The 57,107-nt window shown below is 37.6% G+C and carries 63 protein-coding genes (1 of these 63 running past the window's edge); 30 read left to right on the plus strand and 33 right to left on the minus strand.

All coding sequences use genetic code 11. From position 1 onward, the window contains the following. The 12 genes from flgA to ATCC51562_RS01370 all read left to right on the plus strand — a co-directional run. Nucleotides 1–941: flagellar basal body P-ring formation chaperone FlgA (gene flgA, locus ATCC51562_RS01315; protein WP_235044174.1), on the plus strand; the 941-nt coding region annotated here is incomplete at its 5' end. Then, nucleotides 938–1,489: a UbiX family flavin prenyltransferase gene (locus ATCC51562_RS01320; RefSeq protein WP_021091024.1), complete on the plus strand. Its 552-nt coding sequence runs from the start codon at nt 938–940 to the stop codon at nt 1,487–1,489. The genes flgA and ATCC51562_RS01320, both read left to right, overlap by 4 nt. Further along, nucleotides 1,486–1,956, plus strand: a complete 471-nt coding sequence (gene coaD, locus ATCC51562_RS01325; RefSeq protein WP_021090681.1) for a pantetheine-phosphate adenylyltransferase — start codon at nt 1,486–1,488, stop codon at nt 1,954–1,956. Before ATCC51562_RS01320 ends, coaD begins: the two co-directional genes overlap by 4 nt. A 1-nt stretch (nt 1,957) precedes the next feature. Then, nucleotides 1,958–2,545 (plus strand): dTMP kinase, encoded by a 588-nt coding sequence (gene tmk / locus ATCC51562_RS01330; protein ID WP_021090870.1) that lies wholly within the window; start codon nt 1,958–1,960, stop codon nt 2,543–2,545. A gap of 31 nt (nt 2,546–2,576) precedes the next feature. Then, nucleotides 2,577–3,803: a histidine--tRNA ligase gene (hisS, locus tag ATCC51562_RS01335; RefSeq protein ID WP_021090865.1), complete on the plus strand. Its 1,227-nt coding sequence runs from the start codon at nt 2,577–2,579 to the stop codon at nt 3,801–3,803. Continuing rightward, complete coding sequence (gene speA, locus ATCC51562_RS01340; protein ID WP_021090660.1) at nt 3,800–5,635, plus strand: biosynthetic arginine decarboxylase; 1,836 nt, start codon at nt 3,800–3,802, stop codon at nt 5,633–5,635. The genes hisS and speA overlap by 4 nt, the downstream gene beginning before the upstream one ends. 11 nt (nt 5,636–5,646) lie before the next feature. Then, nucleotides 5,647–6,825, plus strand: a complete 1,179-nt coding sequence (locus ATCC51562_RS01345; protein ID WP_021090837.1) for a pyridoxal phosphate-dependent aminotransferase — start codon at nt 5,647–5,649, stop codon at nt 6,823–6,825. After that, the gene (gene thiS / locus ATCC51562_RS01350) at nt 6,825–7,028 is read left to right on the plus strand and encodes a sulfur carrier protein ThiS (RefSeq protein WP_021090586.1); all 204 of its coding nucleotides are present in this window, start codon (nt 6,825–6,827) and stop codon (nt 7,026–7,028) included. The genes ATCC51562_RS01345 and thiS overlap by 1 nt, the downstream gene beginning before the upstream one ends. A 7-nt stretch (nt 7,029–7,035) precedes the next feature. Continuing rightward, nucleotides 7,036–7,887: a sulfur carrier protein ThiS adenylyltransferase ThiF gene (gene thiF, locus ATCC51562_RS01355; RefSeq protein ID WP_021090694.1), complete on the plus strand. Its 852-nt coding sequence runs from the start codon at nt 7,036–7,038 to the stop codon at nt 7,885–7,887. Continuing rightward, a complete protein-coding gene (locus ATCC51562_RS01360) occupies nt 7,888–8,652 on the plus strand; it encodes a thiazole synthase (protein ID WP_002940904.1) in 765 nt (254 codons plus the stop codon). Further along, complete coding sequence (thiH, locus tag ATCC51562_RS01365; protein WP_021090455.1) at nt 8,652–9,806, plus strand: 2-iminoacetate synthase ThiH; 1,155 nt, start codon at nt 8,652–8,654, stop codon at nt 9,804–9,806. The genes ATCC51562_RS01360 and thiH overlap by 1 nt, the downstream gene beginning before the upstream one ends. Further along, on the plus strand, nt 9,793–10,407 hold the full coding sequence (locus ATCC51562_RS01370; RefSeq protein WP_235044175.1) for a thiamine phosphate synthase: 615 nt from the start codon (nt 9,793–9,795) through the stop codon (nt 10,405–10,407). Before thiH ends, ATCC51562_RS01370 begins: the two co-directional genes overlap by 14 nt. Nucleotides 10,408–10,443: 36 nt before the next feature. Here ATCC51562_RS01370 and ATCC51562_RS09500 read toward each other — a convergent pair whose 3' ends face one another. The 11 genes from ATCC51562_RS09500 to ATCC51562_RS01430 form a co-directional block, all read right to left on the minus strand. After that, nucleotides 10,444–10,941 carry a hypothetical protein gene (locus ATCC51562_RS09500; protein ID WP_200862420.1) on the minus strand — a complete coding sequence of 166 codons (498 nt, stop codon included), beginning with the start codon at nt 10,939–10,941 and terminating at the stop codon, nt 10,444–10,446. A gap of 71 nt (nt 10,942–11,012) precedes the next feature. Then, entirely contained in the window at nt 11,013–11,552 is a 540-nt protein-coding gene (gene mog, locus ATCC51562_RS01385; RefSeq protein ID WP_021090737.1) for a molybdopterin adenylyltransferase, read from the minus strand. Between the two features lie 10 nt (nt 11,553–11,562). Further along, entirely contained in the window at nt 11,563–13,215 is a 1,653-nt protein-coding gene (locus ATCC51562_RS01390; protein ID WP_021090818.1) for an ATP-dependent metallopeptidase FtsH/Yme1/Tma family protein, read from the minus strand. Beyond that, complete coding sequence (gene mtaB, locus ATCC51562_RS01395; RefSeq protein ID WP_021090497.1) at nt 13,202–14,440, minus strand: tRNA (N(6)-L-threonylcarbamoyladenosine(37)-C(2))-methylthiotransferase MtaB; 1,239 nt, start codon at nt 14,438–14,440, stop codon at nt 13,202–13,204. The genes ATCC51562_RS01390 and mtaB overlap by 14 nt, the downstream gene beginning before the upstream one ends. Beyond that, nucleotides 14,440–16,029 carry a mechanosensitive ion channel domain-containing protein gene (locus ATCC51562_RS01400; RefSeq protein WP_021091049.1) on the minus strand — a complete coding sequence of 530 codons (1,590 nt, stop codon included), beginning with the start codon at nt 16,027–16,029 and terminating at the stop codon, nt 14,440–14,442. The genes mtaB and ATCC51562_RS01400 overlap by 1 nt, the downstream gene beginning before the upstream one ends. Further along, entirely contained in the window at nt 16,026–17,063 is a 1,038-nt protein-coding gene (aroB, locus tag ATCC51562_RS01405; protein ID WP_021090974.1) for a 3-dehydroquinate synthase, read from the minus strand. The genes ATCC51562_RS01400 and aroB overlap by 4 nt, the downstream gene beginning before the upstream one ends. Nucleotides 17,064–17,066: 3 nt before the next feature. Next, nucleotides 17,067–18,485: a COG3400 family protein gene (locus tag ATCC51562_RS01410; protein WP_021090603.1), complete on the minus strand. Its 1,419-nt coding sequence runs from the start codon at nt 18,483–18,485 to the stop codon at nt 17,067–17,069. A 93-nt stretch (nt 18,486–18,578) separates the two neighbouring features. Continuing rightward, entirely contained in the window at nt 18,579–19,139 is a 561-nt protein-coding gene (locus tag ATCC51562_RS01415; RefSeq protein WP_021090524.1) for an ABC-type transport auxiliary lipoprotein family protein, read from the minus strand. Next, nucleotides 19,136–20,068, minus strand: a complete 933-nt coding sequence (locus tag ATCC51562_RS01420) for an MlaD family protein (RefSeq protein WP_021090581.1) — start codon at nt 20,066–20,068, stop codon at nt 19,136–19,138. Before ATCC51562_RS01420 ends, ATCC51562_RS01415 begins: the two co-directional genes overlap by 4 nt. Then, nucleotides 20,069–20,809, minus strand: coding sequence for an ABC transporter ATP-binding protein (locus tag ATCC51562_RS01425; RefSeq protein WP_021090595.1), 741 nt, complete (start codon nt 20,807–20,809; stop codon nt 20,069–20,071). After that, nucleotides 20,806–21,912, minus strand: coding sequence for an MlaE family ABC transporter permease (locus tag ATCC51562_RS01430; protein WP_021090715.1), 1,107 nt, complete (start codon nt 21,910–21,912; stop codon nt 20,806–20,808). The genes ATCC51562_RS01425 and ATCC51562_RS01430 overlap by 4 nt, the downstream gene beginning before the upstream one ends. A 79-nt stretch (nt 21,913–21,991) precedes the next feature. Between ATCC51562_RS01430 and tgt the strand changes: the two genes are divergently transcribed. Then, nucleotides 21,992–23,122 carry a tRNA guanosine(34) transglycosylase Tgt gene (gene tgt / locus ATCC51562_RS01435; RefSeq protein WP_021091017.1) on the plus strand — a complete coding sequence of 377 codons (1,131 nt, stop codon included), beginning with the start codon at nt 21,992–21,994 and terminating at the stop codon, nt 23,120–23,122. Beyond that, nucleotides 23,112–23,810 carry a CorA family divalent cation transporter gene (locus ATCC51562_RS01440; protein WP_021090783.1) on the plus strand — a complete coding sequence of 233 codons (699 nt, stop codon included), beginning with the start codon at nt 23,112–23,114 and terminating at the stop codon, nt 23,808–23,810. Before tgt ends, ATCC51562_RS01440 begins: the two co-directional genes overlap by 11 nt. 200 nt (nt 23,811–24,010) lie before the next feature. Here ATCC51562_RS01440 and rplS read toward each other — a convergent pair whose 3' ends face one another. The 17 genes from rplS to ATCC51562_RS01525 form a co-directional block, all read right to left on the minus strand. Then, nucleotides 24,011–24,367 (minus strand): 50S ribosomal protein L19, encoded by a 357-nt coding sequence (gene rplS / locus ATCC51562_RS01445; protein ID WP_021090978.1) that lies wholly within the window; start codon nt 24,365–24,367, stop codon nt 24,011–24,013. A gap of 8 nt (nt 24,368–24,375) precedes the next feature. Beyond that, the gene (gene trmD / locus ATCC51562_RS01450; RefSeq protein WP_021090600.1) at nt 24,376–25,068 is read right to left on the minus strand and encodes a tRNA (guanosine(37)-N1)-methyltransferase TrmD; all 693 of its coding nucleotides are present in this window, start codon (nt 25,066–25,068) and stop codon (nt 24,376–24,378) included. Continuing rightward, on the minus strand, nt 25,065–25,595 hold the full coding sequence (gene rimM / locus ATCC51562_RS01455; RefSeq protein WP_021090608.1) for a ribosome maturation factor RimM: 531 nt from the start codon (nt 25,593–25,595) through the stop codon (nt 25,065–25,067). The genes trmD and rimM overlap by 4 nt, the downstream gene beginning before the upstream one ends. Then, the gene (locus ATCC51562_RS01460) at nt 25,588–25,830 is read right to left on the minus strand and encodes a KH domain-containing protein (RefSeq protein WP_021091005.1); all 243 of its coding nucleotides are present in this window, start codon (nt 25,828–25,830) and stop codon (nt 25,588–25,590) included. Before ATCC51562_RS01460 ends, rimM begins: the two co-directional genes overlap by 8 nt. Continuing rightward, nucleotides 25,830–26,057, minus strand: coding sequence for a 30S ribosomal protein S16 (rpsP, locus tag ATCC51562_RS01465; RefSeq protein WP_021090829.1), 228 nt, complete (start codon nt 26,055–26,057; stop codon nt 25,830–25,832). Before rpsP ends, ATCC51562_RS01460 begins: the two co-directional genes overlap by 1 nt. A gap of 72 nt (nt 26,058–26,129) precedes the next feature. Then, the gene (gene ffh / locus ATCC51562_RS01470; RefSeq protein WP_021090977.1) at nt 26,130–27,470 is read right to left on the minus strand and encodes a signal recognition particle protein; all 1,341 of its coding nucleotides are present in this window, start codon (nt 27,468–27,470) and stop codon (nt 26,130–26,132) included. Between the two features lie 62 nt (nt 27,471–27,532). After that, nucleotides 27,533–28,291, minus strand: a complete 759-nt coding sequence (locus ATCC51562_RS01475; protein ID WP_021090932.1) for an RluA family pseudouridine synthase — start codon at nt 28,289–28,291, stop codon at nt 27,533–27,535. After that, nucleotides 28,288–29,424, minus strand: a complete 1,137-nt coding sequence (gene waaA, locus ATCC51562_RS01480) for a lipid IV(A) 3-deoxy-D-manno-octulosonic acid transferase (RefSeq protein WP_035167300.1) — start codon at nt 29,422–29,424, stop codon at nt 28,288–28,290. The genes ATCC51562_RS01475 and waaA overlap by 4 nt, the downstream gene beginning before the upstream one ends. An 8-nt stretch (nt 29,425–29,432) precedes the next feature. Beyond that, entirely contained in the window at nt 29,433–30,140 is a 708-nt protein-coding gene (locus tag ATCC51562_RS01485; RefSeq protein WP_021091065.1) for a zinc ribbon domain-containing protein, read from the minus strand. A gap of 16 nt (nt 30,141–30,156) precedes the next feature. Continuing rightward, complete coding sequence (locus ATCC51562_RS01490; RefSeq protein ID WP_021090704.1) at nt 30,157–30,879, minus strand: Nif3-like dinuclear metal center hexameric protein; 723 nt, start codon at nt 30,877–30,879, stop codon at nt 30,157–30,159. A gap of 6 nt (nt 30,880–30,885) precedes the next feature. Then, entirely contained in the window at nt 30,886–31,746 is an 861-nt protein-coding gene (glyQ, locus tag ATCC51562_RS01495; protein ID WP_021090594.1) for a glycine--tRNA ligase subunit alpha, read from the minus strand. Between the two features lie 18 nt (nt 31,747–31,764). Next, nucleotides 31,765–33,303, minus strand: coding sequence for an AbgT family transporter (locus ATCC51562_RS01500; RefSeq protein ID WP_021091050.1), 1,539 nt, complete (start codon nt 33,301–33,303; stop codon nt 31,765–31,767). Between the two features lie 5 nt (nt 33,304–33,308). After that, nucleotides 33,309–33,728 (minus strand): GyrI-like domain-containing protein, encoded by a 420-nt coding sequence (locus ATCC51562_RS01505; protein WP_021090976.1) that lies wholly within the window; start codon nt 33,726–33,728, stop codon nt 33,309–33,311. Nucleotides 33,729–33,731: 3 nt separating this feature from the next. Beyond that, the gene (locus tag ATCC51562_RS01510) at nt 33,732–34,205 is read right to left on the minus strand and encodes a DUF3972 domain-containing protein (RefSeq protein ID WP_021090623.1); all 474 of its coding nucleotides are present in this window, start codon (nt 34,203–34,205) and stop codon (nt 33,732–33,734) included. A 12-nt stretch (nt 34,206–34,217) separates the two neighbouring features. Then, the gene (purE, locus tag ATCC51562_RS01515; protein WP_021090775.1) at nt 34,218–34,712 is read right to left on the minus strand and encodes a 5-(carboxyamino)imidazole ribonucleotide mutase; all 495 of its coding nucleotides are present in this window, start codon (nt 34,710–34,712) and stop codon (nt 34,218–34,220) included. Further along, a complete protein-coding gene (locus ATCC51562_RS01520; RefSeq protein ID WP_002941779.1) occupies nt 34,709–35,968 on the minus strand; it encodes a peptidase U32 family protein in 1,260 nt (419 codons plus the stop codon). Before ATCC51562_RS01520 ends, purE begins: the two co-directional genes overlap by 4 nt. Further along, complete coding sequence (locus ATCC51562_RS01525; RefSeq protein WP_021090537.1) at nt 35,968–36,726, minus strand: hypothetical protein; 759 nt, start codon at nt 36,724–36,726, stop codon at nt 35,968–35,970. The genes ATCC51562_RS01520 and ATCC51562_RS01525 overlap by 1 nt, the downstream gene beginning before the upstream one ends. 135 nt (nt 36,727–36,861) lie before the next feature. Between ATCC51562_RS01525 and ATCC51562_RS01530 the strand changes: the two genes are divergently transcribed. The 3 genes from ATCC51562_RS01530 (at nt 36,862) to ATCC51562_RS01540 (ending at nt 41,112) form a co-directional block, all read left to right on the plus strand. Beyond that, on the plus strand, nt 36,862–37,641 hold the full coding sequence (locus ATCC51562_RS01530) for a histidinol-phosphatase (protein ID WP_021090617.1): 780 nt from the start codon (nt 36,862–36,864) through the stop codon (nt 37,639–37,641). Between the two features lie 88 nt (nt 37,642–37,729). Beyond that, nucleotides 37,730–39,160, plus strand: a complete 1,431-nt coding sequence (gene glnA / locus ATCC51562_RS01535; protein ID WP_021091002.1) for a type I glutamate--ammonia ligase — start codon at nt 37,730–37,732, stop codon at nt 39,158–39,160. 314 nt (nt 39,161–39,474) lie between these two features. Further along, on the plus strand, nt 39,475–41,112 hold the full coding sequence (locus tag ATCC51562_RS01540; RefSeq protein WP_021090797.1) for a DNA polymerase III subunit gamma/tau: 1,638 nt from the start codon (nt 39,475–39,477) through the stop codon (nt 41,110–41,112). Here ATCC51562_RS01540 and ccoS read toward each other — a convergent pair. Together ccoS and ATCC51562_RS01550 are read right to left on the minus strand one after the other, a co-directional pair. Next, nucleotides 41,099–41,341 carry a cbb3-type cytochrome oxidase assembly protein CcoS gene (ccoS, locus tag ATCC51562_RS01545; RefSeq protein WP_021090484.1) on the minus strand — a complete coding sequence of 81 codons (243 nt, stop codon included), beginning with the start codon at nt 41,339–41,341 and terminating at the stop codon, nt 41,099–41,101. The genes ATCC51562_RS01540 and ccoS overlap by 14 nt on opposite strands. Further along, entirely contained in the window at nt 41,341–43,722 is a 2,382-nt protein-coding gene (locus ATCC51562_RS01550; protein WP_021090684.1) for a heavy metal translocating P-type ATPase, read from the minus strand. The genes ccoS and ATCC51562_RS01550 overlap by 1 nt, the downstream gene beginning before the upstream one ends. A 289-nt stretch (nt 43,723–44,011) precedes the next feature. Here ATCC51562_RS01550 and rho point away from each other — a divergent pair, with 289 nt between their 5' ends. Further along, nucleotides 44,012–45,352 (plus strand): transcription termination factor Rho, encoded by a 1,341-nt coding sequence (gene rho / locus ATCC51562_RS01555; protein ID WP_021090510.1) that lies wholly within the window; start codon nt 44,012–44,014, stop codon nt 45,350–45,352. Between the two features lie 129 nt (nt 45,353–45,481). Here the strand turns inward: rho and ATCC51562_RS01560 are convergent, their stop codons facing one another. Next, on the minus strand, nt 45,482–45,694 hold the full coding sequence (locus ATCC51562_RS01560; protein ID WP_009294027.1) for a transcriptional regulator: 213 nt from the start codon (nt 45,692–45,694) through the stop codon (nt 45,482–45,484). Nucleotides 45,695–45,854: 160 nt separating this feature from the next. On the opposite strand from ATCC51562_RS01560, the gene ATCC51562_RS01565 reads away from it, so the two are divergent. After that, a complete protein-coding gene (locus ATCC51562_RS01565; protein WP_021090520.1) occupies nt 45,855–46,454 on the plus strand; it encodes an outer membrane beta-barrel protein in 600 nt (199 codons plus the stop codon). A 53-nt stretch (nt 46,455–46,507) separates the two neighbouring features. Here the strand turns inward: ATCC51562_RS01565 and ATCC51562_RS01570 are convergent, their stop codons facing one another. Continuing rightward, entirely contained in the window at nt 46,508–46,987 is a 480-nt protein-coding gene (locus tag ATCC51562_RS01570) for a GNAT family N-acetyltransferase (RefSeq protein WP_021091061.1), read from the minus strand. Further along, nucleotides 46,987–48,090, minus strand: coding sequence for a transcription termination factor NusA (gene nusA, locus ATCC51562_RS01575; protein WP_021090810.1), 1,104 nt, complete (start codon nt 48,088–48,090; stop codon nt 46,987–46,989). Before nusA ends, ATCC51562_RS01570 begins: the two co-directional genes overlap by 1 nt. 172 nt (nt 48,091–48,262) lie before the next feature. Between nusA and ATCC51562_RS01580 the strand changes: the two genes are divergently transcribed. The 11 genes from ATCC51562_RS01580 to ATCC51562_RS01625 form a co-directional block, all read left to right on the plus strand. Next, on the plus strand, nt 48,263–48,505 hold the full coding sequence (locus tag ATCC51562_RS01580; protein WP_002941786.1) for an HP0268 family nuclease: 243 nt from the start codon (nt 48,263–48,265) through the stop codon (nt 48,503–48,505). Beyond that, nucleotides 48,505–49,806, plus strand: a complete 1,302-nt coding sequence (miaB, locus tag ATCC51562_RS01585; protein WP_035167160.1) for a tRNA (N6-isopentenyl adenosine(37)-C2)-methylthiotransferase MiaB — start codon at nt 48,505–48,507, stop codon at nt 49,804–49,806. Before ATCC51562_RS01580 ends, miaB begins: the two co-directional genes overlap by 1 nt. Further along, on the plus strand, nt 49,787–50,566 hold the full coding sequence (locus ATCC51562_RS01590; protein ID WP_021090923.1) for a lysophospholipid acyltransferase family protein: 780 nt from the start codon (nt 49,787–49,789) through the stop codon (nt 50,564–50,566). Before miaB ends, ATCC51562_RS01590 begins: the two co-directional genes overlap by 20 nt. Next, nucleotides 50,556–51,002: a hypothetical protein gene (locus ATCC51562_RS01595; RefSeq protein ID WP_021090708.1), complete on the plus strand. Its 447-nt coding sequence runs from the start codon at nt 50,556–50,558 to the stop codon at nt 51,000–51,002. The genes ATCC51562_RS01590 and ATCC51562_RS01595 overlap by 11 nt, the downstream gene beginning before the upstream one ends. A gap of 60 nt (nt 51,003–51,062) precedes the next feature. Continuing rightward, nucleotides 51,063–52,067 (plus strand): hypothetical protein, encoded by a 1,005-nt coding sequence (locus ATCC51562_RS01600; protein ID WP_021090634.1) that lies wholly within the window; start codon nt 51,063–51,065, stop codon nt 52,065–52,067. Beyond that, on the plus strand, nt 52,064–52,585 hold the full coding sequence (locus tag ATCC51562_RS01605; protein WP_021090885.1) for a hypothetical protein: 522 nt from the start codon (nt 52,064–52,066) through the stop codon (nt 52,583–52,585). Before ATCC51562_RS01600 ends, ATCC51562_RS01605 begins: the two co-directional genes overlap by 4 nt. Next, a complete protein-coding gene (locus ATCC51562_RS01610) occupies nt 52,578–53,114 on the plus strand; it encodes a hypothetical protein (RefSeq protein ID WP_021090534.1) in 537 nt (178 codons plus the stop codon). The genes ATCC51562_RS01605 and ATCC51562_RS01610 overlap by 8 nt, the downstream gene beginning before the upstream one ends. 143 nt (nt 53,115–53,257) lie before the next feature. Beyond that, on the plus strand, nt 53,258–53,476 hold the full coding sequence (locus tag ATCC51562_RS09790) for a hypothetical protein (protein WP_235044176.1): 219 nt from the start codon (nt 53,258–53,260) through the stop codon (nt 53,474–53,476). Continuing rightward, complete coding sequence (locus ATCC51562_RS01615; RefSeq protein ID WP_235044182.1) at nt 53,464–54,885, plus strand: HAL/PAL/TAL family ammonia-lyase; 1,422 nt, start codon at nt 53,464–53,466, stop codon at nt 54,883–54,885. The genes ATCC51562_RS09790 and ATCC51562_RS01615 overlap by 13 nt, the downstream gene beginning before the upstream one ends. 1 nt (nt 54,886) lies before the next feature. After that, nucleotides 54,887–56,047: an Opr family porin gene (locus ATCC51562_RS01620; RefSeq protein ID WP_021090813.1), complete on the plus strand. Its 1,161-nt coding sequence runs from the start codon at nt 54,887–54,889 to the stop codon at nt 56,045–56,047. A gap of 10 nt (nt 56,048–56,057) precedes the next feature. Continuing rightward, on the plus strand, nt 56,058–57,107 hold the 5' portion of the coding sequence (locus tag ATCC51562_RS01625; RefSeq protein WP_021091011.1) for a flavocytochrome c. It continues 498 nt past the right edge of the window; the window shows 1,050 of its 1,548 coding nt (coding positions 1–1,050); its start codon is at nt 56,058–56,060; the stop codon falls past the right edge of the window.

The raw sequence follows: 57,107 nt of genomic DNA on the forward strand, positions 1-57,107 counted from the left end.
ATAGCTCAGGGGTAGAGCACAACCTTGCCAAGGTTGGGGTCGCGAGTTCGAATCTCGTTTCCCGCTCCATCTTTTTTATGCTCATTTTTTTATTTTCCACAAAACTTTTTGCAAATGAAGTCAACATCTATCCGATGTATTGCGTTCTAAATGATCAAATTTCACTTAGTACTTTTGGCTTTGAAGGCGAAGACAATGAAATTTTAAACCTAGAGGGCAAAAGAGCAGCCAAGATAGATAGCAAAAAACTCTATGAAATTCTAACAGCAAATTTTAAAACATATAAAGACAAAAGTGGTGGAAGCGTTGCTTTTGTAAAAAACTGCTCTATTATGGATGAGATTCAAATGCAATTTTTAAGATCAATTAGCGATGAATATCCTGGTATCAGCATAAGCGATCTTAGCATCAGTCCACAAAATAAACTTCCAGCAAATTTCAAAGAGCTCGTCCTAAAAAATATCTTTTTAGGTGATCAAAATAGTCAAAAAGGTACATTTAGAGCATCATTTGAGGATGTTGATCTGAGTCTAAAAAGTATCTATTTTAAATTTAGCTTTAACGCTAAGATGCCAGCCTTTATAGCAATAAATTCAATGAATACAAACCATATTTTAAGCCTGCTTGACTATCAGCCAACGATGATTGAGTTTGGCAAATGGCCAAAAGATGCACTTTCTAGCTCAAATAGCTTGGCTCTTATAACAAAAGTGCAGATAAAAAGCGGTGAAATTTTAACCAAGCGTCAGTTTAATGCTATAAGTTTAGTCAAAAAAGGTCAAATGCTAAATGCAGTTTTGAGCGAGGATGGCGTTAAGATAATAGCTGAAGTAAAGGCACTTGAGGATGGAAATTTAGGTGATATGATAAAGATAAGAACAAAAGATAATAAAATTTTACAGGCCACAGTTTCAGGTAAAGACGAGGCAGTGATAAGATGAAAAAGATAGTATTTGCAGCCACTGGAGCAAGCGGGGCTGGACTCTTTTTAAAGCTTGTCAAGGCTGCCAAAGATAGTTGCGAGGCGCACGTCATAGTTAGTAAAAATGCCTTGAAAGTCTTGGAGGCTGAAGAAAATTTGAAGCTAAATTTAAATGATCTTGGCGTAAAAATTTATGATGATCAAGACCTTAGCGCAGGCCCAGCTTCTGGCTCATTTGGTACGGATGCGATGATCATAGCGCCCTGCTCTACTAATACTTTGGCTAAAATCGCAAATGGCATAAGCGACACGCTCATTACAAGAACTGCAAGTGTCGCGCTAAAGGAAAGGCAAAGGCTAGTTTTGGGAGTTAGAGAGATGCCGTTTTCCACGATCACACTCTCTCAGATGCAGCTTCTATCATCTCTTGGAGCTATCATCGCTCCGCCAGTCTTAGGCTACTACGCAGGTATAAAGAGCCTTCATGATATGGAGAATTTCATCATCGGCAAGTGGCTTGATGCCTTAAAAATCGAAAATAATCTTTACAAAAGGTGGCAAATTTGAAAAAATCTTGCATCTATCCAGGTACCTTTGACCCGATCACAAACGGCCATTTAGACGTCATCATAAGGGCTACAAAAATTTTTGACAAAGTGATAGTCGCAGTTGCAAAAAGTGACAGCAAACAGCCGATGTTTGCACAAGAAAAGCGCATAGAGATGGCAAAAGAGGCAGTTTGTGAGCTAAAAAATGTAAGCGTTCTTGGCTTTGATAACTTGCTTGTTGATTTTGCTAAATCGCACGGCATAAACACCGTCATCAGGGGCCTTCGCGCAGTTAGCGACTTTGAGTATGAGCTACAAATAGGCTATGCAAACGCTGCACTTTGGGATGAATTTGAGACAGTTTATCTTATGCCAAGCTTAAATAACGCCTTTATCTCAAGCTCCATCGTTCGCTCAGTCTTGCGCCACGACGGCGATGTGAGCAACCTAGTGCCAGCAAAAATTCTAAAAAATTTAAAGGCGTAAAATGTATGTTTTGTTTGAGGGCATTGACGGCGTTGGCAAGAGCACGCAGATAGAAATTTTAGCTTCTAAATTTAGCGATGCCATCGTCACAAAAGAGCCAGGCGGTACGCAGCTTGGTGAAAATTTACGAGAAATTTTACTAAACTCAAGCATAAAAATAGGCAAAAGAGCTGAAATTTTACTCTTTTTGGCTGACAGAGCTGAGCATTTTGAAAAGCTGGTCACTCCAAATTTAAGTAAGCTAATACTTAGCGATAGAGGCTTTATCTCAGGTATCGCCTACGCTTTAGCAAATGATGAAAACTTAGATGAAAACGTGCTTTTAGAGCTTAATAAATTTGCACTAAATGATAAATTTGCAGATAAGATTATTTTTTTTGAAGCAAGTGCTGAGCTAATAAGCTCGCGCCTAAAGAATAGAGGCACAAGCGATAAGATCGAGGCTCGTGGGCTAGAGTATCTTTTAAAAGTGCAAAGTTTGATGAAGCAAATTCTCATTAAAAATGGCTTTGAAACGCTTTTTATAGACGCATCTAAAAGCATAGAGCTAATTTCAAAAGAGATAGAAAATTTTATAAATTTTAAGTAAAATCACAAAAAAAAATAAAAAGGATAATGCGATGATAACGGCACTTCGTGGCATGAAAGATATGCTTCCAGCTCGCGCTAAACTTTACGCACGGATAATCAAAACCTGCGAGGAAGTCGCAAAAAACTACGGATATGAGCAAATTTTGACCCCACACCTCGAGGAGACAGCACTTTTTAAAAGAAGTGTCGGCGAGAGCAGTGACATTGTTGGCAAAGAGATGTATCAGTTTGAAGACAAAGGCGGCAACGACGTTTGCTTGCGTCCTGAGGGCACAGCTGGCGTGGTTAGAGCGTTTATCGAGGCAAAACTTGACAGAGCAAATGTGACGAAACGCTGCTTTTATCATGGTTCGATGTTTCGCTATGAGCGCCCACAAAAAGGCCGTTTAAGGGAGTTTCACCAGTTTGGTTGCGAGTGCTTTGGCGAGGGCAGTGTTTACGAGGATGCGAGCATTATCTTGATGGTGAGCAAAATTTTTAACAGACTAAACATAAAAACAACCCTAAAAATAAACTCTCTTGGCGACGAGAGCTCGATGAAGTCTTACAAAGAAAAACTTGTTAAATTTTTAGATGAAAACAGTGAAAAAATTTGCGAGGACTGCAAAAGACGCAAACTTTTAAACCCTATCCGCGTGCTTGACTGCAAAGTCGAGAGCTGCCAAGAAATTTACAAAAACGCTCCTGTCATCACTGATAGCCTAAGCGATGAGGCGCAGGCTGATTTTGTAAAATTGCAAGAAATTTTAACGGCAAATGGCGTTAAATTCGAGATAGACACTAAGCTTGTTCGTGGGTTAGACTACTACTGCAAGACGGCGTTTGAGTTTATTAGCAATGAGATCGGCTCACAAAGTGCAGTAGCAGGCGGAGGCAGATACGATAGGCTCGTAGAGTACCTTGGCGGTAGAGCAAGTTATGGCGTTGGATTTGCGATGGGCGTTGAGAGGATAATGGAAATTTTAGGTGAAGCTGAGGATGAGCGAGCTGGAATTTATCTTTGTGCGCTTGATGCGACGAATTTAGACTTTATCTATGCGCTTGGCTCAAAACTTCGCAAAAAATATCAGGTTGAAATTTCTTATGAAGCCAAAAAACTTCAAAAACATCTACAAAATGCCGACAATAAAAATGTAAAAATTTTCCTTTGCGTGGGCGAAAATGAGATGAAAGAGAATAAAATCTGGTATAAAAATTTAGAGACCAAAGACGAAAAAACGATAAATTTAGATGAGCTTGAAAAGGAGCTGGGATGAATGATTTTGGACTTAGCATTTGGGGTAACTCAAATTTTGTTATAGAAGATGGCAAAGTCTGTATAAATGCAGCCAGTAAGCCAGCAATCATCGACATCGTAAAAGAGATAAGAGACGATGGATATAGAGGGCCGCTACTGCTTCGTTTTCCGCATCTTATCCAAAAGCAGATCGAGCAGATCCACGCAAGCTTTGCAAAAGCAAAGAAAGAATTTGCCTACAAAGGCAGCTTTAATGCCGTATTTCCACTTAAAGTGAATCAATATCCTGGCTTTGTAAAAAATTTAGTGCGTCTTGGCAAGCCCTACAACTACGGCCTTGAAGCTGGTAGTAAGGCTGAGCTACTTTTAACTATGGCTTACAATAACGAAAAAGCTCCAATAACCGTAAATGGCTTTAAAGATAAGGAGATGATAAATATAGGCTTTATCGCCGCTGAGATGGGACACAATATCACGCTAACGATTGAGGGCTTAAACGAGCTTGAAGCGATAATTGCCATCGCAAAAGAGCGCTTCAAACCAAAACCAAAGATCGGACTTAGAGTAAGACTGCACTCGACAGGATCGGGGCTCTGGGCAAAAAGTGGTGGCATACACTCTAAATTTGGCCTAACATCAACAGAGCTAATAGAAGCTGTAAAGATGCTAAAAAAGGCAAATTTACTTGAAAATTTCACGATGATACACTTTCACATCGGCTCTCAAATAAGCGAGATACATCCACTCAAAAAAGCTCTCATAGAGGCTGGCAATATCTACGCTGAGCTTAGAAAAATGGGTGCCTCAAATTTAAAAGCGATAAATTTAGGTGGTGGTCTTGCGATAGAATACTCGCAGTTTAAAGAAGAAAGCAGCAGAAACTACACACTAAACGAATATGCAAACGACGTTGTTTATATGCTCAAAACCATAAGTGAGCAAAAAAAGGAGATCGAGCCAGATATTTTTATAGAGTCAGGCCGCTACATCGCCGCTTCTCACGCGCTTTTGGTCGCCCCTGTGCTTGAGCTATTTTCTCAAGAATACACCGAAGAGAAGCTAAATTTAAAGAAAAATAATCCAAATTTAATAACCGAGCTAGTTGATCTTTACAAGTCAATCAAGCCTTCAAACGCCCTAGAATACCTACACGACGCCATCCATCACACAGAGAGCGTTTTAACACTTTTTGATCTAGGATATGTTGATCTTCAAGATAGATCAAACGCAGAGGTGCTTTTAAGGCTCATTAGCAAAAAAGCTGTCGTGATGCTTGGCAACAAGAGCAACTCAAGCGATCTAACTAAAATTCAAAAAGAGGTTCAAGAGAGATACCTGCTAAATTTCTCTATTTTTCAAAGCTTGCCTGACTTTTGGGGTCTAAAGCAAAATTTCCCTATCATGCCACTTGACAGGCTCGATGAGCGCCCTACTTTGCCAGCTTCGATCTGGGACATCACATGCGATAGCGACGGCGAGATTAGCTATGATGACGAGAAAAACCCACTACTTTTGCACGACGTGGACGTGGAAAAAGAAGATTATTTCTTGGGATTTTTCCTAGTTGGCGCATATCAAGAGGTGATCGGTATGAAACACAACCTCTTTACCCACCCGACAGAGGCCACGATAGAGCTAACAAGTGATGGCTACAAGATCACAAATTTACTAGAGAGCCAGTCGATCCTTGATATCATGGAGGACATGGACTATGATATCTACGAGATCCAAGACACTCTAAACGAGCGCTTAGTAAAATCAACTCTGATAAACGAAACACAAAAGAAGCAAATTTTGGGCGAACTTTATCTATTTTTAAATGATAATAGCTATTTAAAGACAATCAATTAAAAAGGAAAACAATGCAACTAGCAAACAGAATGCAAACATTAAGCGAGTCTATCACAATAGCGATCAGCACAAAAGCCAAAGAGATGAAGGCTGCTGGTATCGACGTGATCTCGCTTTCAGCTGGTGAGCCTGACTTTATGACTCCAAAAAAGATAAGAGAAACTGTAAAAAACGCACTAGATAACGATAGCAAAAGCGGCAAATACACGCCAGTACCAGGCCTGCCTGAGGTCATAGAGGCCATTAGAGCAAAGCTAAAAAGAGATAACGGACTTGACTACAAAGCAAATCAAATCGTCACAAACATCGGCGCAAAACACTCACTTTTTAATGTATTTCAAGCGCTTATCAACCCAGGTGACGAGGTCATCATCCCATCTCCATACTGGGTGAGCTACCCTGAGATCGTTAAATTTTGTGGCGGCGTGCCTGTCTTTATCGAAGCAGACGAGAGCACAAATTTCAAAGTCACAGCCGAGCAGCTAAAAAAAGCGATCACACCAAAAACAAAGGTCTTTTCGCTAAATCACCCGACAAATCCAACTGGAGCCGTATATACAAAAGAGGAGATCGCGGCATTTGGCGAGGTTTTAAAGGGCACTGACATTATCATCACAAGCGATGAAATTTATGAAAAAGTGATCTACGGCAAAGAATTTCACGCCGTAGCCTCTGTAAGCGAGGATCTTTTCAAAAGAACGGTCACGATAAACGGACTAAGCAAGTGCGGCGCGATGCCTGGCTGGAGATTTGGCTATATCGCAAGCTCGATGGACTGGCTAATTGCTGGCATCAAAAAGCTTCAAAGTCAAAGCACAAGCAACATCAGCTCGATCGTGCAAATAGGCGCTATCCCGTCGCTTCTTGGCGAAACTGACGAAGATATCGAAAACATGAGAAAAGAGTATGAAAAAAGACGCGACGTGGCAGTTGAAATGATAAATGCTATCCCTGGGCTAAGTGTCGTAAAACCTGATGGTGCGTTTTATCTATTTGTAAAATGCAAAGAGGTAGACGGCGACTCACTTAGATTTTGCAAAAAAATGCTTGAAGAGGCAAATGTAGCAACCGTGCCAGGTGTGGGCTTTGGTATGGAGGGATATTTTAGAATTTCTTTTGCGACAGACATCGAGAGCATAAAAAAAGCGATCGAGAGGATCGCAAATTTTGTAAAAAGTTACAAAATTTAATGATCAAATTTAGAGTAAATGGCAAAATTTTCGAGCTTGAAAATGATATAAATGTTTATGAATTTTTAGCTCAAAATGGCTATGAGATTAAATTTATAGCCCTTGAGCGAGACGGAGAAATTTTGCCAAAAAAGCTTTGGCGTGAAAGCTTTATGAGCGAGGGCAAAACTTATGAGATCGTCACTTTAGTTGGCGGTGGATGAGGAGAAAATGATAGAGATTGTATTAAATGGCGCAAAATTTAAGGTGCCAGTAAAGAGCCTTGGCGAGCTAAAAGAGCTTGCGCTTGGCGATAAAGAGAGTGAAATTTATAAATTTTTAGAGAAATTTAACGCGACAAAGCCAGACATTTTTATCGTTGATGGCTTTGCTATAAAAGAAGATAGCGAGCTAAAAGATGGCTCAAACGTCGTATTTATAAGGCGTGGCGTGATGCCTGAGCGTGAAGTTTTACGCGCGATGATCGCTTCACGAAACAGCCCTGAGCTAAATTTAGCCCTAAGCAAGGCAGTGATCGGCGTGGCTGGACTTGGTGGCCTTGGCTCAAATATCGCGCTAAGCCTAGCTAGAGTTGGCGTAAAAAAGCTAGTGCTTGCCGACTTTGACGTCGTTGAGCCAAGCAATCTAAACCGCCAGCAGTATTTCGTCCGCCACATCGGCATGAAAAAGACGCAGGCACTTAAAGAGCTGATAAATGATGTAAATCCCTTTGTCGAGGTCGAAACGCACGATATATTTTTAGATGAAAAAAACGTAGCTAGCGTCTTTGGCGAGTGCGAAATTTTATGCGAGGCCTTTGACAATGTCGCTGGAAAGGCGATGATACTAAATGAAGCAGGTGCTAGTCTAAAAGATAAAAAGATCATCGGCGCTTCTGGTATGGCAGGATACTTTAGCTCAAATCTCATAAAAACCATAAAATTTGCCAAAAATGTCTATCTTTGCGGCGATCTCACAAACGAAGCTAAGATCGGTCAAGGACTAATGGCACCACGCGTCGCAGTCTGCGCAAACCACGAGGCAAATTTGGCCATTAGGCTACTTATGGGCTTGGAGGCGTAAGTGCAAAGTGATAGTTTGATCCTTGGCGGCAAGGAGTTTCAAAGCCGCTTCATCCTTGGCTCTGGCAAGTACTCGCACGAGCTCATCGACTCAGCCATAAACGAGGCTGGAGCGCAAATTTTAACCCTTGCTCTTAGGCGCATAAACGAGAGCAAAGAGCGAAATATACTTGACTTTATCCCAAAAGGCGTGACGCTTTTGCCAAACACAAGTGGCGCTAGAAATGCCAAAGAGGCTGTTCGTATCGCCCAGCTCGCACGTGAGCTTGGGTGCGGCGAGCTTGTTAAGATAGAGATCATCACTGACTCTAAATTTCTCTTTCCAGACAATATTGAAACCATAAAAGCGTGCGAAGCCTTGGCAAATGACGGCTTTGTGCCAATGCCATATATGTTTCCAGATCTAAATGCCGCAAGAGCGATGCTAAGCGCAGGAGCTAGCTGCATCATGCCTCTAGCTGCACCAATTGGCTCAAACCAAGGGTTAGTTTTTAAAGATATTATTGAGATTTTGATAAACGAGCTTGACACGCAGATCATCGTAGATGCTGGCATCGGTAGGCCCTCACAAGCGTGTGAGGCCATGGAGATGGGAGCGGCTGCGATCATGGCAAATACAGCTATCGCCTCATCTAAAAATATCCCGCTCATGGCAAGAGCCTTCAAAGAGGCGATCATCGCTGGTCGCAACGCCTATCTAGCAGGCCTTGGCGCAAAGAGTAAAAGTGCAAACGCCTCATCTCCGCTCACTGGATTTTTAGACTGATGAAATTTACAAGAACCAACCACATGCAGCTACTACCTCATATGCAGGATGTTGGCAGCGATATTATGGATGAAATTTTAAAAGAGCGCGCGAATTACAAGCCTGAAATTTACACCGAAGCTGACGTCAAGGCAGCTCTTAATGCAAAGCACTGCTCACTTGAAAATTTAAAAGCCCTACTCTCGCCTGCTGCAGCACCATTTTTAGAGCCAATCGCCCAGCTAGCTCAAGCAAAAACAAGGGCAAATTTTGGCTCAAACATCACGCTTTTCACCCCGCTTTACATAGCAAACTACTGCGATAACCTCTGCGTTTATTGCGGTTTTAACGCCAAAAATAATATAAAAAGGGCAAAGCTAAGCGACGAGGAGATCACAAGGGAGCTAAGAGAAATTTCAAAGAGCGGTTTAGAAGAAATTTTGATCCTAACTGGCGAGAGCGAGACCAACTCAAGTGTCACTTACATCGCAAATGCCTGCGCTTTGGCAAAGAAATTTTTTAAAGTCGTTGGGGTTGAAATTTACCCACTAAACTCAGATGGCTACGCCCTACTTCACAAAAGTGGCGCAGACTACGTGACCGTCTTTCAAGAGACCTACAATCCCACAAAATATGAGAAAATCCACCTTGGTGGCAATAAAAGAATTTTTCCATACCGCTTAAATGCGCAAGAGCGAGCGCTTCTTGGAGGCATGAGAGGGGTTGGCTTTGCCGCACTTCTTGGCATAGATGACTTTAGACTTGACGCCTTTGCGACCGCACTTCACGCGAGCTTAGTTCAAAAAAAGTATCCGCACGCTGAGATCGCATTTTCGTGCCCAAGACTTCGCCCTATCATCAACAACGACCGTATCAATCCCCGTGACGTGGGAGAGCGCGAGCTTTTACAAGTGATCTGTGCTTATAGAATTTTCATGCCAACAGCCAGCATAACGATCTCAACCAGAGAAAAAGCTAAATTTCGCGATAACGCCGTAAAGATAGCTGCAAATAAGATAAGCGCTGGCGTAAAAGTAAGCATCGGCGCTCACGGCGAAGAGAAAAAGGGCGACGAGCAGTTTGAGATAAGCGACGACAGAAGCGTGGATGAGATCAAGGCTATGATAAAAGCAAACGGCCTAGAGCCATTAATGAGCGAGTATGTCTATGTTTAAAATTCTCTGCGTGGCTGACTTTGAAAGCTATGATGGCGATGACTTTTTAAAGAGAATTCAGCTACTTTGCAAGGCTGGCGTGGATGAAATTTTGCTTCGTGCAAAGGGGCTTAGTGAAGCTAATTTTTACGACCTTGCTAGGGTTGTGGCTCAAATTTGTGAAAACTACCGCAAGAAATTTATCATTAATCAATTTTTTGACGTAGCTTGCAAGCTAAAAAGCGACTTTTGGCTCACTTCGGCACAGCTTGATTTTTTTAAGAATCACGGCGTTTTTTTAGAAGAATTTAGAAAAACAGCTAAAATTTACGCCCCAGCTCACGATCTAGAGCAGGCTAAAATTTCAGCCTCTATCGCTGATGTGCTGGTTGCTTCTCATATATTTGCCACCTCTTGCAAGGCTGGTTTAGAGCCAAAGGGGTTAAATTTTATAAGCGAGCTAAAAAGCTTTGATAAAGAAATTTACGCTCTTGGCGGACTAGATAGCGGGAACTACAAAGAGGCAATAAAAGCAGGCACTAGCGGAATCTGCTTCATGAGTTTAGCAATGAACGGTGATATGGAGCTTATAAAAAAGATAGTAGAGAGCAAAAACGGCTAAATTTAGTATAAATTACATAAAATAATACGTAAAATTTTACTCATTTTTGCTAGCGATATATGTTTTTATATCAAATATAAGTAGCGTCACAAGCGATGGCAGCATATAGGAGTTTAGCACTAAAAGCAGCGACTTTGTCAAATTTGACTTTATTAAAGTCTCTATGTCAAAGCTGCTGTTGTAGTTAAAAAAATATAGCAAGGCAAACTCGCTAACAAGAACTATGCGAGTGATCTTTAGCAAGATGTCATTTCCCAGTCTTGCAAATTTATCATCGACCACAAGCGACAAAGTGATCCAGCCAAGCAGCCAAATTGAGCAGGCTAAAGCATAAACAGTAATGCTTTCATCAAATTTTTCAAGTAGTAAAAATACCAAAGGTTGCAAAAATACAAGGCTAGCGATAAACCAAAGAAGTGAGCTAAAGGCTAGCAGGCAAACACAGCCAAAGATAGAAATGGCAGAGATAAAGCCAAAAACCCTAACCCAAGATAGTAGGCCAGCGCATAGGATAAAAAAGAAAAAACAAGCCAAATTTTAATAACAAGTCGCCACCTATTTGCAAAGGCAGTGGCTTTTAAATTTAGGCTATCTGTCAAACTCATTTACGAGATTTTCTTTTGTTTTGGGCGGAAAACTTTCATCACGTTTTCATCGGTTTCTATAAATGCACCACCTATTAGATCGATACAATATGGCACCGCTGGAAAAATTGGCTCCAAGCACTCTTTTATTGCCTTTGGCTGGCCTGGTAAATTTATGATTAGCGCATGACCTCTGATACCTGCTGTTTGGCGTGAAAGGATCGCTGTTGGGACGTATTTTAAGCTAGTCGCTCTCATTAGCTCGCCAAAGCCTGGCATCATCTTCTCACAAACTGCCTCTGTTGCCTCTGGAGTAACATCTCTAAGAGCTGGTCCAGTACCACCAGTCGTTAGCACAAGATCGCAATCAAGCACATCTACCATATGCACGAGCCTCTCTTTTATTAGCTCAAACTCATCTGGTATAACTTCGCAAAAATACTCTTTTTCGCTCACTATCCAGCTATCAAGCACTTCACGTATGGCTGGGCCGGACTTATCTTCGTAAATGCCACCACTTGCACGATCTGATAATGTTAAAATTCCTATCTTTGTTTTCATCTTTTACCTTTTAATAGTTTTCATTTAAAATTTTCGCTAGCGTCTCTTTATCTACGCTCTCGTATGCTAGCAGATATGAGCTTATCTTTGCGATTTGCTCATTTGTGCCTTTTAAAAAGGATGTGATCTCCTCTTTTGCTTGCTTTAAAATTTCTTCTACATCGTTTGGATTTGGCACAAAAGAGCTTCCCATACCATATTCATAAACCATCTTTGAAGCGATCTCTTTGGCTAAATTTAGATCACTACTTGAGTTTGAAAAGATGTCATTTTCATCTATCTCAAGCTTACACATACCAGCTATAAGTACCTTGATACGAGATATCATCTGTGACTTTGACTCAATCTCTTGCTCTGTAGCCATGAATCTATCTTCTATAAGAGAAATTTTTTCAAATTTCACATCAAACCAGTAAGCACTTAGCGCCTTTGCTCCTTGATAAATGGCTTGAATTTTCTTTTCGTTTTCGCTATAGCTTAGCACCTTTTTCTTGCCGAGCAAGACCTTATTTAAAACAGCCTCAAAGTCCCTCATTTTAAGCACGCTCTCGCCGTTTCTTAGGGCATTTATCGCAGCTTCATTTACAAGTGTACTAAGTGCCGCACCTGAAAAGCCAACGCTCATTTTAGCGATATCCTCAGCCGCCACTTCGCAGTTTTTATCTTTTAGATATGTGTTTAAGATCGCTACCCTATCGTTAAAATCAGGCATAGAAAGAAAAATTCTCCTATCAAAACGCCCTGATCTAAGTAGCGCCTCATCGATCATTTCGATCCTATTTGTGGCAGCTATTACTATGACACCGGAGTTATCTTCAAAGCCATCCATCTCGGTTAGTAGCTGATTTAGCGTGGCTTCTCGCTCGTCGTTTCTAGTCCCACCCCTGCTCTTTCCAACAGCGTCTATCTCATCGATAAAGATAATAGACGGAGCATAGGACTTGGCTCTACTAAAAAGCTCTCGTACTCTCTTTGCGCCCATGCCGACATAAATTTGCACAAAGCTTGCACCATTTTGATAAAAAAATGGCACATTTGCTTCGCCAGCAACTGCCTTTGCCACAAGCGTCTTGCCAACGCCTGGAGGGCCGATCATTAGTACGCCTTTTGGCATTTTGATACCAAAATTTCTATATTTTTGTGGATTTTTTAGAAAATCAACTATCTCACTAAGCTCACTTTTGACCTCACTAATACCAGCCACATCGCTAAATCTCACATTTGAGATAACTGGCATAGTGTTTTGATTTAGCACGCTTTCTATCTCAAATGCGCCCTCTTTTTTGCCAAGCAAGCTCTCCTCTTTTTTCCTGATACTTCTAAAGATATAAGCGTACCAAAGCACAAAGCAGACAAAGATGGTAAATCCCCAGATCATGCCAGGAGTGATATATTGCTTAGTCTTTTCAACAGGCACCTTTTTTATAAGCTCTTTTAGATCGATGCCCTCTTTTATAATAGAAAAACGATTGTTTTGTGCATAAAGCACGACTTCATCGTCATCGATTACAGCGCGGTCTATAAAATTTCCATCCATTAGCTGCATATATTGCGAATATGTGATATTTCGTGGCTCTTTGCTAACAGCAAATAACAGCACACTGATTAATGCGACAGCTGCGATTATTAGGATATTTTTCTTATTAAATTTAAATTTTTGCATAATTGGCATCTGGCTTAACTTCATATTCGCTTACCTCCACCCACTCTTTTGTTATATCTTTTTGGCTTAAAATTTTAGCTTTGTTGTAAAACTGATCAAAACCTTCGTAAAACTCACCATTTTTTTGCTCGACTAAAATTTTCAAAGCTCCGTTATGTTTTTTTCTAAAATTTTCATTATTTTGTAAAGCTATGCCTTGTAAAATTTTTAGCCTACTTTTTGCCACATCACCGCTAACATCGCTTTTTAGTGTAGCTGAGTGCGTATCACGCCTTGGCGAATAGACAAAAGCATGCAGATGTGTGATAGGAAATTTCTTAAAATTTTCCACAGCCTCTGCCCATATCTCCTCACTCTCACCAGGATGACCCACGATGTAGTCTGTGCCAAGGGCAAAGCCAAGTGAGCTAAGCTCATTAAAAAGCTCCAAATCGCTAAATGCATTATTTCGTCTTCGCATGATCTTTAACATCGCCTGACTCGTGTGTTGAAGTGCGATGTGCAAATGACGCTCCAGCCACTCTTCTTTTAAAATTTCTCTAAAGCTCTCATCTATCTGGCTTGGCTCAATACTTCCAAGTCTAATGCGCCTTATGCCAGAAATTTTACCTAAGTTTGCCAAAAGCTTACCAAGAGAGCTATTTGTATCTTTGCCGTAACTGCCTATATTTGTGCCAGTTAGTACGAGTTCATTATAGCCGTTTTGGGCTAAAATTCTTGCCTCTTTTAATATCATAGCCTCATCCATGCTTCTAGCCTTGCCGCGAACTGAAGGGATGATGCAGTAGCTGCAGCTAAAGTTGCAGCCTTCTTGAATTTTTATAAAAGCCTTTGTGTGATTTTCATAATTTGTAACTATATTTTTATCGACTGAGTTTAAATTCCCAAGCTCAAAAAATGGCTTTTCTTGCTTTAAAAGCTCATTTAGATCACTCTTTTTGCTAGCTCCTAGCACACCAAATATACCGCTATTAAATAGCTCTTTGCCCTTACTAACCGCTCCACATCCAGTCAGCACCACCTTTACCCCACGCCTTTTTACACCGTTTATGTAGTTTCTGACACCGCTATCGGCAGAATTTGTAACAGTGCACGAGTTTATGACCACGATATCAGCGCTTTCTTCATCATTTGTGATCTCGTAGTCCTTGATATAGCTTTTTAAAAGCTCAGTATCATAGATATTTGTGCGACATCCAAATGTTTTAAAAAATATCTTTTGCATTAAGAATTTTCACTCTCTTGCTCGCTGTGAGCGGTATGATCGCTTGGATTTTCTTTTTTGCCTATAAACATAGTTTGTGTTGGATAAGCGATCTTTATATCATCTTGAGCTAAAAATGCTTCTATAATCTCAGCGCTAATAGTGCTTCTAAGAGCCAAAGTCGCATAAGAATTTGCCATATACCAGCATGAGACATTTATACCATAAGGCTCAAAAAATGTATAAATTCTTGGCTCGACGTTTGGATTTTTGATGCTGTATTGACTTCTTAATTTATTCATCTGGCGTTTTGCGATATCAGTGTAGCCTTTTGAGTATTTCTTAACGACATTTCTTGCTAGATACACAGCTTTTTTATGATTGCTATCAAAGCTTATAACGATATCTATACCATCCCAAACGGTCTTCATACCATAATGAGCATAGTTTGCGATGAGATCGGTAAAGATATAGTTATTTGGCACAAAGATAATTCTACCTGCACGGCGGTTCGTCTTATAAGTCGAGTAGCTAACATCCTCAAAAACAGTCAGCCTAAGCAAAGAGATATCGATCACATCACCCACAAACTCGCTACCATCATGAAGCACTCTGATCCTGTCACCCACATGTATAGAGCCGCCAAACATGATCACCATCCAGCCAAGCATACTCATAAACATATCTTTCATTGCAATGGCGATACCAGCCGAAGCAAAACCTAGCACGGTTACTAAATATGTGACGTTTTCGATATACGAAAAAAGTAAGATTATGATGATAACGGTGATATTTAAAACGTTTAAAAATTTATTGACCGTGTAAAATCTCTCATTATCAGTAATCGTTCTTTTAACGATAAATTTAGCGATAAATGTTAGTCCGATCGTCAAAAGGATGATGATAGCTGTATAGCCCATACTTAAAAACTGAGCTTTTATATCAGAGGTGGTTAAATTTATAGCCTCATCAGCCCTTTTTTCATAGACATTATAAGTTGTATCAGCGATCTGTTTTGCCGCTTTAAAGTCGCCTATTTCTTGTTTTACCAAGTTTAGGCTTTCTCTATTTTGCTCATTTTCTTCGATCAAATTTAGTCTATTTAATAAATTTTCTTTTGTTTCAAGCTTTTCTAAAAGCGTATCGAGCTCTTTTATATGCCTTTGATACTCGATCTTATCACTCTTTATCTTTTTGATATACGAAAAGCCAGATATAAGTGCAACAGGACTTGTTATCCTTGGTGGAGTATCCATTTCAGGAGCTGCTAGCATATTTGAAAATGGCGTTTTTTCATACTCTTTTAGTAAATTTATCTGCTCTTTTAGAGTTTGGATTCTTTTTATGATATCGCTGCCTCTTCTTGAGCTTTTATCCAGTTTCTTTAGTTCATTTTCATTTTTTTCAAGCTCATCAATAAGCCTTTGATAAGTGTTATAGTTAGCATACCTTGTAATCCAGATATTGTTTTTTAGGGAGTTATCTAGATTTGAAATATCTTTTATAAGCTCGTTATTTTGTAAATTTTGCGAGCCATTTTGCTCAAGCGTAACGTTTTCTTCAGCATAAAGGGCAAAGCAAAAAAGTATTAAAACTAGGATCTTTTTCATTTAAATTCTCTTAAAATTTTTAAAACATCTTCTTTTTTGACGTCATTTTTGATGATCGCACTGCCGATTTTATCTGCAATGATGAAATTTATCTTATCATCTTTTGTCTTTTTATCCATAAAAAATGCCTCGTAAAATGCATATTCATTTTCTATTTTGTAGTTTACTGGAAGGCCAAATTTTACCAAAACCTGCCTGATCTCTTCGGCATCTACCTCGCTCATGAGACCTAGTTTTACGCTTAGGCGATTTGCCATATTCATACCTATCGCCACCGCTTCGCCGTGCAAAAATTCTTTGTAATTTGTCTCATTTTCTATAACGTGAGCAAAGGTATGTCCGTAGTTTAGGATGGCTCTTAGCCCTTTTTCTTTCTCATCTTGTTCAACCACCTTTGCTTTTAAAATTACCGACTTTTCAACTAGCTTAGCTAAGCTTTCATCATCTAAATTTACGCTTTTTAGCCAATCAAACATCTCTTTGTCAAAAGTTATCGCCATTTTTAAAGCCTCAGCCACGCCAGCTGCAAATTCTCTCTTTGGCAATGTCTTTAAGAAATTTATCTCACAAAAAACCGCCTTTGGCTGATAAAAAGAGCCTATTAAATTTTTACCAAATTTATTATTCACACCCGTTTTTCCGCCCACACTCGCATCGACTTGCGCTAGAAGCGTAGTTGGGATATTTATGAAATTTATTCCTCTTTCATAGATGCTCGCCGCAAAGCCAGTCATATCGCTTATGACGCCACCACCAAAAGCGATTAATGTAGATGAGCGATCAAATTTGCTCACAAAAAGCTGCTCTAAAATTTGCTCTAACGTCTTTAAATTTTTATACTCTTCGCCGTCAGGCACACTTATGATAAATTTCTCATCACACTTCAAAACGCTAAGTAGCTTTTCAAGATGAAGCCCCGCCACTTTGGCATTTGTGACGATGCCGACCTTGCCCTTTAGCTCTAATCTCTCAAGCTCGTTTATATAAATTTTATAGCTTGACGCCTTTTCCTTAAGGTTTAAATTTATCTGCATTTTTTACTCACTTACTGGCACAAAAAGCTGTGCATTTTGGCTTAGTTTTTTATAAAGCCTATTTAAATTTGTCGATAAAAAGGCAAATGTTCCACCATTTGCCACGCTTTTAGTAAACATCACAAAATGAAGCAGATCTTTTGTATTTTTTAGTTTTACAAGTGGATTTTTAAGATTGTGATTTTCTATCTTTATACGCTTAGAAAATAGCGCGCTAATGCTCTCAAAATGCTCTCTTAACGCCTCATCATCGCTATGCTTATTATCAAAATAGTAAAATTTCATCTCCAAATCAAGCTGTGCACAGCAGTCTGTTATCACAGCTGATTGATTCTCCACCTCTTGACTTTGATCGCCTAGTATAACGCCCTCTTTTATATTTGAGAGCAAAATTTTGCCTGTTTTTAGCACTGGAAGTTTTAGCTCATAAAATAGCTTTTTAAATTTAAAAAAGTATTTATCATCGCTTAAGATTAGGCCGATATCGTGCTTTAAAACATCATATTTTATAGATTTGTTATCACTATTAAAATAATCCATCAAAACAATGATATTTTTCTCTTTTATCGCTTTTAAAGTATCTAAATTTTCACCTAAAGTTGGATTTATCACTCTAAAAAAAAGGCGTTTATTATTTAGCTTTGAATGCAAATACAAGCTATCCTTTATGAGCTTGCTAACACGTTCTTTATCCATTGAGATCATATCAATCAGCACATAAATATTGCTACCAAACGGGCTTGGAAACTGCCCACTTTCACGCTTGATCGAGCGATAAACATTTTGAAGCACATTTGGATCACCAACGATTAGTAATATATCGCTTGGCTGTATCATTACATTTGGCTTTGGCAAGATGATCTCGCTGCCTCGATATATGAGGGCTATTCGCCATTTTTTTTGAGCTACTGAGCCAATGTGACGATACATATAAGAGCTACCTATTGGCACCTTAACTTCCATGATCTCGCCCTCACTAAGCCCGATATTATCAGCTAAAACCGGCAGATCTGGTAAATAGTCCATAAGCCTTGATGATGCAATATCTCTGATATCAACCACACTTAAGTGTTTATCGCTTGCAAATGTTTCTTTGCATTTTTCATCAAGCTCCCATGAGCTCATAAAAACAGTCTCGGTCTTTGTGCTGATCTGTCTTAAATTTTCATAAACAGCAACCGCCTCATTTTTATCATCGCAAACTATACAAAACTGGCTAAAATAGCCATCGCTCACACTTTTTAGCTTTGAAAGACTAGTTGGGTCAAACTGGTAAAATGTAAAATTTTCATAATTTGATTTTTGGCTGTAATCTTCACTTGAAACAACGATATAGTGATGCAAATTTGATTTTGTTTCAAGCAGTCTGTTTAAAAAATTTCTTGCGAAAGTTCCATCTGCGATTATTAAAATTTTCTTCATCAATTCTCCGTATTTTAAAGCTCACATTATAACAAAAGGTCTTTAAAATAAGCTATTTTGGCTATAAATTTAGAAATTTACAGCCAAGAAAATTTAAGAAATTATTTCAGAGATTAGTGTATCGATTGCTAAATTTGTAGCCTTATTTATCGTATCAAAAATAGTACTTGAGCTTGGATCTGGACAAAAAATTTCTTTTGTGATCATGCCTGATTTTAGCGAAGTGTTTGCATTAAACAGCTCGTAAGCTAGCGAGACTTCGGCTTTATCGCCTCTTATTTGAAGAGAGATGATGCTTACTTTTAGTCTAAGATCTTTTGCATTTGGCGAAAATATCGGCTTAGCAGCACAGTTTGAATAAAGCCCTTTTACAAGCGATTTATAAACCATTTCGCTTGGCTCAGATACAAATTTAGCGTCGCTTAGGTATCTGATTTTATTATTTTCAGCTACGATCAAAATTTTTCTAGTATCGACCATATCAAGAGCGCTTACATTTTCGATGAAGACATTTTTTAGCTCTTTTTGCTTGTTTTCAGCTGAGCAAGCCTTATTTGAATAGTGAATTTCATACATCGTTGCAACTGGCACATCCGTCTTTAGCGAGCAGCCAAGAAATAAAAGCGTAGCCGTTAGAAAGATTAAATTTCTCATTTTTTATCTCCTTTGTCATTTGGCACTGGATTTGTGAAGAAAAACTCGTAAGGATTATCTTCAAGTCTTTGAAGCGCGCCTCTAAATTCACGAAGCGTCTTGTCAAATCCATTTAAAAAATCACTCGCTTCTCTTAATAACGGCCCAACCGTATTTCTAAGGTCGTATTCACCATCTTTAGCCTTTTTTGTGATGAGCTCTTGCAGCGAATTATATCCGGTGATAGCCGAATTTGCCGATACAAAAACTTGGTTCGCATTTGAAATTAGTCTATTTAAATTTTTAACCAGTTCTTTTGTATCGGTTTTGTTTAAAGTATCTGTAAAATTTTTTACATTTTTAACGATACTATCAACCTCGCTTAATCCCTCTTCGTCTGTTAAAACTTGTGTAAATTTATCAATATTTTTAAGGACTGACTCTACGTGAGCGATATTTTCAGGCGAGAAAAAGTTATCGACTTTATCAAGTGTTTGATTTATCTTTAAGGTGATGTTTTCAGCGTTGTTTCCAAGCTTTGAAAAGAGGCTCTCTTCAAGCTGCAAGATAGGCTTTTGACCTGATGCAAAGTCTTTTGTACCACGGCTTATATTGATACTAGCAACGCCGCTAATAGCCTGAACTTCTATACTTGCCACGCTATCGGCCTTTATCGGCAGATCTTCTCTAATTTTCATTGTGATGTTTATAAGAGCGTTTTTATCATCGACAAAATTTATATCACTAACACTTCCAGCTGGCACACCGATAAATTTAACTGTAGAATCAACCTTTAGACCGCTTGGCAGCTCAGTCGTGTGGATGTAGTACTCTTTAAAATCAACCTTTGTATTATTTTTACTAGTCATCCACCAGATAAATATCGCAAATGCTGTAAGGCAAGCCATAAAAAACATGCCAACAATAGTATAAGAATTTCTATTTTCCATCTACTTTTTCCTCATTTTAAATAGCTCTTCAAGTGGGTTGTTTTTAAGATATTCAAGCTCTTTTATATTTCCCTCAAAGGCTATTTTTTTATTATCTATTATCAAAAATCTATCCAAAATATCAAAAATACTATCCGCATCATGCGTCACCATGACGACAGTTACGCCGATGCTATCACGAAGCTCTTTTATAAGTGCGTCCATCTGGCGTGAGCTAACAGGATCAAGGCCACTATTTGGCTCATCTAAAAATAGCACCCTAGGGCTTAGCACCAAGGCTCTTGCTAGCGCAGCACGCTTTTTCATACCTCCACTTAGCTCACTTGGATAGAGCATAGAGACCTCTTTTTTTAGCCCCACTTTTTGTATCCAAAACATCGCTATCTCATCGATCTGACGTTTGTTAAATTTAGAGTACTCATGAAGCAAAACGCCCACATTGTCAAGGATCGTCATCGAGCTATAAAGTGCGCCAAATTGAAACATCGTCCCACTTTTTAGCTTGATCTCTTGCTGCTTCTCTTGACTACTTTTCCACATATTGACGCCATCAAAAAATATATCGCCCTCGCTTGGCTTTTTTAGATATATCATCGTCTTCATAAGCGTCGTTTTGCCAGTGCCACTGCCGCCTAAGAAGCCGTAAATTTCAGCCTCTTTGACGCTCCAGCTCACATTATCGTGCATTATCTTGTCGCCATAACTTGTCGTTATGTTTTTTCCAACTATTATCTCGTTCATATCTTTAGCCACATAAAAATTATCGCGAAAAATGCATCAAGCGCAATGACCCAAAATATCGCATTTACAACGCTAACGGTTGTCATCGCTCCAAGGCTTTGGGCGTTTTGACTAACGCCAAATCCCCTCATGCACCCAATGATCGCTATCACCGCGCCAAAAAATGGAGCCTTTATCATACCAACAGCAAAGTGCCTAAGCTCAACCATCTCGCGAAATCTATTGAGATAGTCGCTAAAGCTGATATCAAGAATAGTTTGGCAAATGATCATCTGCCCTAAAATGCTTATGCTATCAGCTATAAAGATGATGACAGGTACGCAAAGCACCATGGCGATGATGCGCGGCAGCACCAAGAAGTTAAAGGGCTCAAAGCCCATCGTCTTCATCGCGTCTATCTCTTCAGTTAGCTTCATAGCGCCAATTTGCGCGGTAAAACTGGAGGCTGACCTGCCCGCCACGACGATAGCGGCGATGAGCGGAGCGACCTCTCTAAGCGTTAGCATGCCCATGATCTCGACTATAAATATACTTGCCCCAAAGCTTGCAAGCATCGCACTACCAAGATAGGCAAGCACAACACCTATCAAAAAAGCGGTGAGTGAAACGATAAAAACGGCATTTACGCCGCCATCTTTTATATAGTTACTAAATTCTCTAAATCTAAGACTGGCTGGATTAAATAAAATTTTTATGCTTTTTATTAAAAATTCGCCCAAGAACGTGCCAAACTCAGCTAAATTTACAAAACCTTCACAGATTTTTTCACCGAGTCGTGAGAAGAAATTTAGACTATTGTGCGGCGGCATGTAGTTAAAATCAATCTTTTCATCATTTAAAAGATCGCCCATTGCCTTTATCTTCTCATCATTTGTAATGATCTCAAATTTCTTACCATTTAGCGCATTTCTTAAAAGTATCAAAACAGCGTAATCAATGCTTTTTAGCTCACTAAAATCAAATTTAACATTGCCGCTAAGTTTTTGGATTTTTTTAAAAATGCTTTGTAAATTTTTTGCGTCTTTGTAGCTAAACTCACCTATAAATTTTATAGTCTGAGTGCCATTTGCCGCTACAAAAATGACATCATTTTTATTTTGCAAAAAGTTCCTTTGCCTTAAAATTTCTGGATTATATTATAAATTTTGTTAAAATAAAAAATCAAAAATTTTAAGGATTTAGATGAAATTTGAAGTTATAAAAAAAGATGGAAATGCAAGACGTGGTATCCTAACAACTGCCCATAGCGTTATACAAACGCCAGTTTTCATGCCAGTTGGCACGGTTGGCGCGGTTAAAAGCTTAGACGCCTTTGATATGAGTGAAATTTTAGACGCAAAGATCATTCTAGCAAACACATATCATATGTACTTGCGTCCTGGTAGCAAGGTCGTGCGCGAGTTTGGTGGACTTCATGGATTTTCTAAATTTGAGCGCTCGTTTTTAACTGATAGCGGTGGATTTCAGGCGTTTTCACTTAGATCAAATACCAAAAACGACGATGGAGGGATAAAATTTAAAAGCCATATCGACGGCAGCACGCACTATTTTACGCCAAGATCCGTCCTTGACACACAGTACGATCTAGGTAGCGACATCATGATGATACTTGATGATCTAGTCGCCTTACCTGCTGAGCCAAAGAGGATCGATCTAAGCATAAAACGAACGATAAAATGGGCAAAAGAGGCGATTGATTACCATAAATTTATGCAAAGCAAGGGTATTGGCTTAGAGCAAAATATCTTTGGCATCGTTCAAGGAGGTACTGATTATAATGCGCGTAAATTTTGCGCCGAAGCTTTAAATGAGTTGCCATTTGATGGCCTTGCGATAGGAGGTCTAAGCGTTGGTGAGAGCAACGAGGCGATGTATGACACAGTTGAGGCGGTTATGCCATTTATGGATGAGCTAAGGCCGCGTTATCTAATGGGCGTTGGCACACCTGAAGATCTCGTGGAAAACGTGGAGCGAGGCGTTGATATGTTTGACTGCGTCATGCCAACAAGAAATGCAAGAAACGGCACACTCTTTACCAGCTTTGGCAAGATAAATATAAAATCAGCCAAATTTATAAACGACCACACGCCAATCGACCCGCAGTGTCAGTGCTATACCTGCAAGCGCTACTCCAGAGGCTACCTAAATCACCTTTTTAAGGCAAGAGAGCTCACATTTTTTAGGCTAGCAAGTCTTCACAACCTGCATTACTATCTAAATTTAATGAAAGAGATGAGAGAGGCGATCGAGGCTAGCGAATTTGCCAAATTTAAGAAAAATTTTTATGCTAAAAGGGTAAAAAATGAGCTATAAAAGTTCAGTTTGTGGATATTTTTATGGCGATGAATACGACTATATTTTACTTGTTTCTTTCACGCAAAAGCAAAGCTATAAATTTTTATTTAAAAATAGCAAAATTTACAAAGAAGACTTTGATCATGAATGCGATAAGAGCGAATTTGAAGCGGCTCTTAAAAAACTATGTAATGAATATGCAAATAAAATTTTAGAGCATCAAGATGAGCTAAATGAGTATGAAAAAATTTATGCTAGTCGAAAAAACTTTAACAAATTTATCAAAAGACACCACTTTCTAAAATATGAGATTAGAAAATTTCAAAACAAGATATCTCACTTTTATGAGACACTTTCGATTTGCCAAAGTGAGCAACAAAATTTAAAAAAAGAGCTTAAAAATAGTACTCATGAGGCAAATGTTTTTAGAACAATGGCCAATGAATATGCCTGCAGAATCGATGATATTTATACATTTATACAAAGCATAAAAAACGACAAAATCAATCAAAACATTTACATTTTAACAATGATATCAGCTGTAATGCTGCCATTAAATCTGATAACTGGGTTTTTTGGCATGAATACACAAGGCTTACCATTTAATGAAACTAAAAATGCCACTATGATAGTTGTATCAATAATGCTTGGAGTAATTCTTTGTTGTGTTGTTTTTTTATTTTGGTATACAAATAAGAAGAAGTAGAAAATAAATAAATTTAGTATATAAGGTATCTGAAACTTTATATAGAAATTTTTTATATATTTTAAATTTTTATAGCCTAGCGGTAAAAACAATAAAAATAAATAGATTTTTTAATATTAAAAAACAAAAAAAATATTAAAAAAATTAAATTTAAAAAGAAGATTAAAAGTCCTGAATAGACTTCAGGACAGATAGTAAGATTACTTTCTAAGTTCGCGGATTTTAGCAGCTTTACCACGAAGATCACGTAGATAGAATAATTTAGCTCTTCTAACACGACCTTTTCTAAGAACTTTTATTTCTTCGATTGAGTCACTAAAAATTGGAAAAATTCTCTCAACACCAACACTGTTAGCACCGATTTTTCTAATGATAAATGTTTCGCCGGTACCGCTACCACGTCTAGCTATACAAATACCTTCAAAATTTTGAATTCTAGTTTTATCGCCTTCGTGAATACGAGTAGCAACACGCAATGTATCTCCTGCACGGAAGTCAGGAATATTTTTACTAGCAATTTGAGCATTTTCAAATGCTTCAATGTATTTATTTCTCATGTTTTTCCTTATTTATGTGGCTTAAGCTTTTGATATAAATCAGGGCGAAAGAACCTTGTTTTGCAGTGAGCCATCTTATTTTTTAAAGTGTGGATTTTAGCATGGTTACCCTTTAAAAACTCTGAAACCACAAAGATTGATCTAAAATTATCAGGCTTTGTAAAAGATGGAGCTTCAAGCAAATTATCCTCAAAACTCTCAACTTCAAGGCTCATATCGTTTCCTAAAACTCCAGGTATATTTCTTGATATTGCATCACTTATACAAAGCGCAGGAAGCTCTCCGCCAGTTAAAACAAAATCGCCTATGCAAAAAACTTCATCTGCCCAAAGCTCAACAACTCGTTCATCAAGACCTTCATATCTACTACAAACAAAACAAATGTGATCTTTTTTAGAAAGCCTCTTTGCATCATTTTGATTAAATTTTTTACCAGCTGGCGTTAAAAATATCACATGAGCATTTTTATCTTTTTCTTTTAGAAATTTGATCGACTCATCCAAAGGCTGTGGAAACATCAAAAGTCCTGCTCCGCCTCCAATCATATAATCATCAACTTTATTATGTTTATCTTCAGTAAAATTTCTTGGATTCATAAAATCAATTTCAATAAATTTATTACCAATTGCACGTTTTAAAATAGAATCACAAAAATAAGGTTTAACTAAATTTTCAAAAAGTGTAATAAACGTAAATTTCATGAATTTTCTAAAATAGCTCTAGCACCTTTTACCAAAATCTCTTCATTGTCTAAATTTACACTTATAATAAAATGCTCTAAATATGGAATGTAAAAATTCTTTGGTTTACCACCTAAGGTAAGCTCTTCATCAGTTTTTATGTATAAAAGTGAATTTGCAAAATTATCTTGGATATCTTCTACAATACCCAAAATTTCACCATTTTCTATAATTTTTAAGCCAATAATATCAAACTGAAAAAATTCATTTTTTTTTAATTTGCAGTTTTTTCTAGTGAGCTCTTTTGTGGTATATATAGTTTTATTTACAAGCGTTTTAGCAAGATCTAAGTCATCAAAATTTTCAAATAAAACCAGCTCTTTTTGTCTATTATAGTCTTTTATAGTCAGCTGATCATTGTTTTTGTCAAAAAAGGTTGCACCTTTTTTAAACTGTTCTGGGAAGTCGCTCTTATTGTGAAGCTTTAAGTAGCCCTTTAAACCAACACATCTTCCGATGGTAGCGACTTCAACAATATCACTATTCAATAGCTTTTACCGTTACCCTATAACTTGTATTATCTTTGGCTTTACAACCAATAATAACGGTCTTTATAGCGTTTATCATTTTGCCATCTTTGCCGATAAGTTTTCCCGTATCAACCTTATCAGCACTTATGATTATCTCAGCAAAATTTTCACCAAGTTCCTTGCGATCAACACTTACTTTATCAGGAAAATCGGCAATCAACTTGGCATATTCGTATAAAAAATTTTTAACCATTATTTTGTAATTTGTACAACTCTATCGCTAAGTTTAGCACCAACGCTTTTCCAGTAATCTAATCTCTCTTTGTTGAAATTTATAACATTTGGCTCAACCATAGGATTGTAATAGCCAATACTTTCTATCCAGCCACTATCACGTCTTTTTCTGCTATCTGTAACAACTATACGATAAAAAGGTCTTTTCTTACGTCCCATTCTTGTTAGTCTTACTACTGTTGCCATATTATATTTCTCCTCTTGTTTTTAAATAAAGCTTAAATTTAGATAACAAATATCCAAATTTAAACCCTTTTATCAAACAGGTCTTTTTAAATTTGCTTGAGAAAGCATATTTGCAAGTCCTTTTGCTCCACCTTTTCCTGAAAATTTCTTAGCAAGTTTTGAGGCATTTTCAAACTGCTTTAAAAAACGATTTACTTCTACCTGAGAAAGTCCAGAACCAGCCGCTAAACGTCTTTTTCTACTATTATTTAAAAGGTCTGGGTTTTCACGCTCTTTTTGTGTCATAGAGTTTATCATAGCCTTAATATGCAAAATTTCTTTTGAATTATCAAGATCTATATCTTTTATCTGATTTGCAATATTTGAAAGACCAGGTATCATCCCCATTAAAGACTTCATACTACCAAGCTTTTTAACGCTTTCCATTTGATCTAAAAAGTCATTAAAGTTAAACTGACCTTTTTTTATCTTTTGATTTAGACGTTTTGCCTCTTTTTCATCAATAATTGTCGATGTTTTCTCAACCAAAGTGGCCAAGTCACCCTCACCCATTATACGACTTACAATACGATCTGGTATAAAACTCTCAATATCAGCTACTTTCTCGCCAGTACCGACAAATCTAAGTGGAATATTTAGCTGTTTTGCAATACTAATAGCTACGCCACCCTTCGAGTCAGAATCAAATTTAGAAAGGATAACTCCAGAAATTCCTAAAATTTCATTAAAACTTGTAGCTGTTTTTACAGCATCTTGACCACTCATAGCATCAGCTACGTAAAAAATTTCATGTGGATTTATAGCATTTTTTACATCTTTTATCTCTTGCATCAACTTTTCATCAATCGCAAGACGACCAGCGGTATCCACTAAAAGCACATCGTAAAGACCAATTTTTGCTTTTTCTAATGCTTCTTTTGCTACTTTTATTGGGTTATGTTCATTTTCTATAAAGAAAAGATCAATCTCATTTGCAACACAGAGCTGTCTTAGCTGCTCAACTGCCGCCAATCTTTGCAAATCACAAGCCGCAACTAAAACTTTTTTCTTTCTTAACTTTAGATAGTTTGCAAGCTTAATAGTTGTCGTTGTTTTACCGCTACCTTGTAAGCCAGCCATCAAAACAATAGTTGGTGCAACTGGCGCATAGACAAAGCCTTGGTTACCAGGAGCTGTTAAAATGGTCGTCAAATTTGATTTGACCGCATCTAGGAAATTCTTTTGACCAACGCCAGTTTGCTTTAACTCGCTTTCGATAGACGCGAGTAGATCTTTGGTGACTTTATGGTGAACATCAGCTTTTAAAAGAGCTTTTTTGAGCACGTCAAGTGCGTTTTTTAGAGCTTTTTCGTCATCTACAAAACGTATCTTGCTAACAGCTAATCTAAAAGACTCGCTAATTTGTTCGAACACTAATCACCTTTCTAAGTTGTTATTAAAGGGCGTATATTACTAAATAATTTCTTTATTGCTCTTTAAATTTCAAATTTATTAGATAGCTCAAATCCAAGAGAGTTAAATTCTCTTGGGATCGGCGCTTTAAATTTATAGTTTAAAAGAGCAATAGAATAGGCATGCAAAAACATTCTATTTGCCCTATTTTTGCCGTATTTCTCATCACCAATGATAGGTAAATTTAAGCTAGCCAAATGCACTCTTATCTGATGTGTCCTGCCTGTTTTTATGGCAACTTTTACAAGCGTTTTTTTGCCTACAACCATGAGTGGTGAAATTTTGCTGATCGCCTCTTTGCCCTCTTTTGATATCTTTGAAAAAGCGCCATTTTTATTTTTTATCGTCAAGATCGGCTCATTTACGACCACTTCCTCGCTCATGATACCTCTAACTGCGGCCACATAAATTTTCTCAACCTTCATCTTTTTAAACTCATTTATCGCAAGCATTGCGAATTCATCATTTTTTACAAGAAGCAACACGCCGCTTGTGTCTTTATCAAGTCTATGAAGAAGTGGAAATTTATAAATTTGACTGATTTTTTCGCTAGTTATGGTAGCAGGCTTGTTTATGGCTATTAAATTTTCATCTTCAAAGATAATACTTGGCTTTGGCATCTCTTCAACGCTAAATTTGGTGTTTTCACTCATTAGCGCGCGAGCGATCATCACCTTTTGCCCCTTGGCATAGACAAGGCCGCTATCTATTAGCTCCTTTGCCTCGTTATTTGAGATGTTTTTTTGTTTAGCTAAAATTTTATACGCTTTTTCTTCACTCATAAAGTGTTCCTTATATCTTCTATGATCGCATCAGAGCTTGCTTGCACAGTGATCTTACTCTTTTTGGCACCACTATCTATTATACCGCCAATCTCGCTGGCTTTTGCGATGTAGATGTTTTCAACTAGGCTAAATAACGCCTTTTGGTTAAATATAAACTCACCGCTTATTATTACTGGGTTAAATTGTGCGCACTCGATTGGATTATGCCCACCGATATTTGGTACAAAACTGCCTCCAAGCACGACTACATCACTAATGGCATAGACATTTACAAGCTCGCCCAAAGTGTCAAGTAAATTTACTTTAGCTTCAAATTTATGCGTTTGGCTAAATTTAGCAAAGCCAAAATCATGCTTTTTAGCGTATTCGCCTGCTATCTTCTCAACCTCTACAAACCTCTCAGGATGGCGTGGTGCGATAATTAAAAGATCATTTTCTTTTAAATTTAAATTTTGCAAAATCATCTCTTCTTCGCCAGCGTGAGTACTTGCCAGCACGATTACCCTAGCTTTTGGCTTTTCATAAATTTTACTCACACTTGGCAAAAACGCAGCCTTTATGTTGCCAACGACCTCTATTTCACCTGCACCAAGCGACTTTAACCGCTCTTTATCAAGCTCACTTTGGGTGTAAATCTTATCTATAAATTTAAAAAGATATCTATAAAAAAAATCAAATTTTAAATAACTTTTGTAGCTTCTATCTGAAATTCTTGCATTTATGAGGATCACACGGCTGCCCTTTAGCTTCGCCATGAAAACTAGCATAAGCCAAAGCTCGGCCTCAAAAATAACTAAAATTTTGCTCTTTTTTAGCCAAAATGGTAAAAAAATTTCAAATGGCAAAAATCTCGTGTTAGAGCAAATTTTACTTGCCGCTTCAAAGCCCGTATTTGTCACTACACTTATGGCTTTGCTATCAAATTTTTGCATCAAAGGTTTAAGCGCTTGTATCTCGCCAAACGAGCAAGCGTGAAAATGCACATCTGCATCTTGAAATTTAGGATTATTAAATAGAAAAAAACGTGCTGGAATCGACTTATGATACTTTTTTTTAAAACTTAAAAAAAATAAAAAGATAGCCCCAAAGAGATAGAGTATTGAGGCTAGAAAGTAATATATTATTATCACGAAATGTGTTATTGCTCTTGTTTGTATAAAATTCTGCCACAATGCGGACATGTAACGATATCTTCACCCTTGATAACAGCAGAGAAAGTTTTGTCATTTATCTGCATAAAACAACCATAACAAGCTTGTTTTTTTACAGGAACAACGGCTGTGTTATGAGCCCATTTTCTAATTTTTTCATAAAATGCGAGAATTTTTTGATTCATAGTGGCGATAAGCTTGTCTTTTTTAGCATAAACTTCTTCACGTTCTTTCCCGATATTTTCAAGCTCAGATGAAGTTTTGCTTTTTATATTTTTTAAATTCTCTTCAAGTTCAGCTTTTTTTGCACCAAGCTCATCTTTTTGACTATTTTTACTATCTATTAGCTTCTCAAGTCTAGCGATCTCCTCATTTGCAGCCTCAAGTTGCTCTTTTGCAATATCTTCTTCAAGACTTAGAGCTTTTATCTCCTTTTCATTTTTTGCGCTTGAGCTTTTTTTAGCCACATCTTTTATCTTAGCACTAAACTCGGCTATATGAGCATTTGTTCCTGATTTTTGAGATTTTAAGTCACTTACCTCTTCATCTAGTCTTTCTATATTAACCGTTATAGTTTCGCACTCTTCTTCTATATTTTTATAAGCCCTTTCTATATCCTGAATGCGTGGTATAAAGCCATCTATTTGTTTATCAAGATCAGATAATTCAACTAATTGTTGTAAGTATTTATTCATAATGTTTCCTTTTTTGTTAGCAATATGTAAATGGATTTTTGGAATTGCGTATTATAACTTCAATTTTCAGATTTTGCAAATATTTTGCTAAAAAATCACCAAAACAACGTTCACTTTCATAGTGATTTATATCGATTAAATTTAGCCCATTTTCCTTTGCATAAAGGGCTTGATGATACTTTAGATCACCCGTTAAAAAGACATCTGCTTTGACATCTTGGATGAGATCTCCGCCACTTCCAGTGCAGATACAAATTTTAGAAATTTTATCTTTTGCATGAACCACTCTTAAATTTTCTAGCCCAAGCTTCTCTTTTACAAATTTGCAAAGCTCATTAAATTTCATCTTCACATCAGCGTAGATCAAAAAGCCCTCTTTGCTTGAAATTTCAAACCCCAAAACCTGCGTTACAAATTTTTCATTTAAAAATACAAGGTCAGCATTTGTGTGAAGCGAGATGAGCGAGATATTTTTTATCATCATCTTTCTTATGAGAGAGCTTGGATAAATGCTGTAATCTAGACTTTTTAGCCCCTTAAAAATGAGTGGATGGTGAGTGATGATGAGCGAATTTGGTAAGACATTTTGCAAAAGTTTGCTATCCAAATCAAGACTTAGATAAATTCGCTCAAATTCGCTATCAAATGAGCCAACTTGTAGGCCACTATTATCCCAAGGCTCTTGGCCCGCAAATGGGCAAATTTCATCTAAAATTTTATAAATTTCAGCTATTTTCATCAAATTTTACTTTTGCTCTAGGCTCTCTTTATAAGTTAGCGCACACTCTTTTGCAAGCTCTCGAATTTTTAAGATGTAATCTTGCCTTTGTGTAACACTTATCGCTCCGCGTGCATCAAGGACGTTAAATGTATGAGCTGCAAGCATGCAATAATCATACGCAGGGAGCGAAATTTTAGCCTCTAAGCAACGCTTGCACTCGTTAAATGCGTTTTCAAACTGGTTAAAAAGCATATCTACGTTTGCTACTTCGAAGTTGTATTTGCTCCACTCGTACTCACCTTGTTTGTGAACGTCGGCATAGGTTACGATGTTTCCATCCCTGTCGTCCCAAACGATGTCGTAGACACTATTTACATCTTGTAGATACATAGCCAAACGCTCAAGGCCGTATGTTATCTCACCAGAAATCAACTCGCATGCGATGCCACCCACTTGTTGAAAATAGGTAAACTGCGTCACTTCCATGCCATCTAGCCAGACTTCCCAGCCAAGTCCCCAAGCGCCTAGCGTCGGGCTCTCCCAGTTATCCTCGACGAAGCGGATGTCGTGATCTTTTAAATTTAACCCAAGCTTTTCAAGGCTTTTTAGATAAAGCTCTTGGATATTTTCTGGACTTGGCTTTATGAGTACTTGAAACTGATAATAAGCGCCTAGGCGGTTTGGGTTTTCGCCGTATCTGCCATCAGTAGGACGGCGGCTTGGAGCTACATATGCAGTCGCCCACGGCTTTGGTCCGAGGCTTCTTAAAAAAGTCGCTTGGTGATATGTGCCCGCACCAGCTGGCATGTCGTATGGTTGAAGTATCACGCAGCCTTGCTCTTGCCAATAGTTTTGAAGGGTTAATATTATTTGTGAAAATGTCATTGCTTTCCTTTTAAAATTTTACTTTACATAGTGTATAACTGCACCAGGTCCTAGCGGTAGATCAAAAATGTACCAAAACGACATTAGTGCTGTCCAAGAAATTAAAAATGCAACCGTATAAGGAAGCATAATAGAAACAACTGATCCGATTTTTAACTCTTTATTGTATTTTTGCATAAAAGCTACTATCAAAACAAAAAATGGCATCAAAGGCGTTATGATATTTGTAGTAGAGTCGCCTATTCTAAAAGCAGCCTGTGTAAGCTCTGGCGAGAGTCCAAGATTCATAAACATTGGTACAAAAATCGGAGCCATCATCGCCCACTTTGCAGAATCAACAGCTATAAATAAATTTATAAAAGCGATCAAAAAAATAAAAACTATAATAAGACTAAGTCCAGTTAATCCGACCTCTTTTAGAAAAATAGAACCTTTTATAGAAAGCACTAGCCCAATATTTGAGGTATTAAAAAGATATGTAAATTGGGCTGCAAAAAATATCAAAACCAAAAATCCTGATAGCTCAGAAATAGATTGTTCCATAAATTTTATGGCGTCATTACTGCTTTTTATACTCCTGGCGCCTACACCGTAAGCTACGCCTACTACTATAAAAAGCAACATCATAAAAACAACAATAGAATGCATAAAAGTAGATTTCATAAAGCTTTCATTGCCTTTTGCTCCAAATAAAGAGCCTGAAGGCAAAATAGCCACAAGCAATAAAATCACAAAAACGATCAATGCTATTAGCGAAAATTTTAAGCCACGTTTTTGCTCTGCACTTATCTCGCTATGCTCTTTTAGGCTAAAATCACCCAAAAAATCAAATTTGCCAAGCCTAGGCTCTACGATTTTATCCGTTACAAACCAGCCAACAAATACGATCAAAAATGTCGAAACGATCATAAAATACCAATTTGCAGTTGCTAATACTACATAATCTGGATTTAACACGCTAGCTGCTTGCATAGAAAATGCCGCAAACATAGGGTCATTTGTACCGATTAATAAATTTGCCGACCAGCCACCGCTAACACCAGCAAAAGCAGCAGCTAGTCCAGCAATTGGATGGCGACCAAATCCAGCAAATAAAATAGCTCCGAGCGGGATTAGCACAACATAGCCAACCGAGGAAGCAACATTTGACATTACGCCAAGGAAAATAACGATTGGAGTTACCCATATTTTGGAAGATTTTAAGGCAATCTTTGTCATAAGTGCTGACAAAAGTCCAGACTTGTCTGCGATACCAATACCTAGAATAATCGCAAAGACTACTCCCAAAGGATAAAAATTAGTAAAATTTTTAAGCACAGACGAAACAAAAGATCTAAGGCTATCAGCAGAAAGCAAATTTATAACATTTGCATTAAGCTGTGATATTTGTCCGTCTTTGATAGCCTGATAGCTTACACCAACGCCCATCTTTTCTAGCACAAACGATATTATTATCGTAATAATCGAAAGATAGATAAAAAGCATAGTTGGATTTGGCAATTTGTTACCAAAATTTTCGATAAAACTCAAAATTGAACTATTGTTTTTTTTATTCATTTTTTCTAACCTAAAATAGATATAAAAATTTTTATCTCGTCACTGCCGTAAAGCTCAAAATCCGTTTCATAGGCTCTTTTTAGCTCGCTACTTTCAAAATATCTCCAAATTTTACCCCAAAATTTTGCTACGTTTTGTAGCTCTCTTGCAAAACTAAAAACGGCGTATTTGCCACTTTTTATCTCTAAATTTTCATCGCTTTTGTGGCTTAATCTTGTGCCGATGAAGTTATCGTAATGTCCATTCAGATCGCTTTCATAGTTGCAGTAAACGCTATAAATTTCACTCTTGCCATCGTAGTGCTCACTCATAAATTTAGACCATAAAGCCGGAATTTTACCCTTGTCGCCTATCTCATCTTCATTTTTAGTACGAGTTTTTACTCCGTAAATTTCAAAGCTATCCTCTAAATTTATAATCTTCATAAACTACTTTTGCCCATTAAAATTTTCAACCGCTTGGTTCCACATGAGCTTGTATTTTCGTTTTAGAAATTCAACTTCATCTTGTGAAATTTTAAGCTGTTTTGTAAGCGTCTCTACTGTTTTTCTATCTTCGTCATAGAGCTCTTGCATAGAAATAAGCGCCTCTTTTAAAAATTTATTCTCATTTCTTAAAGTTTCAAGCGTCTCATCCTTTGCATCAAGTACCTTTTCGTGTAAATTTAATATCGTTCCAATCGTCTTTTCAACAAAGCTGATACCATCTTGGCTTTGCGACTGCATAGATAAATTTTGCGAAACACTAGGCACCACGCTCATCGTTCCTTCGCTCGCTTCTATCAAAATTTCTCCATTTTCCTCTTTGGTTTTCAAAACGCCACGATTTATCATATCTTCGATAACTTCACGCTCCAAATGCACAAGTTTGCAAAATTCATCAACTCCAAGATAGGTCTGCACCACTTCTCCTTTTTACAGTATCACTTCAACCTTTGAAGAGTCTTCCTCTAAGGCCTTTATCTTCGCCTCTCTATCGGCCTTTAAAGCACTTGCCAGACCATCATCTTCAAGAGCTAAAATTTGAACTGCCAAATAGGCTGCATTTATAGCACCGGCCTTGCCAATAGCTAGAGTTGCCACTGGCATGCCACTTGGCATTTGCACAGTTGAGTAAAGTGCGTCGACGCCGCTAAGAGCCGAACCTGCCATTGGTATGCCAATCACTGGTTTTGTAGTATTTGCAGCGATCGCACCAGCTAGGTGAGCTGCCATGCCAGCAGCTGCGATGAAGACTTTTGCGCCCTTTTTTTCGGCATTTGCGACGTATTCGCTAGTTCTTTTTGGGCTTCTGTGGGCTGAGCTGATTATCAGTTCATATTTTACGCCAAATTTCTCCAAAGTCTTTGCCGCCTCGCTAACGATCTCATAGTCACTTTTACTTCCCATTATAATAGAAACAAATTTCATATCTTCTCCCTTAAAAAACTAAATTTTGGCAGCTTAACGCCTAGGTTTATCTCATTTTCATTGCCGCTGTGAATTTCGCTCATGACCTTGCCTTTTTTGGTGATGAGCTGCTTAAATTTGATAAATTTCTTGCCATCTTGTGAATAGACCTTTGAAATTTCATTTTCACTATCATCTATGTGTGAGCCAGTCGGAGCTACGATCTCATAGCCCTTATCTGGGAAAATTTTATATTTACATTTAAAAAACTCACCGTCTTCACTTATCGCATTTACCTGATGAGTGCCCTCTTCTAGGCTACTTGTGTGATTTTGCGTATCGGTTCGCTCATAGGGTCTATGTACCAAGTAGCCGTCCGTAAAGCCGCGATTTTTCAGCGTATTTATCTCGTTTTCATAAATTTGCGCGTCAAATTTATCGTCCATGGCGTCATCTATCGCCATTTTATAGGCTCTTGCCGTGCAGGCTGCGTAGTATTCGCTCTTTGTGCGGCCCTCTATCTTAAAGCTATCAATGACACCGCTATCAACGATCTCTTTGATGTGTGAGATGAGGCAAAGATCCTTTGAGTTCATGATGTGAGTGCCGTTTTCGTCCTCTTCTAGGCGGAAAAGCACGCCGCTCTCTTCGTTTTTGGCGTAGAGTTCATACTTAAATCTGCAGTCATTTGCGCAGCTGCCGCGGTTTGACATACGGCCGCTTTGCACTGAGCTTACCAAGCACCTGCCAGAGTAGGCAAAGCACATCGAGCCATGGACGAAAATTTCGATATCAAGGGTTGGGATTTCCTCTTTTATCTTTATAACATCTTTTAAATTCATTTCACGTGCCACGACGATGCGTTTTGCGCCCATATCGTGATAAATTTTAGCGTCCAGCACGTTCATAACGTTTGCCTGAGTAGAGAGGTGTATCTCGATATCTGGAGCGATCTCTTTTGCTAGGCTCATGACGCCTGGAGTTGCGATGATAAAGGCGTCTGGCTTCATCGCTGAGATGGTTTGTAAGTGCCTTTTTAGCGGCTCTATCTGAGAGTTAAAAGGAAAGGCATTTATGGTCGCATAAAATTTCTTTCCCTTTTCGTGTGTGTAGTCTATCGCCTCTTTGAATGTTTCAAGGTTAAACTCCCTTGCCGATCTAGTCCTTAGCGAAAAGCTAGCCACAGAGCCATAAACAGCGTCGGCTCCGTATTCAAGGGCGATTTTAAGTTTTGTTAAATTTCCAGCTGGAGATAAAAGCTCAGGCCTTTTTAGCACTATTTTTTACCCAGACTTTCTATCAAGGCTTCGATGTCATCGTTGCTGACAAGGTTTTCTGTTGTTGTATCACCAGCGATATGAACAGCAGATCCAACACGCTTATCATCATCGATACGACCTTCAAACAAGGTATTCATATATTTACTTAGCGCTCTCATAACGTTGATAACACGCTCTATCTTTTGTCTATGGATGTCTTGATACTGCATCATATCCATAGCCATCATTATCTCATCTTGTCCCATTTGTAAATTTCCGATGATATTATCGATCGTGCCAAGAAGTGAGTTGTTTTTCTCCAAAGCCTCACTAAATGCAGCAATATTTGGAAATTTCTCACTTAGCGTCGTAAATAGCTCGATATTTGAGTTTATTGTGTCTTTTAGGCTATTTGAGTCGCTCTCAGCGTCCATAAAAAAGTTATTTATCGTCTCAAGCTTGTCAAACATCTGAGTAGCTTTTTCTTCGCTATCTCTTGTTACATCATCAAGCTGATGAACCATTTTGTGATCTTCAGTTGGTGGTGGTGGTGGCCAAACGCCATCTGCACTCACTCTATAATTTTCCGCATTCTTTGAATTACTTTCTGATTTTGACTGTGGCTCATCTTTAGTATCGATTGCTTCTGCAACTTCTGTTACCTCGTCCATATCCTCTTTGACGTCCGCAACCTCTTGGCCAGCATCTTCTTTAGCATTATCTAACTCATCATCTAGCCCACCTGCCATAAGTGCGTCAAGTTCCTCTTGGGTCATAAAAGCTCCTAATAAAATTTGGCTTGATTATATAGGATTTAAATAAAAAGTAAGTTTAAAGGCAATGCTTTTATCTTTAAATTTATAAATTTTTAGATAGCATTTTTAAAAATAAATGACCTTAAAAGGCTAAAAATGACCGTCGATCTTCACAACCATACGCCACTTTGCAAGCACGCAGTTGGAGAGCCAAGAGAGTATGTACAAAACGCAATCAAAGCTGGCACAAAATACTTTGGTTTTAGCGATCACGCACCGATGAACTACGATGAAGCTTACAGAATGAGCTTTGATGAAATGCAGGGCTATGAAGATGAAATTTTACATTTAAGAGATGAATTTAGCGGTGAGATAGAAATTTTGCTTGGCTATGAGATGGATTTTTTAGATGGATTTATGGATGAGCGAGTTTTTGCTAGAAAGGTTGATTATCTAATAGGCTCTGTGCATTTTTTTAATGGCTGGGCATTTGACAATCCAGAATTTATCGGTGGTTACGAGGGCAAAGACTTAGATCAAATTTGGCAAGAGTATTTTGATCATGTAGAAAGATCGGCCAAGCTTGGCAAATTTGACATTATGGGACACATTGATCTTTTAAAACTTTTTAAATTTTTGCCAAAAAAGGATGTTAGGATTTTGGCTAAAAATGCAGTAAATGCGATAAAAGAAGCAGATTTAGTTGTTGAGATAAATGCCGCTGGCTTTAGAAAACCTATCGGCGAGCAATATCCAAGCGTAAATTTACTAGAGCTTATAGCCGAAAAAGATATAACCATCACCTTTGGCTCAGATGCTCACGCAAAAGAAGATATCGGTAAAAATGGTGAAATTTGCGAGCAAATAGCTAGAGATTTAGGTTATTCAAAATGTGCTATTTTTAAAAATAGAGATAGAGAATTAGTAAAATTTTAGATTGGGTTCAAATAAAATATAAATTTAATCTTAAATATTAGGTTTTATGATAGAATACGAAAAATTTAAAAATTAAAAGGAGAAAAAAGTGGGAAAATTCGTCCAAAATATAGATCATTTTTTTGATTTTTGTAAAGAAAATGAAGTCAAATTTGTAGATTTTAGATTTACTGATTTAGGTGGTGCTTGGCATAGCATTAGCTACAACATAAAAGCTGTTACGAAAGAAAATTTCACAAATGGCATCCCAATGGACGCTAGCTCTATGCATGGCTGGCAACCAATTGATAAGAGCGATATGATAATGAAGCCAGAAGCTACAACTGCATTTTTAGACCCATTTACTTCTGATATTACAGTCGTTGTTTTTTGCGATATTTACGACATTTACAAGGGTCAAATTTATGAAAAATGCCCTCGCTCAATTGCTAAAAGAGCAATGCAGTACGTAAAAGATAGTGGTCTTGGCGATGAGGCATACTTTGGCCCTGAGAATGAATTTTTTGTCTTTGACAACGTCAAAATCATCGATAGCCCAAACTGCGCGATGTATCAAGTAGATAGCGAAGAAGGCGAGTGGAACGATGCTACTGACTTCAAAGACAGCTACAATACAGGTCATCGCCCACGCAGAAAAGGCGGCTACTTGATGACTCAGCCGATCGACAGCATGGTCGATCTAAGAGCCGAGATGATGCAAGTTTTAGAGCAAGTTGGCCTTGAAGTCTTTTTGGGTCATCACGAAGTCGCTCAAGGACAAGGTGAGATCGGCGTGAAATTTGGCAATCTAGTCGAAGCCGCCGATAATGTTCAAATCTACAAATACGTCGTTCGCATGGTGGCTCACCTAAATGGCAAGACAGTTACATTTATGCCAAAACCACTTTATGGCGATAACGGAAGCGGCATGCACGTGCATCAATCAGTCTGGAAAGATGGTAAAAATTTATTCTATAAAGAGGGCAACTACGCAAATTTAAGTGATTTCGCAAGATACTACATCGGTGGCGTTTTAAAACACGCAAGAAGCGTTGCCGCCTTTACTAACCCAAGCACAAACAGCTACAAACGCCTAATCCCTGGCTTTGAAGCACCATCTATCCTAACATACTCTAGCCAAAACCGCTCAGCAAGTATCCGCATACCTTATGGCTCAGGTGAAAAGTCAGTTAGGGCTGAGATGAGATTTCCAGATAGCACAGCAAACCCTTATCTAGCCTTCTCAGCGATGCTAATGGCGGGACTTGACGGCGTTAAAAATAAATACGAGCCAGTTGGTCCGATGGATGAAAATTTATTTAAACTTCACCTAGATGAGATCAGAGAGCGCGGCATCGAGCAGCTCCCACACACACTCCGTGGCAGCCTTGAAGCGCTTATCCGCGATAACGAATACCTAAAACCGATAATGAGCGATCTTTTCATAGATACCTATCAACACTTCAAATTTGAAACTCAAGTTTGGCCTTACGAAGCGCGCCCAACCGCTTATGAGTTTAAAACTTGTTTCTCTTGCTAATCTAAATTTTGCCTTGGCACACATGCCAAGGCTTTTTATACCAAACACAATTCATACAAAAATACAAAATATTTAACATAAAATTTTATGTATTTTTATTATAAATTTTAAATCTAATCGGCTATGGATCATTATAAAAAGGGATATTTTTTATTTTTTTGCAAATACACTAGGAATTTTATGCAAACATATAAAAATTTATCCGCCTTCATTAAACTAAAATAAAAAATTTTAAAGCCAATTAAATATATAAATAATCATAAATTTATGCCTTTTTTTATAAAATCCTTGAACTTTATAAAAAGGATACCGCATTGCAAGCACTAGCTTTAAAATATCGCCCTAAAAATTTTGATGAACTTATCGGTCAAGAAGCAGTTAGTAAAAGTCTTATACACGCACTTGACGAGGGTCGCATAAGCCACGCATATCTGTTTTCTGGGCTTAGAGGCAGTGGTAAAACTTCAAGTGCCAGGATATTTTCAAAAGCTTTAGTATGCGAAAAAGGACCTACCTCAAAACCATGTGAAGTATGCCCACAATGCATAATGGCAAATGAGTCAAGACATATGGACATCATCGAAATGGACGCAGCTAGCCACAGAAAGATAGATGATATAAGAGAACTAATAGAGCAAACAAAATATGCTCCAGCAATGGCAAGATATAAAATTTTTATAATCGATGAAGTGCATATGCTAACCAAAGAGGCATTTAACGCCCTTTTAAAAACGCTTGAAGAGCCACCAAGCTATGTAAAATTTATCCTAGCGACGACTGATCCATTAAAACTCCCAACAACGGTGCTTTCAAGAACACAGCATTTTAGGTTTAAGCAAATAAGCAGATACAGCATCATTAAACATCTTGAGTTTATTTTAAGCAAAGAAGGCATTAGCTACGAAAAAGAGGCACTTGAAATTTTAGCAAGAAGTGGCGGAGGATCGCTAAGAGATACTTTGACACTTCTTGATCAAGCTATCATTTACGGGGCAAATAATGTCACGGCAAATGGCGTAGCATCGATGTTAGGACTTCTTGATCCAGAAAAGATCGAAGAGATAATAACTCATGTTTTAAATCACGATAAAAATGCTATTAGAGTGCTTGTAAGCGAACTTGAAAGCTACGATCCAGAGATGATAATAGATGAAATTTTGGCAAATTTAAAGCAAAAATTTATAGAAAATGACTCAAAAATTTCACTACTTGTTTATGAGAGATTTTTTAGGATTTTGGCACAAGCTAAAGGTATGCTAAATGTAAGTAGCGACAATGGCTTTGTGCTAATGCTAATGCTTTTTATGATGATAGAAGCGCTAAATTTACAAGATATTGATGACGCTATAAATGAAGTGATCTCAAAAAATAGCGAAAATTCCACTCAAATCACAGAAGTCATCACTCAAAAAAGCCAAGCAGCTCCTACTAAAATGCAAGGTCCATACGAACTATTCTTAACAAAAATTTATGATAGAAATTACGATCTTGGCGAGTTTTTTAAAGAATTTGTAGAATTTAGCTTCTTTAATAACAATGAGTTTGGACTGATAGTAAATGCAAAAGATGAAAATCTTGAATATTTTAAGAAAAATTGGAAAATTTTAAATGAGATATTGCGTACGCTTTTTGGACAAAATGCGAAAATAGTAAATGCAAAGAGTGATGAGCAAAAAGTACAAACTAAGACGCCTAAAGCCTCTTTAGAAAATAATGAAAAAAGCGAACTAGACGAGCTTGATGAGGAAATTTTAAGACTAAATGCAAATAACATTGAAACTAAAAATGAGTCAAAAATCGAGATAAAAAGCGAGCTACAAAACGAAAAAAATAACTTTGCTTTGATGCTAAATAAAGAGCCAAAAACGCCAGAAGAGCTTCAAAGGCAAAGAGAACAAGGGGTTCTAAAAGAGGCCAATAGACTTTTTGGCGAGCCAACTATCGAGAGCTAGCCTTATCTTTACTGCTAGCCTCTAGTCTCTTTTTTAGCGCTTCTTTTTTGCGAAGCTCTAGCTCATAAGCTTCATTTAGCGCCTCTTCATCGTCCAGGTTTGCTCCATCTAAAAATTTTCGGTAGTCCTCAAATTGCTTATTTTTTATCCCCCAAAGCACGCCAAAAAGCAAAAATGCTCCCATCAAAACCGAGATAAAAACCAGCATCGCAAGTGTCGCGCTATCCATTATTTTTCCTTAAATTTTCTAACAATATAAAGCGAGTTTAAGATAACACTTAGCGAGCTAAGCGACATAAAAAGCGCAGCAAATAGCGGAATGACGTAGCCACATACGGCAAATGGCAGAGCAAGAACATTATAAAGAAGACAAAAGAGCAAATTTTGCTTTATCGTTTTGTAAGTAAATTTTGAGATTTTTATGGCCTTTGCTAGACTTTTTAAACTATCATCAAGCAGCACCACATCGCTTCTTTCTAAGCTTATTGCCGCCCCACTTCCCATGCAAATGGCAACATGAGCAAGGCTAAGTGCTGCTGCGTCATTTATGCCGTCCCCTACCATTAGCACCTTTTTGCCCTGCTCTTTTAGTTCGCTTATAAATTTAGCTTTCGTTTCAGGCAACATCTCTGCTCTAAACTCACTCACGCCAAGCTCATCTGCCACATTTTTTACCACTTTTTGCACGTCGCCACTTAAGATATATACTTTCATGCCAGCGCTCTTTAGCTCGTCTATCAAAGCCTTTGCTTCAGGTTTTACACTATCTTTTAGATAAAATTTCGCCACTAACTCGCCATTAAGACCCACAAAAAAGCTCACATTTTCTTCAGCTTCATCAAAGCTAATACCATTTTCGACTAAAAATCGTTTGCTTCCTGCATAAAATTTTTTACCTGAAATTCCAGCCTCAACACCCTTTGCCACGCTTAAATTTGTATTTTTAAGCTCTATTTTCCTTGCGCCTTTTTGCTTTAAAAATTTAGCCACTGCCACGCTTATTTGATGATTTGATATAAGAGCTAGCGAATAAATTTCATCTAAGCTTATGCTCTCTTTTATGAAAAAATCACTAACCTCAAATTCTGCCTTTGTGAGCGTACCGGTCTTGTCAAATACTGCCACATCGCACTTTGCAAGGCTTTCAAAAAATTTAGCCTCTTTAAAAAGTACTCTATTTTTAAAGGCCACACCAAGGGCACAGACACTACTAACTGGCGTGGCAAGCGCAAGCGCACAAGGACAAGCGATCACGATGACGCTAACAGCCGTGACAATAGCTTCTGAAAAGCCAAATTTAAAGTACCAAAACCAAAATGTAAAAAATGCTAACGTCAGCACGCTAAGAGAAAATTTAGAAGCGATTTTATTGACTACTAGCTCGATATTTGGCTTTTTTAGCTCAGCAGTTTGGAACAAATTTACAAGCTGATTTAGATAAGAATTTTTAAAAATTTCCTTTGCTTCGTAGATGATTTGTCCATTTTGGCAAATGACACCACTTTTCACCTCTTGCCCCACTCCCAAGGTCACAGGCAGGCTCTCTCCCGTTAGACTTGAGCTATCCACGCTTACCTCACCACTAAGCACCACTCCATCAAGTAGCGCCCTCTCGCCAGATCTAAGCACGATCTTTTCGCCCAAATTTACATCTCTTGGCTCTTTTAAAACATCCTTGCCATCCTCCAAAATACACACCTTTGCAAGCAGCATATCATTTAAGAAATTTGAAGTCTCAAGTGCCTTTTTCTTGCCCAAAATTTCTAAAAATTTACCGATAAAAACAAAGGTGATGATCATCGCAACCGAGTCAAAATAGCTCTCGCCACTCCTCGTAAACATCGCATAAATCGAGTAGATATAGGTTATGCTAGCTCCGGTGATAACGAGCAAATCCATATTTGGCGAAGCATTTTTAATGGCTATCTTTGCTCCTTTGAAAAACTCGCTACCAGTATAAAAAAATACAGGCGTTGCTAATACAAACTGCGCAAAGCTTAAGATATCTTTTATGTCGCCTCTTATGCCACTAAAATACCCACTATACTGAGCAATGGCTAGCCACATAATGTTCATCGTAGCAAAGATACCAACTAGTGCTTTTGTGTAAAATTTTCTTCTTTTCTTGGCTAGTTCGTCCTCTTTTTGACTCGTAGCATAGGGCTTTGGAACATAACCAACGGCATAAATTTTTTCAATTATCTGCTCTACTAAAAGCTCCTGCTCATCAAAAATAATGACCGCTTTTTGATTAAGCGAGTTGATATTTACCTCCAAGACGCCCGGTAAGCTAAAAAGTGCCTTTTCAAGTAGCCAGATGCAAGCTGAGCAAGTGATGCCATCGATTAAAAATGAAATTTGACTAAAGTCGCCCTCTTTTGTCACAAGCTCGCTAAAATTTGCCGCTAAATTTTTGATATTTGCACCGTTGCTTGCTGGCGTGAGTGTATTTTTACCAAGACGCTCATAAAACTCACTAAGCCCATTTTCATTTAAAATTTCATAAACGCCTTTGCAACCAACACAGCAAAATTTAAGTCCACTTTCATTTGAGATCATCACGCTTTCATCAAATTTTAATCTACAATGAGCACATCTACTTTGTGGCATTTTTACTTTCTTTTATCTAAAATTTTTACTAATATTATTGCATCACATGCCTATTACACACCATATAAATTTATGGCAGACAAACTACAAAAATAGGCACAAATTTCTTCTTTTATTATCGTTATAAAATGGCGAGATTATAGCAAATCAACCATTTTTGAGCAAAAATTTCATTTTATACCATTTCTTGACAACAAAGTTTTATTTTTATAAAATGCCAAAACTTTCAAAAACTTCTTTTTGAAACTTAGAAATTCTGCAAAATTATCCCCGCATTTAAAGAGGAAATATGGAAAACAACCAAACCGAGCAAAGTGCTGCTCAAAACACAAAAACTACAAAAAAACATCAAGCATCAAGAACACACATACCAGTAGACGGACACAAGATCGAAGAGCTAAGAACGCTTAGTTTAGATGAGCTAGTACAGATCGCAAATAGCGTTGGCGTCGAAAATCCACGAGAATTTCGTAGGCAGGATTTGATATTTGAGATACTAAAAACCCAGACAAAACAAGGCGGCTTTATACTATTTACTGGAATTTTAGAGATCACAAATGAAGGTTATGGCTTTTTAAGGGCTGTTGATGCGAATTTAAGCGACAGCTCAAACGACGCATACGTTTCAAACTCACAGATCCGCAAATTTGCACTTCGTGTGGGCGACATCATCACAGGCCAAGTAAGAGAACCAAAAGATCAGGAAAAGTACTACGCCCTTTTAAAGATCGAGGCGGTAAATTACATGCCTCTAGCAGACGCAAAAGAGAGGCCTCTCTTTGACAACCTAACTCCACTTTTCCCAACTGAAAAGCTAAATTTAGAATATGATCCGATGAAGCTAACGGGCCGTGTGCTTGATCTTTTCACGCCAATTGGAAAGGGTCAGCGTGGCCTCATCGTCGCACCTCCAAGAAGTGGTAAAACCGAGCTTATGAAAGAGCTAGCTCACGGCATCGCTAAAAATCACCCAGAAGCCCAGCTTATGGTACTTCTAGTAGATGAGAGACCAGAAGAAGTTACCGATATGCAGCGCTGCGTAAAAGGCGAGGTTTTTAGCTCGACATTTGACCTGCCAGCGCTTAATCACGTCCGCGTAGCAGAGCTAGTCATAGAAAAGGCAAAACGTCTAGTTGAGATGGGTAAAGACGTCATTATATTGCTTGACAGTATAACCCGTCTAGCGCGTGCCTATAACACAGTGACCCCACCAAGTGGCAAGGTACTAACAGGCGGCGTAGACGCAAACGCACTTCACAAGCCAAAACGCTTCTTTGGCGCAGCTAGAAATATCGAACACGGCGGCTCACTAACCATCATCGCAACCGCGCTAATCGACACTGGCTCACGCATGGATGAAGTAATATTTGAAGAGTTTAAAGGCACTGGAAACAGTGAGATCGTGCTTGATCGCAATATCTCTGACCGCAGAATTTACCCAGCTATCAATGTACTAAAATCAGGCACAAGAAAAGAAGAGCTACTTCAAAAACCTGATGAGCTTCAAAAAATTTGGGCTATCCGCTCTGCGATCGCTACAATGGACGATGTCGAAGCGCTTAAATTCTTGTATGCAAAAATGCTAAAGACAAAAGACAACAAAGAGCTTCTCTCTATCCTAAACGAGTAAATTTACCGAGCTTGAAGCAGTTGCTTTGAGCTCAAATTTCTTCACTTAAAATATCCAGCTAAAAATATCTTAGAAATTTTAAATTTTCTAGCTCTTGCAATTATAAAAGAATTTACGATTTTTAAACGATTATTTACTAAATTTTTCTATGTCTTGATTGATCAAATTTTCATATTCGCAAAGCTCATTACAAGTCTTTTTACTCTGCTCTATAAGCTCATCAAATTTAAATCCAAGCATCACAATACGATAAAGGTTTGGCTTGTATTTTCGCCAGTTGTAAAGCGTTGCGACATCAACGTCTAAATGATAAGCCATATCACGTTTTGTCATCTTAGCCACTTTACACTCCTTTTTTTTGAGTGATTTTATAAATTTTATTCTGATAAGAAAACAATTGAATTATTTTATGTTTTTTATATATTTAATTGAATATTTAAACTTTATTTAATCCAATAAAATTTAGAATACCAGTCAAACATTTTTTAAATAAGGAGTAAAAATGAAAAATGTAGTTTTAAAAGTTGCTTTAGGCTTAAGCCTAGCTAGTGCAGCTGCTTTAGCACAAGGAGCGTTCATTGGGATCGAAGGAGATTACTCTTTTAATTCAAAATTAACAGCAAAAAGCGACAATGGTAAATCAAAAGTCAAAAAGGCTCAACCAGGTATCGGACTAAAAGCTGGCTATGATTTTGATAGTTTTAGAGTTTATGGAGCTTACATTTACGACTTTCAAGCAAAGAAATCACTTGGCGATGAAGACGGTACAGTAATAAAATGGAGTACACATAAATTTATAGTGGGCGCAGACTATACACCAGAATTGACAAAGGACATAAAACTAGTTCTTGGTGGCTACACTGGCTACTCAAAGCTTAAAATGGATGTATTTGACACTCATGATGGCTCGGAAAAAGCTAATACAAATGGCTGGATACTAGGTGCAAGAATTGGTGCTGAATACTCTATCAACGAAAACAATGCAGTTGAGTTTGGTCTAAAAGCAGACAGAACTAAATATAGCTCCATAGCAAAATATGATAATGCAAAAATAAAAGAGACAAACGTTGGTCTTTATATGGGATATACATATAAATTTTAATCGCTCACAAGCTCAAATTTAAGAGTAAATTTGAGCTTTTTATTTAAAACGAACTATAAATTTAAAAGTTTTTCTAAATTTTTGCCGTCCAAGCGATAGTTTCTCCACTCAAGTGATTGATTTTTGGCACCCAAGCTTTCATAAAATTTAATGCTTGGCTCATTCCAGTTTAGGCAGCACCACTCAAGCCTTTTTAAATTTTCATCCTTACAAATTTGAGCTAGAAATTTAAAAAAAGCCTTGCCTATACCTTGATTTCTAAACTCTTTTTTGACGTAAATGTCCTCAAGATAAATCCCACCAAGCCCCAAAAATGTAGAAAATGTATAAAAATAGATAGCATAGCCAATCACCTTACCCTCACTCTCGCAGACAATGGCTTTTGCGTGATTTTTATTAAAGATAGAGTCTGCAAAAATTTCATTTGTAAAAGTGACTTGATCGCTCAAATTCTCATAGCTAGCAAGCTCTCTTACAAGCTCGCATATCACGTCTATATCGTCAATAGTCGCTTTTCTTATTTGAAATTTCATTAGTTATCACCAAAAAGCGCTTTTAAATCTTTGATTGGCTCATTATTTTCTGCATTGCTACTAGTTTTTGAGCCAAGCTCATTTAGCTCGATCTCATAGCCAGTTAGCATGCTTGCTAGGCGGATATTTATGCCGTTTTTGCCGATCGCCTTGCTCTTTTGTTCGCTTGCAAGCGTTACAATTGCCTTATTTTCTTCGATCTTTACAGATGTGATGATCGCAGGTGCCATAGCGCGAGCCACCAAGATCGCTGGCTCGGTGGTGTATTCGATCGCGTCGATACTCTCGCCATGAAGCTCTTTACTTACAGCATTTATCCTAACGCCCTTTGTGCCGACCGTTGCACCAACTGGATCGATGTTTGGAGTAGTTGAGATGAGTGCTACTTTAGCTCTTTCACCAGGAATTCTCGCACTTCCTTGAATGATAATGCCACCATCTTTTATCTCAGGTACCTCTGAAGTTAGTAGAGCTTCAAGAAATTTTGGCGAAGTCCTTGAAAGCTCGACCTTTATGCCTAAATTTTTATCTGTAAAAACTTTTCTAATGACCGCCTTTACAACGTCGCCCACTTTAAATTTCTCGCCTTTTATGCGATTTTTACGTGGCAATATAGCACGAAGCTCGTCTATCTCGATAAAAGTGTTTTCATCATTATCGACTCTAACAACTGGTCCAAAGACCATGTGACCGCTCATTTCATTATATTTTTGTAAAATTTTCTCTTCAACTAGGCGCTGGATGTGATACTCAAGCTCCTTATGAAGCGTTTGAGCTGCGGTTCTTCCAAGGTTATCAAGGCTTAGCTCGTAAGTAAGCTCATCACCGATCTCTACGCCACTATCTATCTTTTTAGCCTCTTTTAAGCTTAAAAAGTGCTCATTGTCCTCTTCAAGCCTCTCATCGTCGTTTGCTACGATTGAAATTTTTTGATAAAGCTTTAAATTTTTATTTGCATCGATGCTCACGTCATACTCATAATTTTCGCCATAAACTCTTTTTGCAGTATTTATCAAGGCTCTTATAACACGCTCTTTTACATCTTCTATCTCTAAATTTTTCTCATTTGCAATTGACTCGATGATATCTGAAATTCTTTCCATTTTTTCTCCATTGTAACGATAAATTTCGGGGATTTTTCGTGAAGTTTTGAAATTATACATAAGTCATACTTTTAATAACTTTAAGCTTATTATTAACTTTTATTTAATCCTTTTTTTATGATGTTTTGGATATATTGACCGATTAAAATTTAAGATTTTGAAAGGATTAAAAATGGAGCTAAAACTTGCAAGAGCTGAATTAGACGCAAAACCAAAAACGATTTCACTAGAAAAAATAGAGGCAGCTGTCGAAAAAGAGGGTCAGAAAATTTTCTATTTTGATAAAGAAAACACACACAAACAACTAATCGCCCTAGTAGAGCATTTTGAAGAAAAAGGGCTAAGCGTCTATCACAGAACCGTAAAATACGGACTTGATGATAGCGACTACATGTATGAAGTGCATATACTTTAATGAGTAAAAAACTCTTTATCCAAACTTTAGGCTGTGCTATGAATGTTCGTGACAGCGAGCATATCATAGCTGAGCTCTCACAAAAAGAAGACTACTCCTTAACACAAAATATAGAAGAAGCTGATTTAATCCTTATAAATACTTGCTCGGTTCGTGAAAAGCCAGTTCATAAGCTCTTTAGCGAGGTCGGAGCCTTTGAAAAAGCCAAAAAAAGAGGTGCTAAAATAGGCGTTTGTGGCTGTACTGCAAGCCATTTGGGTAGTGAAATTTTTAAACGCGCGCCCTATGTTGATTTTGTCCTTGGTGCAAGAAATGTCAGCAAGATCACAAAAGCTGTAAATACGCCTAAATTTATCTCAACTGACATCAACCATGACGAGAGCGAATACGCATTTGGCGAATTTAGAGGCTCGCCATACAAAAGCCATATCAACATCTCGATCGGCTGCGATAAAAAATGCACCTACTGCATCGTCCCACACACCAGAGGAGATGAAATTTCTATTCCTTCAAGCCTCATCTTAAAAGAGGTAGAAAAGGCCGCAAAAAGCGGCGCAAAGGAGATATTTTTACTAGGACAAAATGTCAATAATTACGGCAAAAGATTTTCGGGCATGCAAGAAAATATCGATTTTAGCGACCTGCTAGTAAAGATAAGTGAGATAGATTGCGTTGAGAGGATAAGATTTACAAGCCCACACCCACTTCATATGGATGATAAATTTCTTGAAATTTTCACTAATAATCCGAAAATTTGCAAGTCTATGCATATGCCACTTCAAAGCGGAAATACCAAAGTTTTACGCGAGATGAAGCGTGGATACACAAAAGAGTGGTTTTTAGACCGTGCGTTAAGACTTAGAAAGATGTGCCCAGACGTGAGCATCTCAACTGACATTATAGTCGCATTTCCAGGCGAGAGCAATAGTGAATTTGAAGATACGATGGACGTGCTTGAGCAAGTTAGATTTGAGCAAATTTTTAGTTTCAAGTATTCGCCTCGCCCTCTTACAAAGGCAGCTACTTTTACAAATCAAATAGATGATAAAACCGCTTCAGAAAGGCTTACTCGCCTACAAAATCGCCATAATGAAATTTTAGACGAGATCGTAGCGGCACAAAAAGATAAAATTTTTGATGTATATTTTGAAGAGCTAAGAGCAAACGGCGGCGTTGCTGGGCGAAGCTTTAACAACTTTTTAGTTCAAGTTGATGGAAGCGAAGAGCTTCTTGGCACTACACAAAAAATCAAGATCACAAACCCAAAACGAATGGTTTTGTATGGCGAGCTGCAAATTTAAAAACACCCTTGAAAAGCTCGCCCTAAGCGTTGGCGTCTTTTTCATCTACATTTTGATGTGGCTCATTTTTTTAACCTGCAAAAAGAGCTACACTCCAAATTTCTTACCACAAAATGGCTGCGTCGTAGTCTTTTGGCACGGCAGGCTTAGCTTTATGAGCTTTGCTTACAGACGCTGGTGGAGTAGCCAAAACAGAAAACAAGGCAAGGTGATAATAAGCGACCACAAAGATGGCGAGCTAATCACTAGAATAATTAATTTTTTTGGCATCGGCACCATTAGAGGTAGCAGCTCAAAAGGCGGTGCAAGGGCACTTATAGAAGCTCTAAGAGAGATAAAGCAAGGTCACGACGTCATCATCACGCCAGATGGTCCAAGAGGACCAAGGCACAGCGTGGCAGACGGAGCTGCTGTGATCGCACAAAAGTCATCTTGCGAAATTTATGCTCTAAATTTTGAAGCAAACTCATTTTGGGAGTTTAAAAGCTGGGATAAGATGATACTTCCAAAGCCATTTTCAACTATAAATTTTAGCCTCTCAGCCCCTTTTAGTGTGGAAAATTTGGAGCAAAAAGATGCAAAAGAGAAGATACAAAACAAACTTTGGCAAGCCTCACAAAATGACGGCGGAAAGAGCGTTTTGCAAAACAAAGAGGACTTTAGGTCAAATTTAAAAATTTGGTGGAAAAAGTATGCGCATAAAAATCCGCAAATAAGAGACGAGATAAGAGAAATTTTGGATGAAATTTATGAAAAATAAACTATCTATTTTTATAGCCATCTTTCTAATTGTTTTATTCGGACTATTTTTTTATAGCGACAACTCCTATAAACTCGCCCTTGAAGCAAAATTTTTATACGAAAACAAAGAATACGAAAAGGCCTTAAATTTAAGCCAAAAAGCACTTGATATAGATATTTATAACAAAATGGCAAATACTGTACTAAACCAAAGCAAGGCTGCTATCAAATTTAGCTCATACATAAAAAATGGCAAAGAGTATCTTGAGCGTATCAAAAAAATGAGCCAAAGTAGCGTCAGCAAGGCTGATAGTGGGCGCATTAAGATGATGTGTGATGTAATGATAGAGGATTTTGACAACCTTAAAAACTCGGCCTTACTTGATAGTGAACTAAAAAATGAAGCTTTAAATACAAAAGAGATTTTTGTTAAACTTAAAAACGACCTGTTTTAAACTTATTTAATCCCTTTTTAGCTACCATAACAAAAATTATGCACTAAATTTAGGAGATTTATGTCTTTTAGCGTCAAAAAGCTTTTTTCTAACCTTTTTTTAAGCGTCGTGTTGGAGGGCAATGAGTGCATATTCTTCGGTCAGGTCTTTAGAAATGGCAAACTTTTAAAAACTATAAACGCTAAATTTACAGATATAAATATCGATAGTATCGATGAAAAAATCATAAAATACATAGAAGAGCAAGAAAAAGCATATTTTGGTGTATATGTTTCAGTTTTTTTTAACGACGACTCGCAAGGCGCACTTCCTAGTGTTAGCTTTGATGAATACAAAAAATTTAATATAAATACTAAAAATCTTACAAGCCTTATCATGCAGGATAGCTGGAGTATTTATGCAAATTTAAATGCTATAAAAAAATATAAAAATTTATTTGGACAAGATAGTGTAGATCTCATCTACTCACCTATTGCCCTACTCTTTCACGAGCTTTTAAAACGCGGAATTTCTCCAAAAACTACACTTTATCTTTATATCCATGCACATTCGTTTACGCTTGCGATATTTAAAGATAAACAAATGAAATTATCCACTTTTTTAAATATGGCTGGTATTGAGGAAACTAATCAGGAAGCTGAAAGCCTAAAAGAAGAAGATATAACAGATATTGATAACTTAATCATTAAAGAAGAAAATGACGCAACATCGCTTGATGATTTTAAAAGTTTAGATGATTTTTTAAGTGATGATAAGCCAAAAGAATTTGAAGATCTAAACTATGAACTAAATATGCCAGTTTCTACAAATGTAGAAAAATCAGTTGCTATTTTTGGGTATGACATGAAGATGTTTGATTACATCGTAAAGGCTGTAAAAGAATTTTACGAAAATCCTCTCTACGGCGGTGATTTTATTGAACAAATAATTGTTTTTGAAAACACAAAAACAAGTGCAACCTTTTTACAATATCTGCAATCTGAGCTTTTAGTGGAGACTTCGGTGTATCCAGTGAATACAAATCATATTATGAATGAAATCATGCAAGAAGAGATAATATTATGAGATTTAGCTTTATTGCTCCAGAACCAAGACCACTTATATCTATCTTTAGCAAAATTTGGCTAAGCCTTATAAGCTTTGTTTTTGTAGCTCTTTTGGCAACAAATTTCTTTATACTTTACAAAAATTATTCAATTGAAAAAAATATAATTTTTTTATCAAATGAGCAAAAAGAACTTAGTCAAAAAATAGTCACAACAGATGAAGTTTCATCTAAACTAGCTGTACAAATAGAATCTGCAAATGATATTTTCACTTCAAATTCTATTCTCAAGCAAAGTTTGCACAATCTTTTTGATCTAGTGCCTGACAGTATAACGCTTGAAGAGGTTTTTATGGATAAAAGCTCGCTCATCATTCGCGGTATAACGCCGACAAAAGATGTATTTAATCAGCTTCTAGCTTCACCTTTAAGATCTATTTTTACGACTTCAAATACCAGCTTTTATCAAAGCAAAAACGGCTGGTATGGCTTTATAAGCACAAATAAAATTGATAATTCTGAGGGATATAATGAGTAAAAAAGATACGAGCTTAGAAAAAATAGATCCCGTCAAGCTTTTACTTTTTATATTTGCTTTTATCGTAGTTTGTTTCATTATGATATTTGGTTTTATCGTGCCAAATATAAAAGAATTTAAAAGCCTAACTAGACAAAATTATTCACAGACCTCATCTTATACAAAAGTAAAAAATGAATTTGAAGCTAAATTTAAAGCCCTTGAAGCAACCAAACAAAAAGATGGAGCTATCATTTCAGCTTTTGAGAATAAATTTGATAAAGATAAATTTATAGATTTTGCCTCCAAATTTTTCAGTGAAGTGAGCCTTAGCAAAATAGAAGAAAGTGATAATAACGCTAGTGAGAAATTTTTTAGATTTCGCCTAAATGTAACTAGCTCTCTAAGGACGCCACAAAAATTTTATGACTTTTTAGATGCGCTTAGCAGCTATGACAGTATCGTAAAGACAGAATTTCCTATCGTCATGAAAGGCGAAAAGGATAAAATCCATACTACTTTTAATATAAAAGTTTTTGGGTTGAAGTAAATATTAAAAATAAAACTCATCCACACAAGCTATAAATTTACATACTTTTTATTTTTATCTTAATATAAAATTTAATAATAAATTACTTTTTAGAAATTATTTTTATTTAATATTCTCTTTAAAATTTATTTTAGGAGGATTAGATGAAAAGTATAAAGTTACTTTCTTTAGCAGCTGTGTTGGCAATTAGTGTAAATGCCCAAACCATTACATTAAATGGTGAAAACATAACACCAAGAGATATCGTGCTTATCTCAAATGGTGCTATGGTAGATATCAGCAAAGATGCTTTAAATAAAGTAAATAAAGCACATGATGTACTACTAAATGCTGCCAAAGATGGTCAAAAATTTATGGTCTAACGGTTGGTGTTGGATTAAACAAAGATAAGAAATTTGTTGATGCCAAAGGAAATTTAGACGCAGAAGTGATCAAAGCTTCAACTGAGTTTAACATTGGACTTATTCACGCTCACTGTGGCGGTGTCGGCGAAGATATGGATCTAAAAACAGCTAGAGCTGTCCTTGCTACTAGACTAAACAACCTCTTACATGCAGGCGCTGGCGTACAAAGCGAAGTTGTAAAACTATATAAAGAGTTTCTAAACCAAGATATCATCCCAGCCATGCCAAGCTCTGGCTCAATGGGTGAGGCTGATATTACAATACTTGGCCACGTCGGTCTTGCGATGCTTGGCGAAGGATATGTTTATTATAAAGGTCAAAAGATGAGTGCTAGCGAGGCGCTAAATAGAGCTGGTCTTAAAAAGCTCTCTCCATTTGGCAAAGATAGCCTTAGTATTTTAAGCTCAAATGCCTACTCAGCAGCACTTGCTAGCATGACGATAGAAGATGCTAAAAATGCTCTAGAAATTTCAAAGCTCGTCTTTGCTCTAAGCCTTGAAGCACTAAATGGAAACATCGCTCCATTTAGCAAAGAAGCTGCAAATTTACGCCCATTTCCTGACTTTGTCGAAGTGGCAAAAGATCTAAGAGAGACTTTAAAAGATAGCTATCTATTTGATGAAAATAGCGAAAGAGCCTTACAAGATCCGCTAAGCTACAGAGACGCTAGCTACTTTTTTGCGACCTTTAAGAATACACTTGACACGCTTAGTGGTCTTATGAAAATTCAACTAAACACATCAGATGATAATCCTGGAATTTCACTAGAAAAATCACCAGAAACAGATAAATTTCAAGAGACAAAGCTATTTACAAAAGGTGGAGCTGTCGTTCCTACATCAAATTTCGAGCCTTTGATCTGGGTAGCTGAGTTTGAAAAAGCATCTATCGTGCTAGCTCACAACTCAAAAGCAAGCGCATTAAGAGCAATAAAACTCTCAAATGATAGCTTTACGCACCTAACAAGGTTTTTAGGAACAGACAAAACCGTACATGCATTTGGTGCTATGCAAAAGCCGTTTGTCTCACTTGCAGGCGAAAACGAATTTTTAGCAAATCCAGCCTCACTTGACTACACACCAGTTGCAGGCGAGATAGAAGACGTAGCTACAAACGCACCTTATGTTGTACAAAAATTTCAAAAACAACTAGACAACTACTATCAAATTTTAGGTATGGAGCTTATGCATGCAGCTCAAGCTATAGATCTTCGCTTGCAAAAAGATAAAAATTTAAAACTATCTAAAAAGACAAAACGTCTTTATGAAAAGTATAGAGAGATTGTTAGATTTGTAGATGTCGATAGACCTTACACAGATGACTTTAGAAACTCCGCTAAATTCCTAAAAAATTATAAAGGTGAATAATATGAAAAAGAGTCTTATTCTAGCCATGTTTTTGGCTAGCTCTGCTTTTAGTCAGAGCGAAAGTTTGATAGAAGCTTTAAAAAACGGTAAAGCAAGTGGTGATGTTACTATGTTTTTTGAAAGCAGACATGTAAATGAAGGCGCAAAAAGCACATATTACAACAACACCTCTTGGATGGTTGGCTCGGTTGGCCTAAACTATGAGAGTGATTTTTATAAAAACTTTAAAGCAGTAGTTGGCTTTAGAGGGGCAGCTCCAGTTTATGAAGGTGATAAAGAATTTTACACTGGACACGGCAGGGGCGACTCAACAGAGAGAATTTATGAAAAAGATAGGTTTTTGCTATCAAATTTATATCTCCAATATCAAGCCTATGATACAAACGTAAAGATAGGTCGTCAAGAGATGATAACTGACTGGGTTGGCAAAATAAATGACGGCGTAAGAATTACAAACAACTCTATCTCAAATTTGGAGTTAGATGCACTTTATACAAGATCAAAAGGACGAGCTTACTATAAAGAGATGTGGGCCTTTAAAAAACTAAACGAAAAAAAAGGTCTTTATAGGGTTGGGGCTACATATAAATTTAATGATAACCTTAGTGCAAGAATTTATGGACTTTATGCTCCAAGCTTGTTTAAAGCAGTTGGTACAAAGCTAAACTATGATGGGCAGATAAACGAGAGCTTTGGCGCTGGCGGTATGATCCACTATGCACAAAGTAAAGAAAAAAGAGCAAATTTAGATGATGGCAAAGCTTTTGAAGTTTTAGGATACGTAAGCTACAAAGATAATAAGCTTACCCTTGCTCATACAAGATCTGGCAAGAAAAATGGCTGGGGAAGTATGAATCTTGGCGGTGATCAAATTGTGCCTTTTGAAGAAGGTGATGCGATGTACAACCGCGATGCAAGGACATACTACGCTATGTTTTCGACAATGATAGAAAAGCTAAGTCTAACTGCACTTTATGGAACTACCACATATAAAATGCAAAATGACAACAAAGACTACAAACAAAATGAATTTAGTGCATGGTTAAGCTACCCTATAACACCGGATCTAAAAGCTTTTGTGGTCTATGATCAAACATTTAAAGCACAGCCTTATCTCCCAACTATTACACAAATTGGAGTTGGACTAAGCTATAGTTTTTAAGGAATAAGATATGAGAAGAAGAGATTTTTTAAATACTCTTGCCCTGCTTGGCTCAGCTAGCCTTGTGCCATTAGATGCATTTGGCGATGAGATCAGGTGGGATGAAGAGTGGGATGTTTTGGTAGTTGGCTCTGGCTTTGCTGGATGTGCAGCTACCTGTCAAGCTATAGAAGAAGGCGCAAAAACGCTTATGATAGATAAGATGCCAGTCCTTGGTGGTAACTCAGCTATAAATGGCGGTGCTTTTGCGGTTGTAAATTCAAGCTTTCAAAAAGCACGCGGAGTAAAAGACTCATACGAGCTTTATGTAAAAGACATATTAAAAGCTGGTTTAAATTTAAACAGACTTGACCTTGTAGAAGTGATTGCTAAAAATGGCAACGACGCTTACGAATGGACACTTCAAAAGGGCGTTTATTATAGAGATGCGCTTGGTCAGTTTGGCGGCCACTCTGTACCAAGGACTATCTGGCCAGAGATAAACTCAGGCGGCAAGATCACTATACCACTTCAAGAGTATGCCATGAAGCATGGGGCTATTATTAGAACTAGAGTTATCTTAGATGATTTTATAAAAGATGATGGTGGCAAGATAATAGGCGCAAAAGTAAGAGAAAACTACGACTTTGACTTTGACAAGAGCAAGGACGAAGCAGACAACAAAAGTGGCGATGTCAAATTTTATAAGATAAATGGCGGCATCGTCATGGCAACTGGTGGCTTTGCTTATGATATTAAATTTAGACAAGAGGTCGATAAAACTATCACGCCTGATCTTGGCTGTACAAACCACTACGGTGCTACTGCACAGGCTTTAAAGGTGATGATGAAAAATGGTGCGCAAACAGTTGATCTAAAATGGATACAGCTTGGACCATGGGGAAGTCCTGACGAAGATGGCTTTGGCATAGCTCCGGTTTTTGCGATACCTGCATTTAGCTACGGCGTAATGGTCGATGCAAGGACTGGAAAGCGTTTTGTAAATGAGCTAGCTGATAGAAAGATAAGATCAGATGCTATCCTTAAAATTCACAAAAACCCAGATGGTAGTCTAACTCAT

It is taken from the genome of Campylobacter concisus ATCC 51562, from assembly GCF_000466745.1.
GTDB lineage: Bacteria > Campylobacterota > Campylobacteria > Campylobacterales > Campylobacteraceae > Campylobacter_A > Campylobacter_A concisus_B.

Excerpts from the sequence above, each read along its gene's own strand:
- ATCC51562_RS01370 (WP_235044175.1), top strand. The coding sequence starts at position 9,793 with ATGTCTATGTTTAAAATTCTCTGCGTGGCTGACTTTGAAAGCTATGAT.
- ATCC51562_RS01475 (WP_021090932.1), bottom strand. The coding sequence starts at position 28,291 with ATGAGTGAAGAAAAAGCGTATAAAATTTTAGCTAAACAAAAAAACATC.
- ATCC51562_RS01440 (WP_021090783.1), top strand. The coding sequence starts at position 23,112 with ATGAGCTATAAAAGTTCAGTTTGTGGATATTTTTATGGCGATGAATAC.
- ATCC51562_RS01485 (WP_021091065.1), bottom strand. The coding sequence starts at position 30,140 with ATGAATAAATACTTACAACAATTAGTTGAATTATCTGATCTTGATAAA.
- ATCC51562_RS01505 (WP_021090976.1), bottom strand. The coding sequence starts at position 33,728 with ATGAAGATTATAAATTTAGAGGATAGCTTTGAAATTTACGGAGTAAAA.
- mog (WP_021090737.1), bottom strand. The coding sequence starts at position 11,552 with ATGAAAACAAAGATAGGAATTTTAACATTATCAGATCGTGCAAGTGGT.
- thiS (WP_021090586.1), top strand. The coding sequence starts at position 6,825 with ATGATCAAATTTAGAGTAAATGGCAAAATTTTCGAGCTTGAAAATGAT.
- rho (WP_021090510.1), top strand. The coding sequence starts at position 44,012 with ATGGAAAACAACCAAACCGAGCAAAGTGCTGCTCAAAACACAAAAACT.
- ATCC51562_RS01565 (WP_021090520.1), top strand. The coding sequence starts at position 45,855 with ATGAAAAATGTAGTTTTAAAAGTTGCTTTAGGCTTAAGCCTAGCTAGT.
- ATCC51562_RS01415 (WP_021090524.1), bottom strand. The coding sequence starts at position 19,139 with ATGAGAAATTTAATCTTTCTAACGGCTACGCTTTTATTTCTTGGCTGC.
- speA (WP_021090660.1), top strand. The coding sequence starts at position 3,800 with ATGAATGATTTTGGACTTAGCATTTGGGGTAACTCAAATTTTGTTATA.
- ATCC51562_RS09790 (WP_235044176.1), top strand. The coding sequence starts at position 53,258 with ATGAAAAGTATAAAGTTACTTTCTTTAGCAGCTGTGTTGGCAATTAGT.
- ATCC51562_RS01570 (WP_021091061.1), bottom strand. The coding sequence starts at position 46,987 with ATGAAATTTCAAATAAGAAAAGCGACTATTGACGATATAGACGTGATA.
- miaB (WP_035167160.1), top strand. The coding sequence starts at position 48,505 with ATGAGTAAAAAACTCTTTATCCAAACTTTAGGCTGTGCTATGAATGTT.
- mtaB (WP_021090497.1), bottom strand. The coding sequence starts at position 14,440 with ATGCAAAAGATATTTTTTAAAACATTTGGATGTCGCACAAATATCTAT.
- ATCC51562_RS01400 (WP_021091049.1), bottom strand. The coding sequence starts at position 16,029 with ATGAAAAAGATCCTAGTTTTAATACTTTTTTGCTTTGCCCTTTATGCT.
- rplS (WP_021090978.1), bottom strand. The coding sequence starts at position 24,367 with ATGAGAAATAAATACATTGAAGCATTTGAAAATGCTCAAATTGCTAGT.
- ATCC51562_RS01595 (WP_021090708.1), top strand. The coding sequence starts at position 50,556 with ATGAAAAATAAACTATCTATTTTTATAGCCATCTTTCTAATTGTTTTA.
- ATCC51562_RS01530 (WP_021090617.1), top strand. The coding sequence starts at position 36,862 with ATGACCGTCGATCTTCACAACCATACGCCACTTTGCAAGCACGCAGTT.
- ATCC51562_RS01590 (WP_021090923.1), top strand. The coding sequence starts at position 49,787 with ATGGCGAGCTGCAAATTTAAAAACACCCTTGAAAAGCTCGCCCTAAGC.
- tmk (WP_021090870.1), top strand. The coding sequence starts at position 1,958 with ATGTATGTTTTGTTTGAGGGCATTGACGGCGTTGGCAAGAGCACGCAG.
- ccoS (WP_021090484.1), bottom strand. The coding sequence starts at position 41,341 with ATGGATAGCGCGACACTTGCGATGCTGGTTTTTATCTCGGTTTTGATG.
- ATCC51562_RS01320 (WP_021091024.1), top strand. The coding sequence starts at position 938 with ATGAAAAAGATAGTATTTGCAGCCACTGGAGCAAGCGGGGCTGGACTC.
- ATCC51562_RS01605 (WP_021090885.1), top strand. The coding sequence starts at position 52,064 with ATGAGATTTAGCTTTATTGCTCCAGAACCAAGACCACTTATATCTATC.
- ATCC51562_RS01525 (WP_021090537.1), bottom strand. The coding sequence starts at position 36,726 with ATGACCCAAGAGGAACTTGACGCACTTATGGCAGGTGGGCTAGATGAT.
- ATCC51562_RS01600 (WP_021090634.1), top strand. The coding sequence starts at position 51,063 with ATGTCTTTTAGCGTCAAAAAGCTTTTTTCTAACCTTTTTTTAAGCGTC.
- tgt (WP_021091017.1), top strand. The coding sequence starts at position 21,992 with ATGAAATTTGAAGTTATAAAAAAAGATGGAAATGCAAGACGTGGTATC.
- rpsP (WP_021090829.1), bottom strand. The coding sequence starts at position 26,057 with ATGGCAACAGTAGTAAGACTAACAAGAATGGGACGTAAGAAAAGACCT.
- thiH (WP_021090455.1), top strand. The coding sequence starts at position 8,652 with ATGAAATTTACAAGAACCAACCACATGCAGCTACTACCTCATATGCAG.
- ATCC51562_RS01390 (WP_021090818.1), bottom strand. The coding sequence starts at position 13,215 with ATGCAAAAATTTAAATTTAATAAGAAAAATATCCTAATAATCGCAGCT.
- ATCC51562_RS01610 (WP_021090534.1), top strand. The coding sequence starts at position 52,578 with ATGAGTAAAAAAGATACGAGCTTAGAAAAAATAGATCCCGTCAAGCTT.
- trmD (WP_021090600.1), bottom strand. The coding sequence starts at position 25,068 with ATGAAATTTACGTTTATTACACTTTTTGAAAATTTAGTTAAACCTTAT.
- ATCC51562_RS01490 (WP_021090704.1), bottom strand. The coding sequence starts at position 30,879 with ATGAAAATAGCTGAAATTTATAAAATTTTAGATGAAATTTGCCCATTT.
- ATCC51562_RS01550 (WP_021090684.1), bottom strand. The coding sequence starts at position 43,722 with ATGCCACAAAGTAGATGTGCTCATTGTAGATTAAAATTTGATGAAAGC.
- ATCC51562_RS01620 (WP_021090813.1), top strand. The coding sequence starts at position 54,887 with ATGAAAAAGAGTCTTATTCTAGCCATGTTTTTGGCTAGCTCTGCTTTT.
- nusA (WP_021090810.1), bottom strand. The coding sequence starts at position 48,090 with ATGGAAAGAATTTCAGATATCATCGAGTCAATTGCAAATGAGAAAAAT.
- ATCC51562_RS01345 (WP_021090837.1), top strand. The coding sequence starts at position 5,647 with ATGCAACTAGCAAACAGAATGCAAACATTAAGCGAGTCTATCACAATA.
- glyQ (WP_021090594.1), bottom strand. The coding sequence starts at position 31,746 with ATGACATTTTCACAAATAATATTAACCCTTCAAAACTATTGGCAAGAG.
- ATCC51562_RS01425 (WP_021090595.1), bottom strand. The coding sequence starts at position 20,809 with ATGAACGAGATAATAGTTGGAAAAAACATAACGACAAGTTATGGCGAC.
- purE (WP_021090775.1), bottom strand. The coding sequence starts at position 34,712 with ATGAAATTTGTTTCTATTATAATGGGAAGTAAAAGTGACTATGAGATC.
- thiF (WP_021090694.1), top strand. The coding sequence starts at position 7,036 with ATGATAGAGATTGTATTAAATGGCGCAAAATTTAAGGTGCCAGTAAAG.
- ATCC51562_RS01460 (WP_021091005.1), bottom strand. The coding sequence starts at position 25,830 with ATGGTTAAAAATTTTTTATACGAATATGCCAAGTTGATTGCCGATTTT.
- aroB (WP_021090974.1), bottom strand. The coding sequence starts at position 17,063 with ATGCAGATAAATTTAAACCTTAAGGAAAAGGCGTCAAGCTATAAAATT.
- hisS (WP_021090865.1), top strand. The coding sequence starts at position 2,577 with ATGATAACGGCACTTCGTGGCATGAAAGATATGCTTCCAGCTCGCGCT.
- ATCC51562_RS01500 (WP_021091050.1), bottom strand. The coding sequence starts at position 33,303 with ATGAATAAAAAAAACAATAGTTCAATTTTGAGTTTTATCGAAAATTTT.
- ATCC51562_RS01420 (WP_021090581.1), bottom strand. The coding sequence starts at position 20,068 with ATGGAAAATAGAAATTCTTATACTATTGTTGGCATGTTTTTTATGGCT.
- ATCC51562_RS01580 (WP_002941786.1), top strand. The coding sequence starts at position 48,263 with ATGGAGCTAAAACTTGCAAGAGCTGAATTAGACGCAAAACCAAAAACG.
- ATCC51562_RS01410 (WP_021090603.1), bottom strand. The coding sequence starts at position 18,485 with ATGAAGAAAATTTTAATAATCGCAGATGGAACTTTCGCAAGAAATTTT.